This window comes from Chitinophaga sp. (genome assembly GCF_019236475.1).
GTDB lineage: Bacteria > Bacteroidota > Bacteroidia > Chitinophagales > Chitinophagaceae > Chitinophaga.
Genome location: NZ_JAFAIX010000004.1, coordinates 519,043 through 576,713 on the forward strand (window position 1 = coordinate 519,043; position 57,671 = coordinate 576,713).

A 57,671-nucleotide genomic window follows, 5' to 3' on the forward strand; every position below is an offset into this window, starting at 1 on the left:
TTGGCAGCTTTGCGTTTGTAGTCGTTTTCCTGACGGCTATTTCAGTAGCGCTGGTGGCCAATGCTTTTATCCCCGGTTTCTCGCTGGCCATGGGCTTTTTGCTGGGAGGTATCGTTTCTCCCCCAGATGCGGTGAGTGCCAACGCTATCTTGAAGTTTGTAAAAGTGCCCAAAAGAATGTCGTCTATCCTGGAAGGGGAAAGTCTACTCAACGACGCGTCTTCCCTGATCATCATGCGCTTTGCCATGGTAGCCGTAGGTACTGGACAATTCATCTGGTACCAGGCTGCTGCCAGCTTTATCTGGATGGTAGGCGGCGGCATAGTAATAGGACTGCTGATAGGGCTGATCTTCAAAAAAGCGCATAAATGGCTGCCCACAGACGTAAACATGGACATCATTCTTACGCTGGTTACGCCTTATGCCATGTACATAGGTGCAGAAGCAGCCCATGCCTCTGGCGTACTGGCAGTAGTAAGTGGGGGATTGTACCTTTCTACGCACAGACATCTTTTCTTAAGTGGGTCTTCCCGATTAAGAGGTGAAAACGTTTGGCAAAGTCTCGTTTTTCTGTTGAATGGACTGGTGTTTATTCTCATAGGCCTCGATCTGCCTGAAATTACCGCCGGCTTAAAGCAGGAAGGTATCAGCTTCTATCAGGCTACCGGCTATGGTCTGTTAATCACAGCAGTACTCATTGTTGGAAGATTACTGTCTGCTTATGGATCACTAATCATTACCAAAATAGCCAGCAATTTTATTACAGTAGCGGATAAAAATCCAGGTAATCAAGCACCTTTGCTGATGGGCTGGACCGGGATGCGTGGTGTGGTATCCCTGGCAGCGGCACTGTCTATTCCCGTAGCCTTCGACAATGGTCAGATTTTTCCACAACGGAACCTGATCCTCTACATCACCTTCATTGTGATCCTTGTAACGCTGGTGCTTCAGGGATTAACATTGCCTGCACTAATCAGAAAAGTTAAACTACCTGAATTTCATGATCACCTTCCGGAAGAAGAAACGGAAACCCTCCTCCGGGAAGAACTGGCTACTGTTTCGCTGGATTACCTGAAGCAGTATCACGCCGATGATCTGGAGCAAAGTTTTCACCTGCGAAAGTTGGCTAGTCACTGGCAGAACCAACTCAATTCAGATGAACCGGGCACTGTACCTGAACAAGTGAAATTTGCGTATAAAAATATACTGGAACAACAGCGACAACTGCTGATAGAGAAGAATAGAAACGAGGAACGGATAAATGAAGAAATCATCCGGAAGTTCCTGCATCGTATAGATCTGGATGAAGAAAAATTAAACCTGGAATAGCCAATACGGAACAATAAAAGAAGACAAAATGCTGTTTCGAGGTCCCTGCCCATCAGGCAGGGACCTCGAAATAAAAGATAAAAAAGGCGGAATTGATCTATTTCTTATCTCCCTGCATCCATACTACCTTCTGCACACTATTGTGTTGCTGGCCGATAATGTCCGCATAGAGTTCAGGTCTTCTTGCCTGGCGATACCTGTATCCACCGGATTTTTGCAGCTTTTCGCGGGTCAATGTAGCGGTTACCACTTCATCACCCAGCTTACGGCATTCTGTCAGCACATCTCCGAATGGATCTATGATCATAGAGCAGCCGTTTTTCAACTGGTCGTCGTCCATGCCGATAGGGTTGGAGAACACAGCGTAGATACCATTATCATAAGCGCGTGCTGGCAGCCATTTCATGAGCCAGGAGCGTCCTTTCATGCTGTCAAATTCTAATCGCAGTGGGGTAGGGTTGGTATCCCTTTTCTCCCAGAGTGCGGCATCTACGAAACCTGCGCCCGGACGCGGACTAGGGGTACACATGGTTACATGTGGCATGAAAATGATATCTGCACCCAGGAGGGCTGTTGCGCGTACATTTTCTACCACATTGTTATCGTAGCAGATGAGGATGCCACATTTCCAGCCATGCAGGTCAAACACTACGTATTCGTTGCCTGGTTGCAGATGTGGGTTAATGAATGGGTGTAACTTGCGGTATTTGGCCACCAGTCCATTTTTATCTACACAAACGTAGGCTTTGAACAGTTGATTGGCTTCATCTTTTTCGAAGAGTCCTGCTAGGATGCTGATATTGTTTTCAGCAGCAATGGCGGTCAGTTGACGGATAGAAGGCCCGTCAGGAATGGGTTCTGCAATTTCCAGCATTTGGGCTTCGCTGAGATTTCTGGCAAAAGTATAGCCAGTGATACTACATTCATGAAAGGCTACTACTTGTGCGCCGTCTGCGGCGGCGGCTTTGGAAAGTTCTCTGATTCTTCCGAGGTTATACGCTTTATCGTTGCTGCGGTTCTCAAACTGAGCGGTGGCTACTTTAATTGTTTCCATAAAATAATATCTTAGATACGAAGATAACCCTCTAGGGCAAAAAGTCATGTTAAAAATCCCTATATTCGCAGTTTCAATTTTATAGGAGATGGCCCAACCAGATAGCGCAAATGTCGTCTTTAACCTGGCGGCAGATTTTGTTAACCAGACTAACCGCCACATCTTTCTTACTGGAAAGGCAGGAACGGGGAAGACCACATTTCTGAAATATATCAAGGAACATACCCGCAAGAATACAGTGATCGTAGCACCTACCGGTGTAGCGGCCATTAATGCAGGCGGCGTAACCATGCACTCTTTTTTCCAATTGCCATTCGGGCCTTTTGTGCCTGGAACTAAGCGTGGATTTACAGATGATATTGTCAGTAGTACAGACAGACATTCCCTTTTCCGAAATATTCGCTTTACAAACGATAAGAAAGCACTGTTGCAAGAGCTGGAACTGCTCATCATTGATGAGGTGAGTATGGTGCGATGTGATATGCTGGATGCGATGGACGCGATTTTGCGCCATTTCCGGAACAAGCCACTGCTACCATTTGGCGGTGTACAGGTACTGTTTATCGGAGATTTGTACCAGTTGCCACCAGTGATTCCAGAAGATGAATGGACTTTGTTGTCGCAGTACTACAATTCCCCTTTCTTCTTCGATGCCAAAGCCATCGAACAACAACCGCCGATATACATTGAGCTGAAAAAAATCTATCGTCAGAATGAACAGGAATTCATTGATATCCTGAACAGGATTCGTAATGATCAAGTGGAAGGCGAAGATTTACAGCTCCTGAATAAATATTATCGTCCTGAATTCAAAGGGAATGATGAGGATGAATTTATCGTACTGACCACGCATAACCGCAAGGCAGATGATATCAATGCTTCCAGGCTGGCAGCTATGCCAGGGAAGCTGCATCGCTTCGAAGGAAAAATTGAAGGTGATTTCAGTGATAAAGCATTGCCTACGGAGTTGGTGCTGCAATTGAAGATAGGGGCGCAGGTAATGTTCCTCAAAAACGATATTGCACAGCCACGTAGATATTACAACGGTAAAATTGCCACGGTAACGGAGATCGATGAAGATGAAATTACCCTGCTACTTTCCGGATCTCATGAGGAAATGAAGCTGGGGAAAGAAACCTGGAGAAATATCCGCTATCACTTTAATGCCGATGAAAACAGCATAGAAGAAGAGGAAATCGGCAGTTTCACTCAGTTCCCGATTCGCTTGGCCTGGGCTATTACGATTCATAAAAGCCAGGGGCTTACCTTCGAAAGGGCTATCATCGATGCCGGTTATGCCTTTGCTCCCGGTCAGGTATACGTTGCGCTGAGCCGTTGTACCTCGCTAGACGGACTGGTACTGCATTCCCGCATTGGTTTCGGCAGTATTAAAACAGATCCACGCGTCATTGAGTTTGCAAGGCAAGAGAGTGAACCAAATGAAATGGTAGTGCTGCTGGAGATGGAGCGTAAGAAGTACCAAGCGTCTCACCTACTGCATTTATTCGACTGGTATAAAATGCAGGCATTGATAAAATCACATGCCATTTGGATAGAGGACAAGAAAATTCCTGATTTTGATGCCGCGCTCAAAATCACCCGTTATCTCTCCAGCGTGATTGTGCAACAGGCCGAAGTGGCCGCCAGGTTTACCGTACAGTTGAACCAACTACTCGATGTTGTTGCACAGACCGGCGAAACAGAGCAGTTGGAAGAACGTATCACCAAGGCAGTAGGCTATTTTACCAAGAGCATATACGAAGAAATGATTGTTCCCCTGCGGGAACACATAGAAGAAGTGAAGAAAGCCAAAGCAAAGAAATACCATTTGCAACTGATGTCGCTCGAATCTGATTTCTGGCTAAAACTGCAACAGGTATGGGAATGCGCTTATGGCGATATCCAGTTCAATAAAGGATTAACAGACTATCTGGCCAAACGTACCGGCACAGATGCACCCGTTGCCCTGCCAGCTAAGGCCAAAGGAAAGGTGGAAAAAGGAAGCAGCAGGAGAGGCTCTTTGGAATTATTCCTGGGAGGTAAGACTATCGAGGAGATAGCCACTGCTCGTAACCTCGCTGCCAGCACCATAGAAAGCCATTTGGCCCAATGCGTGGAAGCCGGTGAGCTGGAGCTGGAGAAATTCGTTCCGGAAGGCATTGTAAAGCTCATTATGAACCATATCCGGGACCTAGGAGCAACCGCCGCGGGGCCTATAAAGGAACGTACCGGAGATGCCGCTACTTTCGCCCAAATACGAGCAGTACAGGGCTGGCTGCAACGCAAGCAGCGCGAAGAAACCCTTCAAGAATAATATATTATCACTGTTGGGGTAATAATGAATTAATAACCGGTAAAAAAATGCAAGGTTTCCTATGGCACCAACTGCTAAATTTGCAGAACAACTAATATAGGAAGCACTTGAAAGTCGGACTTTTTATACCCTGTTACATAGACCAGTTCTATCCACAGGTAGGTATTGCCACCTTGCAGCTCTTGCAAAAGCTGGGCTGCGAGGTGGAATACCCACAAGGACAAACATGCTGTGGCCAACCAATGGCCAATTCAGGCTTTGAACATCTCACACATGGCTGCAACAGCCTCTTTGTAGATCATTTTGACGGATTTGATTATATCGTAGCCCCTTCCGGTAGCTGCGTACTTCATATTAAGGATCATTTACATGAGCCGAAAAGAGAAGCCGCTGCCGAAAATATACGTGCACGTATATACGAGCTGTCCGAATTCCTCACCGATGTATTGAAAGTAACTTCGCTGCCAGCCAGGTTCCCGCATAAAGTGGGACTGCATCAAAGCTGTCACGGACAACGTGGACTACACCTAGCACAGATGAGTGAGCTCGTAGATCAACCATTCTCCAAACCTGGGCAACTGTTACAAATGGTAGCCGGATTGGAACTCATCTCCCTAGATCGTACAGACGAATGTTGCGGATTTGGTGGCACCTTCTGCGTAGCAGAAGAAGCCGTGTCTGTGAAAATGGGTGTGGACCGTATAGCCGATCACGTTAAACATGAAGCGGAAGTGATCACCGGAACAGACGTTAGTTGCCTCATGCACCTGGAAGGTATTATCAATCGCCGTCAGCAGCCGCTGCGAGTGATGCATATCGCAGAAATTCTTAATAGTACTATCTGATGAACAGTCATACAACAGATCATGCCACCCTTGCGGACAAGTTCAACGAAAATGAACCACGGGTAAACTGGCACGACGAAACATTATGGTGGGTAAGGAAAAAAAGAGATCGCATGGCCTGGTCTGTAAGCGGCTGGGAGAAATTGCGGGAAGCTGCCTCTGATATCAAACGCCACGTATTGGGGAATTTACACGATTACCTGGTACAGTTTGAGCAACAGGCCATCAAAAACGGCGCAATCGTACACTGGGCCGCAGATGCAGCAGAACATAATAAAATCGTTTTAGAAATACTCCAACAGCACCAGGTGAAACGCATGGTTAAAAGTAAATCCATGCTGACGGAAGAATGTCACCTAAATCCACACCTGGAGGCAAATGGCATAGACGTCATTGATACGGATCTGGGCGAACGCATTGTGCAGCTCGCGAAAGAACCGCCTAGTCATATCGTATTGCCTTGCATTCATAAGAAGAAAGAAGAAATCGGGGAGTTATTCCATGAACATCTGGGTACGCCTGCGGGTAACGCAGATCCGCAATTCCTCACAGCAGCGGCACGTCAGCACTTGCGACAAGAATTCCTCCAAGCAGATGCCGCTATCACTGGCGTTAACTTCGCGGTAGCAGAAACCGGGGAAATGGTAGTATGCACCAATGAAGGAAATGCAGATATGGGCGCACATCTAGCCAAGGTGCATATCGCTTGTATGGGTATTGAAAAAATTATTCCCAAGCGGAAACATTTAGGCGTATTCCTGCGATTATTGGCAAGAAGTGCTACTGGACAGCCTATCACTACTTATTCCAGCCATTTCCGTCAACCGAACCCAGGGCAGGAGTTACACATTGTATTAGTGGATAATGGCCGCTCTAGGCAATTGGGAAGAGAAGATTTCCGCAACTCATTGAAGTGTATCCGTTGTGGTGCGTGTATGAATACTTGCCCTGTGTATAGAAGAAGTGGCGGACATAGTTATCATACTGCCGTAGCGGGCCCTATTGGCTCCATCCTGGCGCCTAACCTGGATATGAAAGACTTCGCGGATCTTCCTTTCGCATCTACACTATGTGGTTCTTGTTCTAATGTATGTCCTGTTAAAATAGATATACATCAACAGTTATATAAATGGAGACAAGTCATCGTGCAAGAAGGATATGCTACTAGCGGAAAGAAAATGAGTATGAAGATGATGACGTCTGTATTATCATCTCCTGCTACTTATCGTACCGCTGGTAAGATGGGCAGATGGGTATTACGCGCATTTCCTGGTATGGTAAATAATCGGATGAATCCATGGTATAAGCAAAGAGAAATGCCTGCGCCTCCGAAAGTATCTTTTTCTGAATGGTATGCAAAAAATAAAAAAGATGAGCAGCAGGGATAAAATATTACAAGCCGTAAAAAACAATCAGCCGGAACATACGATGCTGCCTTCTTTGGAAGGATTGTCTGATATGCCAGATACTTTCGAAGATTATAAAAAAGTAGTAGAAGGATTAGGTGCCATCGTAGAAGAAATAAATTCCGAAGCAGATGAATTGGCAGCACTGGATAAACATCTGCCGGATAGATTACGTATAATAGATGCGAGGTCATCCATACAACGGGAATGGATAAACGAAGATCCACATACATTAGAAGATGTAGATGTTGCCCTGGTGGAAGGCCAGTGGGCAGTGGCGGAGAACGGTGCAGTCTGGTTGACAGAAAAAGAAATGCAAGTGCGTGCGTTGCCATTTATATGCCAACATCTCGTATTAATAATATCACGTGAACGTATACTCGCTACGATGCATGAGGCGTATGAAAAAATCGGATCACCTGAAAATGGCTTCGGTGTTTTCATTGCAGGACCATCTAAAACTGCCGACATTGAACAGTCGCTTGTACTAGGTGCGCATGGCGCGAAAAGCTTGCTGGTACTGGTTAAGCCATGATTATAAAAAGTGGATTATATTAGATAAAAATTAACGCCGCGCTCGCGGCGTTAATTTTTTTTCAAAAAAATAGTTTGTTTGTTGACCTTATTGGTATAATGTTTGTTCCTTATTTGCACTTGAGAAACCATATCGATCGTATTGATTCGCAACATCAGCATTTGCTAACGAGAAAAAATTGAAAGACCATGCATCGCAACGAAACTTTAGAGTCGCTACCACAGCGGATATTAACTGTACGCACAAAAAAATCATCAAAAAAGCATATTAATTTTCCGTTTCAATGATATAGATTTTAAATTTTATTTTCTACTTTGCATTCACTATTGAAAACCGAAGTTATAATCACGCAGACTAACTTTACGTAGGAATGCAAACTTGTTAACTGTATCAGCCCATACATTGCGGTCATCTATGAAAAACCTAACCATCGCATGTTTTATGGGTTGATCTAGAAAGTATTTTATAACCATATCTGATATTGAAACCTATGGTGCGAAAAACATCATGGATCACCCCGTCATGGCTAATATTATTGCTTGACCTTGGGTGTTCCGTTCTGGCTGTGAATTTAGCCTTCTTACTGCGGCTGAATTTTGATATGAAAGACATTGCGCCTTATCCTATCGCGCAGATTTCATGGTGGGTGCTGGGCGTCAACTTGCTCCTATCACTCTCGTTGCGTACATACAGAGGAATTGTACGCCATACCGGTATGGCGGATATCGCGCGTATTGCAGGTATGAATGTACTATGTAGCGCTGCGTTATATACTATCGGTTACGCATATACGCAATATGTAGACCTGAATATATTCCCGCTTTCAATCATCCTGATTTACTTTTTTATTAGCGCTTTTGCGTTGCTGTCGTACCGACTCCTCGTAAAATGGACCTTTCGTTATTATGCGCTGTTACGCTCCACCAATAAGGTGCGCGCAGCTATTTTTTATACCGGTCATACCGGGCTCATGCTGCGAAAAGCCATCAGTGACGATCCTACAGCGGAAATACGCGTAGTGGCGTTCATTGCAGATGGCGCCGCGCATGCGGGTAAATCATTGGAAGGACTCCCAATATATGCAGCAGATACCAATCAGTTGTATAGACTCGTGCAAGCGAAGGTAGATGTCTTACTAATACCAGAAGATCATATACAACCAGAACGACTAAACGAACTCGTGGATACCTGCATTTCATTGAATATAAAAGTGCAGAAAGTAGTGCCAGTCAGCCAATGGGTGGACGGTGACGTAAATAACAGTGTACAATTGAAAGATATTAATATTGAAGATCTGCTGGAAAGAGCAGAGATCAAAATCAGGAATCCTCGCATCAGCGAAGAGCTGAAAGGGAAACATATCCTCGTAACGGGCGCTGCCGGCTCTATTGGTAGCGAAATTGTAAGACAGTTAGTGAAATATGAACCAGGGTTGATTGTGCTATGTGATAAGGCAGAATCGCCGCTACATGAGCTAGAATTAGAGCTGGCGGATAAATGCGGTCGTGCACAAATCATTCCGTTTATAGGTAACGTATGTGACCATACGCGCATGCAACAATTGTTTGATATCTATGCGCCCGCTATAGTCTATCATGCTGCTGCTTACAAACATGTGCCCATGATGGAAAAAAATCCTTCCATCGCGGTAATGAATAATGTACTCGGCACCAAAATCATGGCGGAGCTTTCCGTAGAATACCATGTAGAAAAATTTGTAATGGTATCTACTGATAAAGCAGTGAATCCAACCAATGTGATGGGCGCTTCCAAACGTATTGCAGAAATCTTCTCGCAATCATTCAATAATTACCTGAATGAACAATTCCTGCGCCCAGGGCCAGTTTACGGCACACCGCCTACACGATTCATTACCACTCGCTTCGGCAATGTATTAGGCTCCAATGGTTCCGTGATTCCACGCTTTAAACAACAGTTGGAAAAAGGTGGCCCATTAACGGTGACACATCCGGAGATCACTCGCTATTTTATGACGATTCCAGAGGCTTGCCAACTCGTACTGGAAGCCGGTTCTATGGGACAAGGAGGAGAGATATTTGTTTTCGATATGGGTAAACCCATGAAGATCGCAGACCTAGCCCGCAAAATGATTCGCATGTCGGGAAAAGAACCAGGAAGAGATATTCAAATCGTATATACCGGCCTTCGTCCTGGAGAAAAATTATACGAAGAACTGTTGAACAACGCCGAAAATACCATGGCTACCTATCATGAAAAAATCATGATTGCCAAAGTACGCACCTACGATTTCACACTAGTAAATGAACAGGTCGAAGACCTCATAGACGCTGCGAGCAAGCACTATCTGATGCCTACTGTGGCACAGATGAAAAAATTAGTACCAGAATTCATCAGCAGAAATTCTGCATACGAAGAACTGGACAAAGGTACCATCACGATGTAATCAGTTAGCAAACTTACTGTCACGCACATACTAAATAGAAAAGTTGACTATGATAATAAGCAATCAAAAACGGACAGATGCAATGCAGCCCCGGTACAGTTCCCTGTACTGGCTGCTTCTGTTAGTTATTTCCGGGCTTTTTGCCTGTAGAGCACCGAAGAATATTACTTACTTCAAAGATCTGTCAGACACCGTTCCGCATACGGAAGTAGAACAAGCTGTATATAAGACACCTGCCATCCAGGTAGATGATATCCTCCAGGTGACGATCCAGACAATGGACCCCAGTGCCACTGCTTTACTCAATCAACAAGGGCAGTCGGCTCCAAGTACCACGCCCGCAGGAATGCCTAGTACAGCGGTTTCTGGCTATCTCGTAGATAAGGATGGGAATATTTCGTTGCCCATGATTGGCAAACTGCAAGTGAAAGGAAAATCTACGGATGCGGTAAGAGATGAGATTCAAGCGAAAGCTGCGGCGCTCTATAAAGACCCAGTGGTGAATGTCCGCTTTGCGAATTTTAAAGTGACGGTATTGGGGGAGGTGGCAAGGCCGTCTTCCTATATCATGCCCAACGAAAAAGTAACCTTATTGGATGCGATTGGGATGGCCGGTGATCTGACCATCTACGGTAAACGCGAAAACGTACTGCTCATCCGCGAAAGCGAAGGCAAAAAGGAGTTTGTACGCTTCGACCTGAATAAAAGTAACCTGTTTACTTCTCCCTATTATTATTTACGTCAGGGAGATGTGATCTACGTAGAGCCGAATAAGCAAAAGGTAGCATCAACGGATATGTCGCAGGTGAAACGCATTTCTATCATGGCTTCTGTACTGTCATTATTGATTGTCGTGGCCTCCAGGATTAACTTTTAATTGTACGATCATGCAGGAGAATAAATATCAATCTTTCAACGGCAGGAACCCGCTCCAAGGCAATGCTGCAACCGAACCGGAAGCAACACTGGACCTTCGCAAACTGCTGGATCGCCTAGGCCGCTCCTGGTACTGGTTTGTGTTCAGTCTTTTACTGACAGGCACACTAGGCTGGATATATCTGCGTTATGCCACGCCCGGTTATAAAATTAATGCCAAAATCCTGGTAGAGGATAAACAGAAAGGGGCAGATATTCCTGGCGCTGATATCTTACAGCAAATGGAAATGTTCACCAGCAAAAGCAGCGTGGACAATGAACTGGAGATTATCAGCTCCCGTTCCTTGATGGAAAAAGTGGTGAGAGATGAACGGTTATATATTCGTTACCTCGTGGAAGGGCGACTGAAAAAAACAGAACTTTATGGTAATACGCCTTTCACCATGGAATGGCTATCGCTGAAAGATAGCCTGGCAGTAGCGAACTACATACTAACCCCACTGGGGAAAGATAGCTTCCAACTGAGTACCGACACCTGGAAGAAGATAGCTGGTTGGGGAGACACGATTCAATCTGTCGCAGGGTTACTCCGCATGGATAGGCATACCGAATATCCCCTCGATCACCGCGAATATACCCTGGAAGTCAGCCCAGTGGATAAAACCGTAGCGGATTATCTGCGCCAGTTGGACGCAGGTATTCCCAACAAACAAGTAAGTACCATCGAGCTTACTATGTCCTCTGATATTCCTCGTAAAGGAGAAATGGTGCTCAATAAACTCATTGATACGTATATGCGTGCCAGTGTGGAAGATAAAAACCGCATCGCCGATAGCACCATCGCTTTCATCGATAACAGATTGACTATCGTAACTGCGGAATTATCCGGCGTGGAAAAGAATATCCAGCGCTTCAAAGAGGCCAATCAACTGGCCGACCTGGGAGAACAAGCCAAACTGCTAGTGGCAGGTACCGGCGATTCCCGTAAACAACTGATCGACCAGCAGGTGAAACTGAATGTGGTAGAATCGCTGGAACAATACGTCAAAGATGAAAAGAACAACAAAAGGGTAGTGCCTTCGGCCATCGTCGTACAGGACCCTACTTTTGTGAGTCTCGTTGAAAAATACAATACCCTCCAACTGGAAAGGGAGCGCTTACTACTGGCCAATACCGAAGGCCATCCGGTGATTCATAACATCGATGTACAACTGGCCGGGCTTCGCAGCGATCTGCTCAGTAATCTGAGTACTTTCAAAAAGGGGATCGAGCTAAGCCTGGAAGCGATGCAAACCAATGCGGGCAACCTAAATAAGCAAATCCAAAAGGTGCCATCCACAGAAAGGGTATTTTTAGACTATTCTCGCCAGCAGGCCATTAAACAGGAGTTATACCTGTACCTGCTGAAGAAACGCGAAGAATCGGCCATTTCTAAGTCGTCCAACCTGGCTATTGCCCGGATCATAGACCCAGCTAAAAGTGATCCTAAGCCTTTTAAACCCAAGGGTTTGTTTATCTATCTGATCGCCTTTATCTTTGGTATGGGCTTACCGGCAGGGATTTTCTACCTGGCAGACCTGTTGAACAGGCGTATCCGCAGTAGGGAAGAAGTACAATCCCTCACACCGGTGCCTGTATTGGCCGAAATTGGACATAATACAGAAGGAGAACTATTAGTGGTTAGAAAGGATGTAAGAACCCCGTTGGTAGAGCAATTCAGGGCATTGCGCACGAATCTGCAATTCATCATGACCAATCCACAGGAAAAAGTAATTTTACTAACTTCCAGTATGAGTGGTGAAGGTAAATCCTTCGTAGCCACCAACCTGGCAGCGGTGATTGCCCTTTCTGGTAAAAAAGTAGTGCTGCTGGAATTGGACCTGCGCAAACCCAAAATTTCAGAAAACCTTGGCCTTAGCAATCATACCGGCTTCAGTACTTACGCTATCGGTAAATCAGCCATAGACGCCGTGATTAAACCTTCTGGTATACACGAAAACTGTTGGATGATTTCCTCTGGTCCAATCCCTCCAAATCCGGCGGAATTGCTCCTGTTGGAAAATACCGGCCTGCTCTTTGCAGAACTGCGCAAAATGTTCGACTATATCATCGTAGATACGGCTCCGGTTGGCCTCGTTACAGACGCCCAACTACTGGCAAGATTTGCAGATGCGTCGCTCTACCTGATGCGCCAAGGTTATACCTTCCGCGAACAGGCTAAACTGACAAAAGACTTGATGCAACACCAGAAAATGCCTCGCCTCAATATCATCATCAATGATGTGAAACAAGGCACTTCCTACGGTTACGGATATGGCTACGGTTACGGCTATATGGAAGATGAAGAGAACAAACCAATGATCAAAAAAATTAAAAACGTATTCAGCAAATAAATTTTTATTGAAAACACTATGAATCAGGATATTAAAATTGGAGTTATTGGCCTGGGCTATGTAGGATTACCGCTCGCCGTGGAATTTGCCAAAAAATATAAGGTAATAGGATTCGATATCAACGCCGCCAGAGTGGCTGACCTCATGGGCGGTAACGATCATACCCTGGAGGTAAGTGCCGATCAGCTCAGCGCTGTACTGACGGATTGCACTACCCCCACCGGATTGTATTGTACCAATGAACTGGAACGCATCGCTCCTTGCAATGTCTATATCGTAACAGTGCCTACTCCTGTTGATAAAAATAACAGACCAGACCTGACGCCACTCTTTAAAGCCAGCGAAACAGTTGGAAAGGTGCTGAAAAAAGGAGATATCGTGGTGTATGAATCCACCGTATATCCTGGTGTAACAGAAGAGGAATGCGTACCTGTACTGGAAAAACATTCCGGCCTCCAGTTCAATAAGGATTTCTTTGCAGGATACTCTCCAGAACGCATTAACCCCGGAGATAAAGAACATACGGTTTCAAAAATTCTGAAAGTAACTTCCGGCTCTACACCTGAAGTAGCAGAAAAAGTAGACCAACTGTATCGTTCTGTGATCACAGCAGGTACCCATAAAGCAACTTCCATCAGAGTGGCAGAAGCAGCGAAAGTGATCGAAAATGCGCAAAGAGATATCAATATTGCTTTTGTAAACGAACTGGCTAAAATATTCAATCGCCTCGGCATTGATACAGACGAAGTATTGAAAGCTGCCGGTACTAAATGGAACTTCCTCAAATTTAAACCAGGATTAGTAGGTGGCCACTGCATTGGGGTTGATCCGTACTACCTGGCGCAAAAAGCACAAGAAGCCGGTTACCATCCGGAGATTATCCTCGCTGGTCGCCGCCTCAACGATGGAATGGGCGCCTATGTGGCTCAGGAAGTGATCAAATTGATGGTGAAGAAAGATATTCCCGTGAAAGGTGCGAAAATACTGGTATTGGGCGTAACCTTCAAAGAGAACTGCCCAGATGTAAGAAATACCAAAGTAGTGGATATCCTGAATACACTGGCGGATTACGGCACCAATATCACGATCTACGATCCATGGGCTACGCCTACAGAAGTAGAACATGAATACGGCTGGAAATCACAGCAGGAGCTGAACACCGCTTGTGACTATGATGCAGTGATTCTCGCAGTGGCACACGATGCTTTCAATGAGCTGAACATTAACAAGCTTTGTAAGAATCGCGCAGTGGTATACGATGTAAAGGGTGTGTTACCGAAAGAAATCACGGATGCACGCCTGTAATTGCTCATCTCTCAAAAAATAATCATGTACGATAAACCATATCATAACGATATTTTAAATGATAAATCCTTCCTGATTACTGGAGGCGCAGGCTTCATCGGCTCCGGCCTGGTGGAATACCTGCTGAAGTATGGCGCAAAAAAAGTGCGCGTACTGGACAATTTCTCCACAGGTAGTAAAGATAATATCCAACAACACTTCAATAATCCGCACTTTGAACTGATGGAAGGGGATATCCGCAATCCGGAAACCTGCCGCGAGGCGGTAAACGGTATGGACTATGTGAGCCACCAGGCTGCATTAGGCTCTGTTCCTCGTTCTATCAATGATCCGCAGACTTCCAACGATGTCAATATCACCGGCCATTTGAATATGCTGGTGGCTGCAAGAGATGCGGGCGTGAAAAGATTGGTATATGCCGCCAGCTCCAGCACTTACGGGGATCATCCGGGATTGCCAAAGGTGGAAGAGCACATCGGTAAACCATTATCGCCATATGCGATTACGAAGTATGTTAATGAATTGTATGGAGACATCTTCTCTCGTACTTACCAATTTCACACGATAGGTCTGCGCTATTTCAATGTGTTCGGGCCACGTCAAAACCCACGCGGGCCCTATGCAGCAGTAATTCCACTGTTCGTAGAGGCGGCGCTGAAAGGAGAAGCACCTTTTATCAATGGCGATGGAGAAACCAGTCGCGATTTCACCTTCGTGGAAAATGCAGTGCAGGCCAATATTAAAGCCCTGCTGCTGCCGGAACTAAAACAACATGAAGTGATCAATATCGCCTTCGGAGAACGTACTACACTCAACCAGCTTTGGGAAGTGATTACCTCGCTGGCAGGCGTACAAATCCCGGCGCAATACCGCGATGAGCGTGCCGGCGACGTTAGACACAGTCTCGCTAATATTCAGAAAGCGAGTAACCTAATTGGATATAAACCGGAATTTTCCGTACACCAGGGCCTGAAACTGGCCTATGACTGGTATGCTGCCAACTTGCAGCAATCTGCCGTTTAATATGATACCGCAGTAGCGGTTGAGAAACCTTTTTATGAATTTAACCATATCCAAGCTACGACGCAAGTGGTCAAACACTGCCGTGAAATACCGGCTGCATGCCCCTAAGCAACTGTCAGGCGAACATAAAACCCTGATCAAGAACTTCGGCGCACTCTCGGTACTGCAAGGTCTGAACATGATATTGCCGCTGATCACGCTGCCATATGTACTCCGTATTTTCGGTACGGAAAAATATGGGGTGATTGTGCTGGCAAACTCCCTGCTGGCTTATTTCCAGAGCTTTGCAGACTTCAGCTTTAATATCACCGCCACCAGAGATGTGGCTGTTCACCGCCATAGCAACAATGCACTCAGTCTTATTTACAGTCGCGTACTCTCTGTAAAATCTGTACTAGTCCTGTTTTCATTCCTCTTATTTCTGCCGCTAGTACTTTACGTACCACAGTTTGCAGATAATAAAATGGTTTTCCTACTGGCATTCCCAGCATTGGCGGGCTATGCGCTATTCCCGGAATGGTTTTTTCAAGGTATGGAAGAGATGAAGTTTATTACCATCCTTTCTGCTTGCATAAAAATTTTCTTCACCATCTGCATTTTCGTATTTATTCATCGCCAGGAAGATTTCTTCCTCTATCCGCTGTTCAATGCGCTGGGATATATAGGCGCGGGACTATATGCGCAATACCTGCTGCATACCAGGTACCGCCTGCGTTTCCGCTTTATTGGCATCCGGAAGATACGGCAGGTGCTACGGAATAATTTCAACATCTTTATCAACCAATTTCTGCCCAATCTCTACAACAACTCCACCACCTTTCTGCTGGGTATGCTCACCGGCAACGCAGCAGTAGGGGTGTATGGGGCGGCAAAAAGCTTGATTGAAGCGGCTAATACTGGCCTCAACATATTGTCAAGAGTGTTTTTTCCTTTTCTCAACCGCAACAGCGGCGCCTTTGATAAATTCCGCAAATTGATCCTAGCAGCGGGGATCGCATTGTGCGCAGGCATTTGTGCACTGTCGATTCCCATCGCCAGGATCTTTCACCTGAAAGGAGGCAATGCGGTATGGATGCTCTGTATCATGGCGGTCAGTATCGTTTTTATGGCGATGTACTACTGCTACGGCACCAATTACTTCATTGTGAAAAGAGAAGATAAACTGGTGATGAAAAATACAGTGCTAGCCTCTGTAACAGGTTTCGTAATGGCTTTCCCCTTGATTATGCTCTTTTCCGGAATAGGAGCGGCCTTAAACCTCGCTATAGCAAGAGGCCTCATGGGAATCGGCCTTTGGTGGAAATATAAAAAAGAAAGAAAATGAAACTAGCCATTCATCATACTCCCGGCTCCTTTAGCGATCGCTGGATAACTTATTGTCGCGATAACGGTATCGACTATACGTTGGTTGATTGCTACCGCAATGATATCCTGGTACAACTGCAAGACTGCGACGCGCTCTTATGGCATTGGCATCACGGGGATTATAAAGCGGTGCGCTTCGCGCGACAACTTACCCTCTCCCTGGAATCCGCCGGCAAAGTAGTGTTTCCAGATACGCATAGCGCCTGGCACTTCGATGATAAGGTAGGCCAAAAATACCTGATGGAAGCATTGAAAGCTCCCATGATACCGTCCTTTGTATTTTATGATAAAACAACTGCATTAGATTGGATCTCTAAAACCAACTTCCCTAAAGTGTTTAAACTGAGGGGAGGGGCAGGCGCCTCTAATGTACGACTGGTCCATACTGCTGCAGATGCACGCAGACTGGCCAATAAAGCCTTCGGCCGCGGATTTGCAGCCCGTGACCGTTTTAATCGCTTCAGAGATGCGTTGTGGCGATTTAAACGCGATAAAAACAGGGCTGCTTTCCTCGGTCTGTTCAAAGGAATTGGCAGAATATTCTTTCCTACCATTTACGAGAAAATGCAGGGGAAAGAAAAAGGCTATCTCTATATGCAGGAATTTATGCCAGATAACGGCTACGATACCCGCATCATTGCGATCGCCGGAAAAGCCTTTGCCATCCGCAGGTACAACCGCAAGAACGATTTTCGCGCTTCCGGCAGCGGGGTCATTGGCTATAACAAAGAACTATTCGATGAACGATGTGTACGCATCACCTTGGACCTGGCAGAGAAAATGAAATCTCAGAGCCTGGCCCTGGATTTTATTTACGATGCACAAAATCAGCCACTCATCGTAGAAATGAGCTATGGCTTCGCCATGAAGGTGTATGACGATTGTCAAGGATATTGGGATCAAGATTTGAACTGGCACGAAGGCCCTTTTGTGCCACAGGATTTTATGATGGAAACAGTGATAGAACAGGTGTTAACGCGTAAACCGGTGTACTCATGAAGCCATTGCCAGTAAAAATATTGGTGTCGATGTTCATCATGAGCCTACTATTCCTAAACAAGGAATGGCTGGTGATCTATGGATGGGGGATTACTGCGCTGATGTATTTCACTTTCTTCTTGGATCTGCAAAACGTAAGGACATTTAGCTTCCGCTCCAATGTGCATGGCTACAGGATTTTCCTCTTGGCCATGCTCGCATTACTGTCTACCCTTTGGTCCCCAGATGCGGAGGCCACTTTGCAACACGCTTTTGTATTATTCATACTGGTGGCTAATAGCTTCGTGCTGTACTATTTCCTGGTCAGGTACCAACTGCATGGCATGATAACAACGATCGTACTGGTGTACGCTTTCATCAATTATTCACTGGCATTAGGACTTCCAGTATTTAAGTTCCTGGAAAACCATGACGATGAAATGATGCGGTTTATTGGTACGGAATTGAATCCGAACTACCTGTCTATCATGTTGATGTTTTCAATTTTTCTGAGCCTCCTCGCATTTCACCGGCATCAATTGAAAACCCGCGCTGCACAGGGCTTGCATCTCCTTAATATCCTGCTGGCTTTATATACAATTTTTCTTACTGCCTCCAGGAAAGGGATCGGATTTAGTTTGCTCCTGATTTGTTTCTATGGACTGATTCATATCAAAAGTTTACTCGGTTCATTCAAAACAATTGCAGTCGGTGTGATCGCCATTTTCGCTATTTCTTTCTTTATGAAAGGCGATTTCATCAACGAAAATATTGCGCCCGCGATGGACCGTATAGGACGATTGTTCCTTACCATTGGTGGCCGTGATAACGAAGGCAGTACGGAAGACAGGGTGCGGTTCATCCGCGAAGGTTGGGAGCAGTTTACGGCAAGCCCTATCATCGGCTATGGCGCTGCCAGCTTCCGTTACTATTATCATTTCTACGCACACAATAACTACATAGAATTACTCTTCGGGGTAGGTTTCCTCGGACCTATCATCTATTACAGTATTCATCTATCTATTTTGAATAAGCTTCGGAAATACAGCACCGGCCTTTTCCTCGCTGCGTTCTTAATCGTGTTGATGCTGATGGATGTAGGGCTGGTAGCCTACTACGATAAACGAATTATGTTGATGTTGCTGTTGATTATTATTACAGCAGACAGGGAAATCCAGGAAAAGCAACTGGCAGACAGTTTGCGCCGATTCCCGCTGAGCCTTAATTAACGGTTAATACGATGGTGAATGAAAAAGAAGATTGCGTTTATACTACCCAGTTTAAAAGGCGGAGGTGCTGAAAAAGTGGTGATGAATATCATCAATTCCCTGGATACTACCCAGTTGGATATACACTTGATCGTCATCTGTCCGGCCTACGACTATATCGATCTGCTGACGCAACAAGTGAAAGTGATCAGATTAGAGAAACCCAGTACCAGTGCAGGTATTCGGGATATTTACCACGTGATGAAAGAGCTGCAACCACAGATCGTGTTTACCACCCTGAATCATATCAGTATTATCAGCATTCTCATGCGCCGCCTAACCGGCGGAAAGTATGTCAATGTGGTGCGCTTGCCAACCTTGCCTAGTAATATGTTGGGTGCCGGTATGAAAGGAAAAGTAGAACGATTCCTGAATAAAAAAGTGCTTCGTCATGCGCATCATGTGATTGCGCAAACCGCCAGGATGAAGGAAGAGGCAGAAACCTTTTATGGTATAGCTGCTAAGAAAGTCAGGCATATTCCCAACCTGGTGAATACGCAACAGGTGGAAACGATGGCCAATGAACTGATTAACGTTTACGATTACACGCGATTCAATATTGTAGCCGCAGGGTCCCTATATTCTGCAAAAGGATTTGATGTATTGATAAAAGCAATGCCTGCGGTATTGCAGGCCATTCCGCATGCCCGCCTGCATATATTGGGTAGAGAAAATATGGAACCCGGATATAGCGAATACTTACGGAAGCTCGTCAATGAATTTTCGTTGGGAGACACGGTCCTGTTCCATGGCTTTAAATCCAACCCATATCCGTATTTCAGGGAAGCGGACCTGTTTGTGCTATCCTCCCGCAAGGAGGGGTTTCCAAATGTAGTGCTGGAAGCACTGTTGCTGGGAACTCCCGTTGTAGCCACCAGTTGCGTGGATTTCAAAGGCGTCATAGAACCTGGTATAAATGGTTATGTGGTACCGGTGGAAGATGAAAAGAAACTGGCTGCAGCAATAGTAAATGCAAAAAACCTCTCTGCTCCGAAATTGGCAGTCAGGAATTTTGATTATTCCTCATTTTTTATGTCCGTTTAAGCTGATGAGCCATCGTAAAATTTTATTCGTAATCACCACCCTTGGATTTGGGGGCGCTGAAAGTCAGCTCCTGGGCATCATTCCAGCGCTGGCCGACAGAGGGTATGATGTCTCCCTACTAACTATCAAATCAGATCTAGGTCTACTCAACAGGCTAGATAAAAGGGTCAGGCATTTCCACCTGGGATTGAATGGGGCTAAAACCATGCTCCATGCCTGGAAACAATTGAAACAGGTGATGAAGAAAGTACAACCAGATATCGTACACACGCACCTCTATCACGCCAATCTCCTAGGCCGATTGATTAAACTGCGATATCCAGGTATTCGTGTCATCAATACTTCTCATAGTAATTATGATGCCCGCAAAAGAATGATCAGTCCATATCTCTTTTATCGACTGACCAACAAATGGGTGGATTATCATACGGCAGTTTCGGCACCCGCTTTGGAACGATTACAAGAAAAAAAGAGCATTGATGCCAACAGATCTGCTGTGGTGTATAATGCGATCGATGTAGAATTATTTGCACAGCCTGCTGAAAAACAGGTACAGCCTGTGTTTCGCTGGATTGCAGTAGGCCGATTAATAGAAGTGAAAGATTATCGTAACCTGATTGATGCTTTGCAATTATTGTTTCGTTCGGGCATTCCTTTTTCATTGGATATTGCCGGGGATGGTGATTTGAAACAGGAACTCAAAGCACAAACGGAATTAGCAGGACTCAACAGAAATGTGAAATTCCTTGGACTGGTAAAAAATATTTCTGCCATCATTCCGGAATATGATGGCTATGTAATTTCCTCTCGCAGCGAAGGTATGCCCATGGCGCTGTTGGAGGCCATGTCTGCAGGACTACCAGTTACTGGCACAGATGTAGGCGGTATTCGCAGTATTGTGGAGGGGGCAAATGGTGGTATCATCGTTCCGCCAAGAGATCCAGTGGCATTGTCGGCCGGTATGATGGAATTGATGAAAACAGATGTCCATACCCGAAAAGAATATGGTAGCCGAAATGCTGCATTTGTAAGGAATAATTTCGGAAAATCCATGATACTCAATACATGGGAGGCTATATACGAAAATCATTAAAACTTAGTATATGCGCAGACGTTGTTTAACCTTTACAGCCTGCCTCTGGTTATGTGTAGGTTGTTATGCTCAGGATGCTTTCCGCTACCGGAATTTACCATCCACTTATAGTAATAGTCAAGCTGCTACACAATTTCGCAGTGCTGCTGTTAATGATAATGCCACTGCTTTTGATTTGACAACCGCTTTGCCACAAGGCTATGTAAAAGATGGATCTGTAGACTATACGAGCCAGTTGCAGTCGGCCATCAATACCCATAGTGTGGTAAAAATGCCCAACTTCCCTGTCATGGTCAATGATGGAGGCTTGTCACTGAAAAGTAACAGCACCGTTATGTTTCAGCCAAATTCCGCCCTGGTACTACAACCTACGGGAAAGCCGAAATATGCTATCCTGCGTATGCTGGATGTACAAAATGTGAAAGTCTATAATCCGGTGGTCATCGGCGACAGAGACCAACACAAAGGCAATGGCGGAGAATGGGGGATGGGGATAGACATTCGTTCTAGTGATAATATCAGTATCTATAATCCCCGTGTGTCGAAATGTTGGGGAGACGGCATTTACATTGGCCAAGCAGAGAAAATGAATGCTAATACCAATATCACTATTTACAATGCCTTCGTAGATAATAACCGTAGAAATGGTATTACGATTGGTTCCGTGAAAGGATTGAAGTTAATTCAACCAGTGGTGAGCAATACTTCCGGCACCTTGCCGATGGCGGGTATCGATATAGAACCGAATAGTAGTCAAGATGCAGTAGATGATATCACAATAGATCGGGCAGTAACTTTCAATAATGAAAAATATGGTATTGTTATTGGACTGTCCCGCTTGCCAGGACCCGATCAGAAACAAGTGAATATTACCATTAATAAACATACAGATGATGGTAGCGGCAGCGCATTCTGGATGGGTGGAACAGATGCTCACTACACCGCTGCGGATAAACCGCTAGCAGGAAGTATACAAGTATTAGATCCTGTCTGGAAGAATAATGCAGTGCCTTTTAAAGGAGCTAAAACATATGACTATGCGCCACCTTCAAAGTTTAGAAATATTTCTATTCAAAAACCTGGTAGCAACAATGAATTGGATAAGCTGAAACGCATGCAAGCCAACAAGAAAAACCTGAATATAGAATAAGCGCATTTAGAAAAACCGAGAAAATTTTAACCATATTTCATGAAGCTGTTTATCGTTGTAAACGTAGACTGGTTCTTCCTGTCTCATAGGCTGCCCATTGCCCTGGCAGCCAAACAGGCGGGTTACGATGTAACTATCGTTACCGCAGATACCGGACGCGCGGAGGAAATCCGCAGTCATGGCTTAAAGGTGATTGACCTACCCTTTAAGCGCTCCGGTACTAATATGAAAGAAGAACTCAATACCATTCGCCAACTGTTACGCCTATATAAACGACATAAACCGGATGTACTGCATCATGTAACCATTAAAGTAGCCTTATACGGTAGTATCGCCGCCAGGTTATGTAAGATTAAAGGTATTGTCAATGCTATCAGTGGCCTGGGATATAACTTCACCGCAGGCCGAAAAGGGTTAGCACAGAAAGTACTGCTTACTATGATGAAGTTTGGATTCCGTGGCGGCAACAAACATTTCATTTTTCAAAATGAAGATGATGTACAAGTCTTTCGTTCCCTGCGCATCGTAGAAGATCGGGATGTCACACTCATCAAGGGTTCCGGCGTAGACCTGCAAGAATTTAATTATATGGTCAAAGCGCTGGTGCCAGGAAAAGTGAAAGTGGTATTACCTGCGCGCATGTTGCGCGATAAAGGCGTCATAGAATTCATTACCGCCGCCAACTTGGTCCGCAAAGAATTACAGGATAAAGCGCAATTCATTCTCGCAGGTGATGTAGACCATGAAAACCTGGCCGCCATCCCGGAAGAGGAATTACGTTCCCTCACAGACGGCGACTACATCAAATGGATCGGCTATCAGAAAAATGTACGTCAGTTACTACAAGAATCAGACCTGGTGGTATTGCCCTCTTATCGGGAAGGATTACCTAAATCACTGATAGAAGCTGCTGCAGTAGGGCGTCCTATTATCACCACCGATGTTCCCGGCTGCAGGGAATGCGTCATCCATGATTATAACGGTTTCCTGGTACAGGCAAAAGATGCGGAAGCACTGGCAGCAGCCATGCGCCGACTCATCCTCTCCGAAGACCTGCGTAAGCGCATGGGCGCACACTCCAGGACATTGGCGGAAAAAGAATTTGGCGTAGATAAAGTAGTAGAGAAAACATTACATATATACAGAAACTTGGCAAAAGTATCTTAATGAAGGTATTAATGAGTGGTTATCGTGGCTTTGCAGGTACTAACCTCATGGCGTATACGAAAGAGAAGTGGTATGTTACCGGCCTTACCCGTCGGCGGGAATCCCATGAGGAGCCCACCAGTGTGATTACATGGGATGAATTGGCGAATAGCGCACTGCCGCAAGTAGAGGCCGTGGTGCACCTGGCAGGTAAAGCGCATGATATGAAAAATACCAGTGCGCCAGCCGCTTATTTTGAGGCCAATACCTACCTCACACAACAACTGTTTGATCGCTTTCTACAAAGCGATGCGAAATATTTTATTTATTGCAGTAGCGTGAAAGCTGCTGCGGATGAGGTCACCGGCATCCTCACAGAGGAGTCCGCGCCTAATCCTAAAACAGTCTACGGCAAATCCAAACAGATGGCGGAGGCATACCTGCAACAGCAGTTACTTCCCAATGGCAAATACTTGTATATCCTGCGTCCTTGCATGATTCACGGACCAGGGAATAAAGGCAATCTTAACCTCTTGTATGGATTTGTAAAACGCGGTATTCCTTACCCTTTATCAGCCTTCGAAAATCGACGCTCTTTTTTGTCTGTAGAAAATTTATCCTTCATCATTCAGCAGTTGCTGGAAAGCAACGGCCGTATTCCTTCTGGCGTTTATAACCTGGCCGATGATGAATCACTTTCTACCAACGACCTCATTCACATCATGGAAGAGGTAACGGGGAAGCATATACGCAAATGGCATATTAAACCGTCTCTTATTAGGAATATGGCGAGAATTGGAGATTTTATCCGCTTTCCGCTCAACACGGACCGCCTCCAGAAGCTGACGTCTTCCTACGAAGTATCGAACAAAAAAATCAAACATGTGCTGGGGCTGGACAGGCTTCCTACGGATGCCCGTTCCGGCCTGACGGCCACTATCCGAAGTTTTCAATCCGAATAATATGAATTATCTCATCATCACCTGTATTTTGCTGGCCGCTATCCTGATCTATTTCAAGATAGCAGACCAACTGAATATTATTGATAAACCTAATCAGCGTAGTTCTCATACTGTGGTAACCATTCGGGGGGGAGGGATTGTCGTCCCCCTGGCGGCCATCTGCTACATCCTATTTTTTCACCAGGTTTCCTGGTTGATAATTGCCGGGCTATTGCTCATCAGCGCCGTCAGCTTTGCTGATGATGTGAGTAGTCTTTCCAGCAGGGTCAGGCTCCTAGTACAATTAACTGCAGTAGCACTCATGCTCTTTGGCTTGGGGGCGCTGCAGTCATGGCCCTGGTGGATTACGGCCATCAGTTTTCTCCTCATGGTGGGCGTCATCAATGCTTACAACTTCATGGATGGTATCAATGGGATTACTGGCTTGTATAGCTTGGTGGCATTGTTGAGTCTGTGGTATATTAACGTGTACGAATACACGTTCACAGACCCTGCATTTATCATTTGTCCCATCATTGGATGCCTAGTATTTCTCCTCTTCAATTTCAGAAAGAAAGCAACATGTTTTGCAGGAGATGTAGGCAGCGTGGCCCTTGGTAGTTGGGTGACTATCCTGCTACTGTGGCTGATTTGGGGCAGCAATGACCTGCGATACATCCTGTTATTAGCAGTATACGGATGTGATACGGTATTAACGATCATCCATCGCTTATTCTTGGGTCAGAATATTTTTGAAGCACACCGAATGCACTTTTATCAAATCTTAGCAAATGAGCAACGCGTGCCGCACCTGGTGGTAAGCACCGGCTATGGCATATTACAACTGGCCATCAATATCATGGTGCTAAACACGCATTGGAATTTCATGACCACATTAGTAGTAAGCTGTTTGCCACTAGTGGCGATCTATACCAGTATGAAAAATAGACTGATGACTAAACCTATTGCATTATGAAAAAAGAAGTAGTGATATATGGCGCTGGCGGACATGCGCGCGTGATAGCTTCCTTGGTTAAAAATCATCTCCGCGAAGTGAGTTGCTTCTTCGATGACCAGGAATCCAAACAGGGCAATGTATTGCGTTACGATAAAGCAATTTTTCCTGATGCAGAAATGATCATTGCAGTAGGCAATAATACAGCGAGGCAGCGACTGGCACAGGAAGTGGCGCATGACTTCGGCACCTTCGTACATCCTGCTGCCACAGTGGATACGGATGTAATATTAGGCGAAGGCACCGTAATACTGGCGAATGCGGTGGTACAAGCCAACGTAAAAATTGGCGCACATGTGATTATTAATGCTGGAGCGGTGGTGGATCATGATGCTATCGTGGAAGACTATGTACACATAGCGCCGAATGCTTGCATTGGCGGAGGTGCACATATAGAAAAAGGCGCTGTAATCGGCGCTGGAGCAGTGGTGTCCCGCTTTGCCAGGGTTAAAGCCAATACGGCTGTCCCTCCGCTGACAGTAGTATAGATGTGAACTTATTTATAGAAAACCATGCAGATGATGAAAACCCTTACAGCTTTGATGGCTGTAACCCTATTGAACAAATCGCTTTCTGCACAGGATATCAGCTTGGGAAATCCTTCTATAGAAGGGCCTCCCAAGGCTGGTAATGTGCCACCTCCGTGGATAAGAGCATTTGAATCTCCTGATACACAACCCGGATATTACGGTATTTCCCTTCCTGCTTCCCATGGTAAAACCTATGCAGGCTTTATCCTAGGAAAACGTTGGCAAGAAGGCATTTTCCAGCAACTGCCAACGCCGATGAAAGCCGGCAGTAGCTACCAGGTGTCTTTCGATCTGGCTTTCCCACCTCGCTACGACACACTCACACTTTGTACGGGTACCCTGGCCGTGTACGGCAGTAATAGCACGACTGAAAAAGGGGATATACTGTGGCAATCAGGTACTTTCAATCATGAAAATTGGACGCGGTATACCGCCAGTTTCAGGCCGGAAAAAGATTACGCCTATATTCTTTTTATGCCGTATCTACCGCCTTCTTGTGGTGGCAGACAATATACTGGTGCATTGATAGACAACGTCAGCTCCAAATTGGCACAGGTGCCGGAGCTACAGTTTGAACAACAACCTACCTGCAAGGGAAAGAGTACTGGTATGATTAAAGTCATTCCTACTGGAGGGCAGGCCCCGTACACTTATCACTGGCAACATGGGCCCACTACAGGCCAGTTGAAAGACCTGAGTGAAGGCACTTATACGGTTACCGTAAATTCCGCCAATGGTACCAGCGTCAGTAGAACCGTTAACGTAAACGCTTATACGCTGGAAGCGAAAGCAGTTCCGAAAGAACCACTTTGCCATGGCGATGCAAATGGAAGTTTGGCATTACAACCATTGAATGGCGTGCCGCCTTACCAGTATGGTGTAGGAAATGAGGTAGTGTTTCAGGGAGACTCGATCTTCTCCAACCTGCGGGCAGGCACTTATACATATGGAGTGGCGGACGCAGTGGGATGTGTCATGCGGGCTAAAACAGTGCTTCCGGAGCCTGCTACTGTGGCGCTCACGAATACAAAAATTCATCATGTCAGTTGTATAGAAACCATAGATGGTCGTATACTCCTGCACGTTAGTGGCGGAACGCCGCCCTATACTTATAGTCTTAATCAAGGCCCCTGGCAGGCGGATAGCAGCTTCCACGGACTGGATGCCGGACAATACGCGCTACAGGTAAAAGACCAAAATAATTGTGCTGTAACAGGACAGGCAGAAATCATTCGCTATATCAGGGAATGTGCGGTATTTATGCCCAATGCCTTCTCACCAAATGGGGATGGCATCAATGATATCTTTCGGGCAAAAGTACATGATGATGTACGCGATTACCGATTGGCCGTTTATAACCGATGGGGAGAACTCATGTTTGAATCCAGAGACGCGGAAGCTGGTTGGGACGGTACTTTCAAAGGACAGCCGGCGAACACGGAAGTATACGCCTGGGTACTGACGTATACGGATAGTCACCAGCAGGCCCGAAAGCAAACAGGTTCTGTTACGCTTATTCGGTAACAGGAATCGACGCATTTTTAAATGGATAAGCTTCCAAGGTTTGACGGAGCTTTTTATTAGTAGCAATATCCCTGATCGCCTGTAAATGCTTATGATGATGCAAATCTGTACCTATGTAGTCAATCCAGCCTTTTTGCAACAGATATTCTGCCGCCTGTTTGATATGTTTTCCATAATAACCGGTCAACGACAATAGATTCACCTGCATCATACAGCCTCTTTCCCTATACTTGGCATATGATTCGGGATGCTGATGGTGATAGGCGTATCGCTCTGGATGTGCCAGCAGTGGCTGATAGCCGGCTGCCTGTAAGTCGAACAGCCACTGAAATATCTGCGGAGGAGCAGACATAAAAGACATTTCCACCAATACGACGTTGTCGAAAATTTTCATTAACGGCTGCTCCAGTAATTGTGGGAGGTCCTCATCCAGGTAATATTCTCCTGCATGACGAAAGGGTATATTATTTCCATCTTCCATCAACGCAGCTTTCACCTGTTTGAAAGGTTCGGAGAGGGTATGTATACTATTGGGAAATCGATCCATCATTACATGCGGCGTCGTAATGATCTGGCGTATTCCCATCTGCTGCAGGGCATTGATGAATTCCAAACTGGTGGCGGTATCCTGCACACCATCGTCAACAGCCGGTAGCAGGTGAGAATGCAGGTCTGTACCCATAAAGGCAAGCAATGCTTCCGTACTGACCTGCGATGAAGAGCGTCTGCGAAATAAAAACATAATAGGTTCCGAATAAAGATATGATCAATAAGATCACGCTTTACATCGAAATTAATGCCACAATCTCTTCCAAGTATTGTTTATCTGTTTCGTCAAAATGGGAGAGTAGCTCACTGTCTACATCTAGCACGCCTTTCACAATGCCGTCGCGGATGATAGGCACTACTATTTCAGAACGGGAAAGACTACTACATGCAATATGTCCGGGAAAGGCTTCTACATCTGGCACTACCAATGTGGCCGCCTGTGCCCAGCTAGTACCACATACTCCTCTTCCTTTACGGATGCGGGTGCAGGCAACAGGTCCTTGGAAGGGGCCCAGTACCAATTCTTCGTTTTTTACGAGGTAGAATCCTACCCAAAACCAATTAAACTGCTCTTTCAGCGCCCCGGCAATATTGGCCAGATTTGCTATCAGATCTGGCTCCCCGTCTATTAATCCTTTGATCTGCGGAAGCAGGGAGAGGTACTGTTCCGCTTTTTCTCCTTTAGATATTTTTAAATCTTCAGCCATTTCTCAAAGGTAGGACAAAGTTCTGCTGCGAAGAAAATTACAGACTTCACAGTATTGTCATTCCTGTATTACCGAATGTTAAAATATTTGACAATTCTGGTATTTATATCGTATATTTATCCGAGTAACCATTAGCAATATCAGTAAACCAGTCCAAAATTTCGGCGTGAAAAAAAATCCATTAATTGCGAGGAGTACGCATAATAATCCTTAATTAAAATATCTTTGCTGCGCTATGAAACATCCTGAAGTAATACTGGTAAACGAATCCGATGAGCCGATAGGAACAATGGAAAAATTAGAGGCCCATGAGAAGGGATTATTGCACAGGGCTTTTTCCGTTTTTGTAATAAATGATGCGGGGGAAATCCTGATCCAACAACGTGCATTGGATAAGTACCATTCAGGAGGCCTATGGACCAACACCTGTTGCAGTCACCCTGCTCCAGGAGAAACAACACTGGCCGCTGCTCACCGCCGTCTTTATGAAGAGATGGGATTTGATTGTCCGCTACAGGAGATATTCTCCTTTACTTACAAAAATGTTTTTGACAATGGTCTTACCGAACATGAATTCGACCACGTGTTCGTTGGGACTTACAACGGTCTTGTCCGCCCGGACGACGCTGAAGTCAACAGTTATCAGTATCTGCCAGCTAATCAGGTACTGTCTATGATGGAAGCGGAGCCAGAAAGCTTTACCGTATGGTTTCACAGGGCATTGCCAATGGTGTTGGAGCACCTCAAAATGACCACAAGTGAAGTGAAGGCATAACCGGTATTTTCCGGTGCCATCCTATGCTGATTTTTTCTGCAGATTGCTGTCGCGATTTAGATGTTTGCTGTCGGCACTTTACCTCCGCTGACAACTGTGTCATTTACCCGCTTTTGGTCCAATTTTAACTGTATCGATTTACCGTTAACCGAGCACCCATGCCGCTTTGTGCACGCGGCATCAAAAATCTCATGTCCGTTTTAAATCGGTGGCATCACCCTTAAGATGCCATTGCCAATACCGCTATGCCGCATTTTCTAAACCATCATAGTCAACTTAAAATCAGAGGCACATGAATGCTATCCAACTTCCAGAACTGAGGTTCCCTTTCCCTTCCCGTGTAAGTCCACGCGCAAACGATGCTCAGCAACATCTCAACACCTGGGCACAGGCTTACGGTTTATTGCCAACCGATGAGGCACTTATGAAATTCGACAAAGCCCGTTTTGCATGGCTCGTAGCCAGAACTTTCCCGGATGCACCTTTTGAAGAACTTTGCCTAATCGCCGATTTTAACGCATGGTTATTCCTTTTCGATGACCAGTGCGATGAGGCCGCACAAGGCAAAAAATCAGCCTATCTCCGTACCATTATGACGGGATTGCTAGACATTCTCCGCAATAACAAGGTGTACAGCCCCGTGGATGCAGGCCCTTTCCCTGCGGCATTGTCCGACGTGTGGGCACGGATGCGCGCTATCAGTAAACCTGCCTGGAGACTCCGTTTTATCAGAAGTGTACAGGACTATTTTGAAGCATGTATCTGGGAATCAGAAAACCGCGAAGCCGGTAAAACACCATCCGTAAAGGATTACATTCGTATGCGCCCATTCACCGGCGCACTGCTGGCAGATGTAGATGCCATCGATATTATTGAAAAAATTTACCTGCCAGATGAAATGCTGCAAAACCCTATCCTCCAAAGGATGATCCAAGCCTGCAATAATGTGGTCTGCTGGACAAACGACATCATTTCCTGCCAGAAAGAAGCCCTCCAAGGCGACGTGCATAACCTAGTACTCGTACTCCATCAAGAGAAAAATTACAGCCTCCAAGAGGCAGTAAATGAAGCTACGCAGATGACGAGAGAGGAACTGGCCATTTTCCTCGTATTGGAACGATTACTCCCCAATACGGAAAATTATGAGCTACTCCGCTTCGTTTCTGTACTGAACAGTTGGATGATCGGTAATTATGAATGGGCGGTGCTGGATACCAAAAGGTATCAACTGGGCCAGGCGGTACTGGTGGGCTGATAAAAAAACAGCCAGCATCGTAAAGATGCTGGCTGTCAACTATTTTTTTACATATCTCCGCTCTATCAACCGGCCCAGCCCCCAGAAGGAAAGCGCCAGTATGGCAAAAAATAATCCCTTGTTCGTTCGGTCCCACAAATACTCAAAATAACGGGTATATAAATCCAATAGAAAAAATATCACTGCCATATCCCGTACCACAGGGTCTTTGCGCTGAAGGGAATAAATGAAAGTAAGTATACACTGCGCTGTAAATATAAATACCCAGAACAAAAGCTGATGCTGCCGCACCTGCTGCCATTCAGCCCAAGTACCTGAGTTACCAAAGATGGATATGAGCCAGCCAGACATCAAAAATAATAACCAGCCGCCGGTATACGTCAAATCCTTGATCGGTGTATACAACTTGGTATTTTTCATGATAGCGCCGGCAATGACCAATAGTGCGCCCAGCACAGCCATCCTGCATGGTAGATTCATGCCTAAGAAGTAGGCCGCGTCTCCCGTTATATAATAAGATAACTTCACATACGCTGGAATCAACGCAATTAATGTGGCTACCCAAATTAAACGGGATTCTAACGTTAATGCCAGTACGCCATATATAATAGTGGCCAGCAACCAGAACGCACCATAATTACCACCCAGGTAATCCAAGGATTTCCCCAAGTATACTACGGTAACGCCTGTACTAAGCACCGGCAACAACCAATAAAGCTCCCGGTTAAACGAAAATCCATACTCATGCCGCTTACGCCGCCAACCCTGGTAACAAAGCACCACCGTGATAATCCCAAACAATAACGCAATAACGCCATCCGTGAGTGAGAATTTCTTCCGGATAATCTCAATCCATTTCTCATCTAGCACCAATGAACCAAATGCCATCAGGGCACAGGATATCGACGCTATAAAAATATATAACGCAATCGTCTGCCAATCACTGGTCCTGGCTTTAATACTGTCTTTCAGTTGTCGGGCTTGATCCTCAGAAATGACAGCCTGTTGCTGCCACTCGGTAATGGCCCTATGAAGGAGATGCGCCTCCCTGTTGTCTACTTCTGGCATTTCTTTCAATAATGTGTTTCCGGATAATTATGTGGTTTTATCTACAATATGTACAGCTCTAAGCGTATTTCTTTTCTTGATCTTCAGTCTGAAATGGTTGAAGAATGCCAATGCCGGAATAGTCCAATAGCTAAGCCACTGATAGTGGACGTTTTCTGGGAAGAAAAAATAGACCGTGGTGATGACGGTAAACCCAGTAGCCATTGTCAGGAAATTATATTTATACCGCTGGTACATGATCTCTTTCTCTGTCCAGTGGCCCGGCATTGCTAAACTAGGATTCTTTTGGAATACATAATAACTAATCCAAAACAAGGCCGCCAGCGCGCCCGCCAAGTTGCACAAATACATGAACAACGGCAAAATAAAATGCGCTTTTACATGCATCATGGCCGATGCTGTAAAGGGAAAGGTGACGATGAAAAACAGGAAAAACAGGTTCCTATTCAGCAATCCGGTATCATAATGCTGCAGAAACCGAAATAACTGCAAATGCCGACGCCAGAAATTTCCTAGAAAAATAAAGGTGGCGGCAAATGTACAAAACTCAAAAAGAACGGGTTTCAAATAGGGCATGTAATTCTCTACAGGTACGGTATTCGGGATATCGGGGAGCTTGATCTCAATGATAAGCAAGGTAATTGCAATAGCAAATACCGCATCACTGAAAAGAATCAATCGCTCCAGCTCAAATTCACGATGCTCAGGTTTGGGTTCCTTGATAACAGACATTGACATAATTGGAGTGAATCTTTTTACTTGATATCAGCAATATACAAAGTATCCGGGAAAGCACCCCATCTGCCGCTTTTCTTTCAACATTTTCAACATTTCATTGTTATCTACCATGACAACCGTCTTAGACCGTCAATGATTTTATATGCGTGGCTCCCATTTGCTGTTATCTCTACTGCTAATTTCCGGACTCCAGACTGCCTTTGCTCAGGTGGATACGGCGCATGCTGGAACTTATGCCTTCAATCTCAATGATTGTATCCAGTATGGTATGGCCCATCATCATGATGTGGTGAACGCCCACTTGGATGTCGAATTCTCCAAAGAACAAGTGAAGGAGGCTACTGCCAAATTCTTCCCTCATGGCACCATCACAGGTGCCCTGAATGATAATCTCAAATTGGCAACTTCCCTCATCCCGGATTTAACAAATCCCAGTTCCGGCGTAAAAGTCCCCGTGCAATTCGGTACCCACTTCAATTCTAATATAACCGGGCAGTTAGACCAGACGATTTTTAACAGCGATTATTTCCTAGGACTCAAAGCTTCTCGGGTATACACAGATCTATCCACCAAAACAGCTACGCGTACAAATATTGATACCAAAGTGGCCATTACCAAGGCCTATTACGCGGTACTCACCAACGAGGAAAGTATCCGCCTCACGAAATCCAATCTCCAACAACTCACTAAAACCCTCCAAGATACTAAAAGTCGCTACGACGCTGGTACGGCGGAAAGGGTAGACGTGGATCGTATACAAGTATCCTATAATAATACGGTAACCCAAGTGGGCAACCAAATACGCATGCTCGTATATACGTTACAGTTGTTGAAATTCCAGATGGGAATGCCGCAAGCGGAACAACTTGAACTCGTGGAAACAGTCAAGGACCTGAAAGTGGACGATTACGCCGGCGACACAGTCAATTACCGCCCAGAAGACCGAATCGAATACGGCATCCAAAGCACCCAGATCGCGCTCTATGAACTCCAGCTCAAAAGCAAAAAATTGGCTTACCTGCCCACGCTTTCCGCTTTTGTCAATTATGGCTGGAACTATTTCTCTGCTGATTTCGGAGAACTCTATAAACATGGCTATGGGGCCTCCGTACTAGGACTCACCCTCAACTGGCCCATTTTCACGGCTACAGAACGCCTCCACCAAATCCGGGAAAACCAGATCACCGTGAAGAAATCCAAAAATGACCTGGACTACCTGGTACAACAAATCCAAGTGGAAGTGAAAAGTGCAAACACTACTTACGAGAATAATAAAGACAGTTATGTCACCGCAAAGCAAAACATGGATCTCACCCAAGGTATTTATGACCGCATCGTGCTGAAATATGATCAAGGGGTGAGCACCTCGCTGGATGTGCTCTCAGCAGAAAATGAACTGACAACTGCCAGAACAAATTATATCAACGCCATGCTGAATATCCTGGTCAGCAAAACAGACCTGGACAAAGCTACTGGCAGAATCAAGTAATTCGTCAATCGTAATTTCTTCTCCATATGTATCCAAACAAAAATTCAAACATATTTCTTGTTGCTACAGTGGTAGTTTTCAGCGCCTGTGGCGGAGGAAAGAAGAAGCAGCAGCAGGCGATGATGATGGCACAGATGAAAGCAACTGTGGTCCCCTATACAGTGCAAGCAGGATCTTATACGGTTGTGGAGAAGTTTCCAGCCACCCTCACCGCCAACAATATCGTGGAAATCAGAGCGGATGTTACTGGCTTCTTGACTGCCATCAAAGTACCTGATGGCTCCAATGTCACGAAAGGACAGGTGCTCTACGAACTGGATAAAAGTCGCTATTCTGCGGTGCTCAGCCAGTCGGCCGCCTCCCAACAACAGGCGGAAGCAGACCTTGCCCTACGCCAACGTGATTACGACCGCTACCAAAGCCTCCTCGAACATGATGCGATCTCTAAACAAACGGTGGATCAAGCCAAGACGGCCCTCCTCACGGCGCAAGCCAATGTGGCTGCAGCTAAAGCAGCAGTGGCCCGCGCTGGTACAGATGTGAACCATTCACTCATCAAAGCGCCAGTAAGCGGTAAAATCGGTATCGTGCAAATCAAAGTGGGTGATATCGTCAACGCTGGCCAAACGCTTATCAATACCGTGGTAAATGAAACGCCCATGTATGTGGACTTCGATGTGCCACAATCCCGCGTACAAGAATTTACCAAGCTGAAACATAGCCCCGGCGATATCAAATTCTACCTGCAATTCACCAACGGCGAACGCTATAATGAGCCAGGCACCATCCGTACGATCAACAATATGGTCGATCCTTCTACCGGTACGGTGAAAGTGCGACTCTCATTCGCGAATAAAGACAGGCTCCTCACTTCCGGTATGAGCCTGGTGGTGCTCATGCAATATGCTACAGCAGCTACCCAACTCGCCATCCCCGCAAAAGCAATCGTACAGAATCTTTCTGAAACCAGTGTTATGCTGCTGACGAAAGATAATGTGGTGAAACCACAACCCATTTCTCCAGGTGCCTTAGCGGATACCATGTTGCTGGTGAATAGCGGTCTTAACCCGGGAGATAGAATAGTGGTGGAAGGACTACAACGCGTCAGACCAGGAGATACGGTAAATGTGGCAGGAGCAACACCGCCACCAGCAACACCACCGGCAGGAAAACCTGGGAAATAATCATCAAAACGGCCTCACAGCATGATCTCGAAAACATTTATAGAGCGCAAGAATACTACGATAGTTATCGCTATTATCATCGTGATTGTAGGTTTGATCTGTATGTTCAACCTGCCTATTGCGCAGTTACCCGACATTGCTCCTCCCGTTACGGATGTACATGCCAATTATGTGGGCGCTAACTCCACTACGGTGGAGGAAACAGTGACCACACCCATCGAAAACCAGGTGAATGGTACACCCGGCGCGATGTATATTCAGAGCGTGAGCGCCAACGATGGTTCTATGAGTATTACGGTGACGTTCAATCTGGGTGTAAACCCTGATATCGCTACCCTGGACGTGCAAAACCGTGTGAGCCTCGCATTGCCTAGTACGCCGGATGAGGTACGTCGTGTGGGCGTTACCGTTAAGAAACGTTCCAATGATATGTTGATGGTACTGGCGGTGAATTCTCCTAAAGGAACGCATACCCGCGAGTACTTGGATAACTATGTAAATATCTATCTCAAACCGGAACTAGCCCGCCTGGTCGGGGTTGGAGACGTAACTGTTTTCTCACAGGACTATAGTATGCGTATCTGGCTAAACCCGGATAAAATGGCCGCCCTGGGCCTCACACCTAATGATGTGGCGGCAGCGATTACGGAACAAAACCAACAGGTGCCTGCCGGTAGTGTAGGCGCTCCGCCAATGGATAAACACCAGGCTTTTGAATATACCGTGAGCGTGAAAGGCCGCCTGGCTACCTCTGAAGAATTCGGCAATATCGTTATCCGAAGGAGTAATAATGGTTCCCTAGTCCGACTCCGAGATGTAGCCCGAGTGAATCTTGGCTCTTTCTCATATGCCATTGAGGCCAAAGCAGATGGTAAAGTGGGTAGTGGTGTGGCGATCTATCTTTCTCCTGGCGCAAATGCCCTGGATGTGAATGATAAAGTGCTGGCTAAAATGGCGGAACTGGCCAAGTCCTTCCCTCCAGATATGGAATGGCTGGTGCCTTTTGAAACCACTTCCTTCGTGAAAATTTCTATCGATGAGGTAATCCATACTTTCCTCGAAGCATTGGCACTGGTGGTATTTGTGGTGTTCATCTTCCTCCAGAACTGGCGTGCAACACTGATTCCCGTATTGGTAATTCCTATCTCCCTGATAGGTACTTTCATCTTCTTCCAGTTGCTGGGCTTCTCCATCAATACACTTACCCTCTTCGGTTTCGTACTGGCGATCGGGATAGTGGTGGACGATGCGATTGTAGTGGTGGAAGCGGTACAACATCATATTGACGTGGACTTGATGTCGCCGCGAGAGGCGACCTACAAAGCGATGTCGGAAGTACAGGCGCCGGTAATCGCCATCGCACTTATTCTGGCAGCGGTGTTCGTGCCGGTGGCCTTTATCCCAGGTGTGAGCGGGCGATTATACCAACAGTTCGCATTGACGATTGCATTTTCCGTGCTCTTGTCCGCTTTCCTGGCTTTGACACTCACGCCAGCATTGACGTCTATTCTGCTACAGCCAGCGCATCTTACCAAACAATCACACGGATTAAATAAGCTCTTCTATAAATTCAATCAGTGGTTTGGTCGTGTTACCGAGAGATACGCACATGGCGTAAAACATGCGATCCACCAAACATGGGCAATATTGCTCATCCTGGCGGTATTATTCATCATTGCGGCCTGGCTCTTTAAAAAGACGCCTACGACCTTCGTGCCGCAGGAAGATATGGGTGCCTTGTTTATTGCGGTGGAACTGCCAGATGCGGCCTCCTCGCAACGTACCAAAGAGGTGATCGAAGAAATCAATAACATCCTACAACGCGATAGTGCCGTGAACCACTTCTTTGGCGTTTCTGGTATCAACTTCGTAGCAGGTGCAAATAAACCAAACTCTGGTACTTTCTTCGTCAGCCTGAAACCCTGGGATGAACGCTATAAACATGGCGATGATATGAACCATGTACTAGGCCGTGTGCAAGGACTGGCAGCCAGGATTGTTGGGGCCACGATTATCGTGATCCCTGCACCTACATTGAGAGGGCTGGGTACTTCCGGTGGTTTCTCTTTTATCCTGGAACAAAAAAGTAACCCAGACTTAGGCCAGTTTAGCCAGGTAATGGGGCAGTTCCTGATGGCAGCCAACCAACGTCCGGAAATAGCCCGCGCTTACGCTTTCTTTAGTGCCAATACGCCGCAATTTAATGTGGATGTAGACAGAGATAAGTGTAAACAGTTGGGCGTGCCTATCAGCGATGTATTTGGCGCATTACAGACTTTCCTCGGAGGTTTGTATGTCAACGACTTTACCCGTTTCAGTCGCAGTTTCCGGGTGGTAATGCAAGCGGATTCGCTCTATAGAACTAGCATTGACAACCTGGCTACTTATTACGTTCGTAATAACTTAGGACAAATGATTCCTTTGAGTGCACTCATCACCAGCAAGAAAGGAGGCGGTGCGCCGGTGATCAATCACTTCAACCTCTACCGTTCTGTTGAAATAGACGGGGATGCCCAACAGGGCTACAGCTCCGGCGATGCCATCAACGCATTGAAAGATGTAGCCGCGAAAGTACTCCCTTCTAACTTCGGTTTCGAATGGGCAAACGTATCTAAACAGGAAATTGAAGCGGGGAATAAGAGTTTGCTCATCTTCATGTTGTCCATCCTATTCGTATTCCTGCTGCTAACGGCCCTCTATGAAAGCTGGTCCGTACCTTTCTCGGTACTGCTGGCGGTTCCGGTGGCGCTCTTTGGGTCTATCACGGCATTAGCATTGACGAAACAAGCAAACAGTGTGTACTCGCAGATCGGTCTGATTACTTTGATTGGTCTGTCGGCCAAAAACGCTATCTTGATTGTGGAATTCTGTAAAGAGCGCGTGGATAGAGGTATGCCATTGATGGCGGCCACGATCGAGGCGGTTAAACTCCGTTTCCGCCCGATTTTGATGACTTCCTTCGCCTTCATCCTAGGGGTGATGCCGCTTTGCTTTGCAAAAGGTGCTGGTGCCGCATCCCGTGTTAATATTGGATTTACGGTGGTAGGAGGTATGCTGGCAGCCACTTTGCTGGCAGTCTTCACTGTTCCAGTACTCTATGTACTGATTACCAAATTGGCCTATGGTAAGAAAAAACTGGCCGAACTGGAAGCACATGGGGATGAAGAAAAGAAACCTAAAGGATTGGGAGAATAAATCATGAAGAACACGGAAAGATTCACTTCACGGGTTGAAAATTATATCAAATATCGCCCTCATTATCCAGATGGATTGCTGCCTTACCTGAAAGAGGAAGGCGTGCTAACACCGGAAACAGTAGTAGCCGATATTGGCGCAGGGACTGGCATCTCCACAGAACCATTTCTGGCAAACGGTAATAAAGTTTTTGCCGTGGAACCAAATGAAGCGATGCGGGAAAGTATGATCCAACAGTTGTCTGTGTACGCTGGATTTACGGCTGTAACGGGAACGGCTGAACGTACTACGCTTCCGGATGGTAGCATTGATCTGATTGTAGCCGGACAAGCTTTTCACTGGTTTGAGCCGCAGGCCGCCAAAGCAGAATTTCTTCGTATAGGCAAGCCCGATGTAATGGTGGCGTTGATATGGAATGTAAGGCAGGCCGACACGCCTTTTGAGAAAGATTATGAGGCCCTCCTGCAACGATATGGCACCGATTATAAAGAAGTATCCCATAGAAATATTGGTACGCCCCAACTCACTACTTTCTATGCTCCTAATATGTTTAAGCTGAAAAAACTGCAACATGTACAGCAGTTCGATATCAAAGGGCTAAAGGGAAGACTGCTCTCTTCCTCCTATGCGCCGGAGAAAGGGCCAGCCCACGACGCGATGATACGGGAAGTGGAAGAAATCTACGAAAAACACCAGGTCAATGGGATGGTGAAATTTCATTTCAATACGGAAATATATCTAGGACCTTTAACGCTATAACACTAAAGGTCCCGGATATACGAATTTATGCAAGACTGTCAAACAGTATTTCAATCGGGTGTTTGGCAATGACGCCAGTACCATCTTTCACCTGATGACGGCAACTAGTACCTGGAGCCGCTATCACAGTGCCTTTGGCAGCATTACGCACCGCTGGAAACAGTACCATTTCTCCAATTTGCATACTTAAATCATAGTGTTCTTTTTCATAGCCAAAAGAACCTGCCATCCCGCAGCAGCCGGACGGAATCACTTCCACGGTGAAATTCTGCGGTAAGGAGAGTATTTTTTTGCTGTGTAGGGGAGACGACAAGGCCTTTTGCTGACAGTGACCATGCAGCTTAATATGCTGCTCCTTATTGGTAAACTGTGCAGCGGTGATATTGCCTTTCTCTGCTTCCATCGCGAGGAATTCATCCACCAAGTACACATGTTTCGCCAGTTCCTTCGCGCCTTCGCGGAGGCCTTCTCTCACCAGATCAGGATACTCATCGCGGAAACTCAGAATGGCTGAAGGCTCAATACCCAGCAGTGGCGTGTTTTCGTTAATCTTCGTCTGGAAAATACGCACGTTGTCTTCCGCAAATTCGCGGGCTTTACGCAGTAATCCTTTAGACATATATGCTCTTGCACTTTCTGGATGCTCCAACATATATACGTCGTAACCCAGTCTGTGTAAGAGTTTTACGGTTTTTATACCAATAGGTGTATCGTTATAGTTGGTAAACTCATCACAGAAAAGGTATACTTTTTTGTTCCCTACTTTACCTTTCCGCTCTCTCGGCCATTTGCGGAGGAACCAACTGCGGAAGGTGGTTTTGTGCAATGTTGGTAGAGAACGTTTGGCCGCAAAGCCGGAAACCTTGCGTATAACGGCGCCGGTTATACTATTTTTTACCAAACCGTTATAAAGATGAGGGGCTAAAGCAGCCAGCGCATTCAGTTTGGAATAGTTGCCGATCATTTTAGCACGCATCGGCACACCGTTGGCATCATAATAATGCTGCAAGAATTCCATTTTCAGTTTGGCCATATCCACGTTGGAAGGGCATTCTGACTTACAGCCTTTACATGCGAGGCAGAGGTCCAGTACATCGTAGATCTCTTCGTGGTCAAACTTGTTTTCCTTATTGGAATGCGTGAGAAATTCACGTAAAATATTCGCTCTCGCACGCGTGGTGTCTTTCTCATTGCGGGTAGCCATATAGCTAGGGCACATGGTACCGCCACTGAGTTGCGTCTTGCGGCAGTCGCCGGAGCCATTGCATTGTTCGGCGTGCTGCAAAATGGTTTGATCTGGAAAATGGAAGACGGTATTGATATTGGGAGACGCCTGTCCGGGTTCATACCGGAGCATACTGTTCATCGAAGGCGTATCTACAATCTTATTTGGATTGAAGATGTTCTCTGGATCCCAGGTGTATTTAATCTGACGTAGTAATTCATAGTTTTTCTCTCCTACCATCTGTCGGATGAATTCACCGCGCAAGCGGCCATCGCCATGTTCGCCGGAGAGGGAGCCATGGTATTTTTTAACCAGGGTGGCGATTTCCTCCGCAATTTTGCGGAACAGGTGATTCCCTTCTACAGTTTTCAGATTGATGATAGGACGGAGGTGAATTTCACCGGAGCCAGCGTGCGCATAATGTACGGAGTACAAACCGTACTGCTCCAAGATGACGTTGAAATCGCGGATGAAGTAAGGTAAGTCTTCTACCGCTACGGCGGTATCTTCAATTACAGGTACGGCTTTCTCATCGCCAGGGAGGTTGCTGAGCAGTCCCAGACCGGCTTTGCGCAATGTCCAGATCTTTTTGGTATCCTCTCCGAATAGCACAGGGAAATGGTAACCAAGGCCCGCTGCGCGGAGTTTGGCTTCCACTTCTGAGCAGATAGCGGTGATATCTGCGCGGTTATCCCGGCAGAATTCCACCACCAGGATAGCGCCTGGGTCGCCTTGTACAAAGAAGCGGTTCTTACTTTGTTCGATATTATCTTTCGTGCATTCCAGGATGTAGTGATCAATCAGCTCACTGGCGCTGGGTTTGAAGTCCATTACCAGCACATTGGCACGCAGCGATTCGTCAATGTTATTGAAATGTATGCAGAGGAGACCCGTTTCCTTTGGAGGGAGCGGGTTCACATGTAATTTGATTTCGGTCAGAAAAGCGAGGGTCCCTTCCGATCCTGCAATGAGTTTGCAGAAGTTGAATTCTTCTGAGCCAGCGGTGAACGGCGCTGTTTCCAGCAGCAGGTCTACGGCATAACCGGTATTTCGGCGAGGAATACTTTTCTTAGGGAATTCCTTTCTGATTTCTTCTTGGTTGGTATGTAAGCTAAGGCTAGTACGGATTTGCTGGTATATTTTCGTTTCCAGGTTATCGGGGCCTTCGCATTTTTTATGGAAAGACTCGGTATCCATGGCGCCGAAAGTGGCCTCAGTACCATCGCTGAGGAGTGCCTTCACTTCCAGCAGGTGTTCACGGGTGCTACCGTACACCACAGAGTTGGAGCCACAAGAGTTATTGCCCACCATCCCGCCAATCATAGCACGGTTGGCAGTGGAGGTTTCGGGTCCGAAGTAAAGTCCGTGTGGTTTGAGGAACATATTCAGTTCATCCCGGATGACGCCCGGTTGCACACGTACCCATCCTTCCTCCTTATTGAGTTCCAGGATATTGGTAAATGTTTTGGAAACGTCTGTGATGATACCATTTCCTACCACCTGTCCGGCAAGGGAAGTGCCGGCAGTACGGGGTATCAGGGATGTTTTATTTTCTCTGGCAAAACGGATCAACTTCTTAAGATCAGACACATCGGCCGGAATAGCCACTGCAAGGGGCATCTCGCGGTATGCCGAAGCATCTGTGGCGTAGAGGGTCCGCATGGTGTCATCTGTGTATAGCGTGCCTTCCAGTTCCTGGGCCAATTGCTCTAGCTTGTCGCGCATGATTAGTTCCTGTTAATTGAAAGGGCGAATTTAATATATCAACTTGTCTTTTTCATCTCCTGTAATAAGATCGTCAAAAAAAGTCTGGCTATTTTAATAGTTGTGGTTTTTTTATTTCAATCCCACACACTCTTTTGAGCTGTTCTGCCAGGTAAACACCCAGCTCCGGGGTATATTTTTCATCGGGTGTGTGCAGGAAAAAATAACATTCCTTCAAACCATGATTGAGCCAGTATTTTAAGCGATGCATCCAGTCGTCGATTCTTGTAAAGTCCGTCGGGTGCTTATTTGCGACGAAGCGCACAAACGTTTTCGGGAGGGTTAGGTGCATGTGCAGTAGGTCTCTGCGACCAGCAGTATCTGTGATCACCAATCCTACTTTTTCTTTGAGCAGGAAATTGAATAAGTCCATCATCACATCTTCTTCCGTAAACCATTGGGGATGTCTTAATTCTACGAAAAATAGGAGGTCTTTGGGCAACTGGGCCACATAATCATATAGTTGTTGTTTCCTATTGGGGCCGAATTTATCACTCAACTGTAAAAATATGGCGCCGAGGTGTTTGCCAAAGCCTAATAGTCCGTCTAAGAAATACGTCGTACGTTCGTTAGCGTTGGAGAGACGACTGTAATGGCTGATAGCTTGGGGCACCTTCGGGCAGAACACGAAATCCTCGCCACGTGCTTGCTCTCCCCATCGGCGGATGATTGTCTCATCATAAGCTTTATAATACGTGGCATTCAGCTCAATGCTGTTGAAGTTTTTAATATATTCCTGGAGATATTGACTTTCGCGGGTTCCCTTCGGGTATACCAATCCTACCCATTCTTTTCTGCCCCATTTGCCAGCGCCTGTATAAATATGTGGATGCGCTACAGGTCTATCTTTCAGGACCCGCTTATTGAAGAGCGGTTCTGCTGGTAGCTTGAAATCTATGTCCTCCAGCATGGAAGCGGGTAATAGACCGAATTTCATAAACCTGATGTTTTTATAGGAAAATCAATGAGCAGTAACTACCAGCAAGTTAGGAAAATTTTGAATTTTAATTTTTTGACATTAACTTAAGAGTATACAATTAGCAGCATGGAAATTTTACACGTCAGCGCGGAATGTTATCCGGTAGCCAAAGTAGGTGGCCTGGGAGATGTGGTTGGAGCTCTGCCCAAATACCAGCAGCAACTCGGTCATATCGCCAAAGTAGTACTGCCAGCCTACAGGAATAAGTTTTATGATACCCATGAATTTGATGTTGTTCATCAGGCTGGTATGTGGCTGGGCCATCAATGGTTCCATTTCAATATCCTGAAGGAAAGGCAGAACAGCCTTGAATTTGACCTATATCTGGTAGATATTCCCGGGCTCCTCGATACGCCGGGCGTGTATGGATATCCCAACGATACGGAGCGATTCCTAGCCTTCCAGATAGCTGTATTGGACTGGATCAATGAATGGAATCATTTACCCGATGTCATCCACTGTCATGATCATCATACCGGACTAATTCCCTTTCTGCTGAGTTGGGGGTACAAATACAACCGCCTCAAAGAGGTACCTTCTGTACTCACTATTCACAACGCGCAGTACCAGGGCCAGTTTGGATGGGATAAACTCTATCTCATCCCCGGCTTCGACCTTTGGAAATCCGGTCTGCTGGACTGGGGAGGCTGCATCAATCCACTGGCCGCCGCGATCAAATGTGCCTGGAAAGTTACCACAGTTTCTCCCGGCTACCTGGAAGAACTCTATACCAACGCCAATGGCCTGGAAGGGCTTATCAGCAGTGAACGTGCAAAAACTTCCGGTATCATCAACGGTATTGATAACGTTGTCTGGGACCCCGCCACCGATCCACGTATCTCAAATAATTATACCCCGGAACTGATTCCGGAAGGAAAAGAAGTGAACAAAGTACAGCTCTGTGAACGATTTGGACTGGATGCCTCTCTGCCATTGATTGCTTTTATCGGCAGACTGGTGGGCGATAAAGGCGCTGATCTGCTCCCTGAAATTATTAGCAGAAGTTTACACGAACTGCCAGGAGAAGTGAACTTCTTGGTATTGGGCAGTGGGGACCCACAAATCGAATGGCAACTAAAAGAAACCCGTAATTATGCCAGCTATGGATTTAATCTTCATATTGGTTATGATGAGGCGTTGTCGCACCAAATCTATGCTGGTAGCGACTTTCTCCTGATGCCTTCCCGCGTGGAGCCTTGCGGACTCAATCAATTATATGCATTGCGATATGGCACGGTCCCTGTAGTAAGAAGTACCGGTGGCCTGAAAGATACCGTTACCGATTTCGGCGATCCCGGCGGTGTAGGTATCCGATTCATACAGCCTTCCGTTTGGGATGCATGTACCTCCGTTAAAAGGGCCCTGGAGCTTTACCATGACAAGCGGCGTATGCGCGATGTGCAGCTTGCTGGTATGCACCTGGACCACTCCTGGACCACCTCCGCACAACAGTATGTGGAGCTCTACAGGAGTATGAAATAGTCCGATACAAAATCTTAATTCCCAATATTATATGTCCAATAGCGTTATTTCCATTATACTAGGGGGAGGCGCCGGCACCCGCCTGTATCCACTGACCCGTCGTCGCTCCAAACCAGCCGTTCCTCTCGCCGGAAAATACCGACTGGTGGATATCCCCATCTCCAATTGCCTGAATGCAGGCCTGAACAGGATTTTCGTGCTGACGCAGTTCAACTCTGCCTCGCTCAACAAGCACATCAAAAACACCTACCATTTCAGTAATTTTGACAAAGGATTTGTGGATATCCTGGCCGCAGAGCAAACGCCAGATAACCCCACCTGGTACCAAGGTACCGCCGATGCGGTACGCCAGTGCCTGCACCACATGGAAAACTTCGAGTTTGAGTATATCCTCATTCTCTCCGGAGACCAGTTGTACCAGATGGACTTCCATAAAATGTTGCAGCAACACAAGGATGCTGGTGCGGAAATCTCCATTGCCACCATCCCAGTGAGCGCCAAAGACGCCTCCGATTTTGGTATCTTAAAAACCAACGAATCGGGCACTATTGTGTCTTTCACGGAAAAGCCATCGCAGGATGTGCTGCCGCCATGGGCATCAGAAGTGAGCGAAGAAATGCATAAAGAAGGCCGCGTATACCTGGCTAGCATGGGGATTTATATCTTCTCCCGGAAAGTGCTGTTCGATATGCTGCACGATCAGCCAGATGCCACCGACTTCGGAAAACAACTCATTCCATACGCGATTGAGGCAAATTATAAAGTACATAGCTACCAGTACGAAGGCTATTGGACAGACATCGGAAATATCCCATCCTTCTTTGAAGCCAATATCGGACTGACAGACGATATTCCGTTATTTAACCTTTATGATGAGTCACAGACCATCTATTCGAGGGCTAGAATGTTGCCCCCCGCGAAAATTTCCGGGGACATGCAAAAAACAATGATCGCAGATGGTTGTATTATTCTAGCAAGCCGGCTCGAACGATGTGTGATCGGAATACGCACCCGCATCGGGAAAGGAAGTATCATCACGAACAGTTATATCATGGGGAGCGACTATTACCAAACCCTGGATGAACTGAACAGAGCTAAGGATAATGGCCTTCCGCCAATGGGAATTGGAGAAGACTGCGTTATTAATAATGCCATCATTGATAAAAACTGCAGTATTGGAAACGGCGTACATATTAATGGTGGAAAGCACCTGGCAGATGGAGATTTTGAAAAATACACGGTTAAAGATGGTATCGTAGTGGTGAAAAAAGGAATGGTGCTGCCCGACGGATTTGAAATTTGATGATCAAATGTGGTAACCATGCAGTTGACTATTGATAGGAAAACCACCAAAGTATATCCAGATCTTAAAAGGGTAGTGGCCAGGTTCTTCTTTAATGGAGAAGCCCGCGCAAAAGCCATTATCCAAAAGGTGGCCGATATGACGGATGCAGAAGTGAATCTAACGATCATGCCTCTACTGAGAGAATTTTCACGCAGGCATCGTAACATCACCCGTATCTTCGAACGGCATGCGGAAAAGGTAAGCCATCTCTTTGTGCCGCTGGGACTTAGCTATGGCAACATGAACTATCATAAACGACTGCTCATCGGTTCTTACTTCACGAGTGAATACTCCATCGAATCGGCCGCTTTCTTCAACCCCTCCATCATTGAGGATATTGACCAGAGTGGCTTGGAAGAAGGAGAAAAGCGCATCATTATCAGTTTTAGGGCGGTGGGCGAAGGACACGTGTCTTCCATAGCCTTTAGAAATGGCCTCATTAACAGGAACAATGAAATAGAACTGGAATCCCCCGGTAATTACATAGACGAAGCAGAAGTGAAGCGCAATGCGGTCTACGAAAAGCAGTCCTTCTTTCAGAATGCGGTGTCTATCAAACTACCAGACTCCATTATGCAGGAAATTCAAAACTGTCTTTTAGATCAGTTTGAATATCAATCGCTCAAAAGGGCCATCCGCGATATGCAGCAACGTTACCAGGTGGATCACCTGCTGAAAAAGGAACTGGAAAGGGTGCTGTGGCTGGCGGACAGCTATTATGAATTGAATTTCTCCCTGGATACAGATATTTCTGACCGTATCATTTTCCCGTATTCCGATGCGGAAAGTAGAGGCATAGAAGATGCCCGCTTCGTCCGGTTTACAGGTGAAGACGGCGGCGTTACCTACTATGCCACCTATACGGCATATGATGGCATTACTATTCAGCCCAAACTGCTACAAACAAAAGATTTCTACTATTTTAAAATACTGCCCTTGTATGGAGAAGGCGCTCAGAATAAGAATCTGGCGCTTTTTCCACGCAAGATCAACGGCAAATACATCATGATCTCCCGGATTGATGGTATCAACGGGTATATTATGTATTCCGATAAAATCAATATTTGGGAGAACCCGCAGATCCTCCAAACGCCGAAATATCCCTGGGAGTTTGTTCAGGTAGGTAATTGCGGCTCTCCGATAGAAACGCCGGAAGGCTGGCTGGTTATTACCCATGGCGTAGGGCCTATGCGCACTTATTGCATTGGGGCCAGCTTATTGGACCTGCATGATCCCCGCATCGAAATAGGGCGACTGAAAGAGCCCCTGCTCATGCCCAACAAAGACGAGCGGGAAGGCTATGTACCGAATGTATTGTACTCTTGTGGGGCCATTATTCATAATAAAGAATTGATTATTCCTTATGGCTTATCCGATTATGCCTCGGGTTTTGCCACCGTTAACCTGGAAAAATTATTGGCCACTATCCGGGCCGATGGTGTTTAATTCCATCTGTCATCTGAATGACAGTATTTTCCCCTTCTGGTTACCGTTCCTTAATTAGCTGATCCGGGTATCAAAAAACTATTTAACTTCGTACATTCAAAAATTTCGATGTATTGGTTTTCTTTGAGCTCCACCACATCTGTAATTCATCATTTGTAATTATTGATAGATATGCTCGAATATATTCCTTATGGGAAAACTGGCTATTTTAGCCAGTTGGTAACAGATTTTTTGGCAGAAGATCCACAGATTAGGCCTTATTACAAATACTCACCCGTTAGACCGGATTTTGCAGCAGCGATAGATGCCCGAAAGGCTTTTAACACTCCCCGCAAGGAACTAGCAGCAGCATTAACCTCGCAGTACGCGCCTTTAGAAGCCATACCGCAAGTACAGGAAAATATCCAACTGCTGGAACACGCCAACACCTTCACTGTCTGTACTGCCCACCAACCCAATGTTTTCACGGGCTACCTTTATTTCGCCTATAAAATATTGCAAACGATCAAGTTGGCCGGAGAACTGAAACAACAGTATCCGCAGTACAACTTCGTACCTGTTTATTATATGGGTAGTGAAGATGCCGACTTAGAAGAACTGGGCAGCATTTACCTGGAAGGTAAAACCCTGACCTGGAACACAGATCAGCAGGGCCCTGTAGGTCGGATGGACCCAACGGGATTGGATACACTCATTCAGCAGATACAAGACAATATTGGATTTGCACCTCATGGTCAGGAGTTGCTGGCAATTTTGCGCAAAGCCTACCTGGAGCATGAAAATATCCAGCAGGCCACCTTATACCTGGTACATACGCTCTTCGGCCGTTATGGACTGGTAACCGTAGTGCCAGATAATCCAGCATTAAAACGTTTATACATTCCCGTTATAAAGGATGAACTGCATCACCAGCGTTCTCACGACTTGGTGGCAGATACCCTCGCTAAAATCGGGAACCATTATAAAATACAGGCCAATCCTAGGGATATCAACCTGTTTTACCTGAAAAAAGGGCTGCGCGAACGCATTGTGAGAGAAGGAGATCGCTGGAAAGTACTGCATACCTCCATCAGCTTTGATGCTGAAAGTTTGGATGCAGCACTGGAAGCACATCCGGAAAAGTTTAGTCCGAATGTTATTCTCAGAGGGATGTTCCAGGAAACAATACTGCCCAATATTGCATTTGTAGGCGGTGGTGGGGAGATCGCCTACTGGCTGGAACTGCAACAGTTATTCCAGCATTATGGCGTGCCTTATCCAATTCTTTTACTCCGTAATTCGTTGTTGCTGGTAGATGAACAGAGCAATATCCGTTTGGAGAAACTTGGATTGCCCATTACTACGCTCTTCAAAAGCACAGATGAAATTGTCAACGGCTTCGTGCAAGCGCATACCAATGCATCCCTGGTGCTGAAGGATGAATATGCCGCCATGGAAAAGCTGTTTGATGAACTAGAAGCTAAAGCGCACAGCATAGATATAACACTGGTGGCTAGTACAGGTGCGGAAAGAAAAAGAGCCATGAAATCCATCAGCAAACTGGAACATAAATTCTTGCGCGCAGAAAAGAAGAAATTCTCCTGGCAAACGGACCAGATTTGTAGTATTAAAGCCAAACTCTTTCCTGCTGGCTCTCTCCAGGAGAGGAAAGAAAACTTTATTCCATGGTACGCTATGGAAGGTCCGGCCTTCTTCGATCGCGTACTGGCTGCACTCACGCCAGTGACAGATCAATTCACCATCGTGATATCATAATATTAGCGGAACTTTCCTGCCTGTCGCCCCTGCCCAGCGGGCAGGGGCGACGAAAAAATAAAAAGCAAAAAACTGGCATTCTGCGCAGGAATCGCTCATTTCGCCACATAAAAACTTTGCGTTTTTCGCGCGTAGCGCGGAAAACGCAAGAAAAAATAAAAAGCAAAAAACCGACATCGCAGATGTCGGTTTTTTGCTTTTTAAATAATTGTATTAATATATAAATTGAATATATTATATTACAAATGTTGACCCAAAAGGTATTAGTTTTTGCTTGTGAACTGTCATAAGGGTGACTGCATTCAGTTGCAGTCACCTTCTTTTTTTATTTGCGAAAGGCAGCCAAGCGCCAGGAAACAAACGTAGTCACTACAAACATCCAAGGCCAAATAATATGCATATGATTGCCAACGAAAGCGTGTGATAAAGAGGCGCCTGTCAGGTCGAAAATAATGCCTGCATAAGCCCATTCCTTGATAATCCTGAAACGTTTATTGGGCAACAGAATAGTGGCGCCTCCGAGTGCTTTATAAATACCCAGCAATGGCGTGAAAAAGTCTGGATAGCCCAATTGACGCATACCTTCCAACGGACCGGATGCCATCACGATGTCAGCGAAACCGCCGGAGAGCATTACCAGTGCGGTGATAACTGTTACCACCCAGTAAATGATTTTGAATGCAGTTTTGGTAGTAGTTGTGGTTTCAGGTATCAGCCATTTCCGGCTGTCGGGGCGAGTTGCCCAAGAGAGTAAACTTAATACAGCGAATACAATAGGGCCTGCAGCGCCAGCGGCATCATGCGCAGCTATATGAGAATAGGCAGCGGTAATGTAAATCAGGAAAATACCGCAATACGCCCACTCTTTTTGGCGACCTAATTTCGGTGTAATCAGGATAAAAACGGCGGCAATTTTCCATGCGCCGATGATGTAGAGCAGATAAGAAGGGTATCCCAGTTTTACAAATACTTGTTGAACGAATGGAATCTGTGCCAGATCCCAATAGGACCCCACCGCTGTTTCCAGCAGAATAATAATGGTAGCTATCCAGTAAACGATGGTTCGGGTAGAAAATGACCAGTGGGTCTTGCCTGCTAATTGCATATGATAGTGTTTTTATACTATTACAAGGAACAGGAATTCCAAATATGGACACAAGACCCGGATTATTTGTTCAAATTTTTAATTTTTGTTGCTAAATGTTGTACTTCGGCAGGAATGGTAGTGGTGGAAAGTGCCTGCTGGTAAGCTTTTACGGCCTTTTCTGTATCTAGCTGTTCGTATAACGCGCCCATCAACAGGAAGTAATCGGTGTTCTGTGGCACCTGGAGTGCTTGTAATTCTTTTAATGCAACTGCAGCTCCATCTACTTTATACTTTGCATAGAGGCGGTTCAGTGTGCCGGCAGCAGAATTTTTTAGGATGAGGAGTTGATTATAGAGTAGTAATATTTCTTCCCATTTGGCGGGGGAGTCTTCTGGGATGCAGTGCCAGTAAGCAATGCGAGCTTCCAGGTGATAGGAGCTGAGGTGATCGCCGCTGGCAGAAAGCGCTAGGTAATGCATGCCTTGATGTACCAGTTGCTGATCCCATTGGGTGCTGTCTTGCTCATCATACAAAAGAATGGTATCATCTTCTGGCTGCCTGGCTGCAAAACGGGAGGCATGAAAGCAAATCAAAGCAATGAGCGCATTGGTGGCAGGGGTATTGGTAGGGGAGTAGGCGGTCAGTTGCAAGCATAGGCGCAGGGCTTCCAGGCACAAATCCCGACGCAGTACCTGGTCTTGTGTACGGGAATAATATCCTTCGTTAAATACCAGGTAAATAACGTGCAGTACATTATCTAGGCGGTGTATAATATCTTGGTCCGCCGGCATTTCTAGTTGGATATTTTCCTGTCTAAGTTTATCCTTGGCACGGAGTAAACGCTTGCTGATAGTTTCGCGGTTGGTGAAAAATGCGGTGGCTATCTCCTCAATGCCAAATCCACAAAGGATGCGCAATGCTAGTCCTATCTGGGCTTCGCTGGCAATCACCGGATTGCAGACAGCGAATATCATCCTGAGTTTACTATCCTGGATATGTTCTTCGGAGAAGTCGATTTCCTCTTCGGCAGCGGTGTTGCTAGTGATAGCGGGCATCACTTTATCCCGGTATATTTTATCCCGACGCCAAAAGTGAATGGCTTTTTGTCGGGCTACAAGATATAACCAGGCGGCAGGATTGGCGGGAATGCCTTTAATCCCCCAGGTTTCGGCGGCAGCCAGAAAGGTTTCACTGGCAATATCCTCGGCGGCATGCATATGCTGTACGCCAAACTGCCGAGTGATAACGGCCACTATGCGAGGGAATTCCTGTTGGAATAAGTCTTTTAAAGATAGGGTGGGTGTTTCCATACATGAGAAAAGAGGTGGTCAAAAGTAATGCATTCCCGGAAATAAGGGAATGATTCCTTTGACTACCTCTTCGTTTATACATTATAGTTAGTAATTAACCATAGATAGGACGCACCTCCACGGAGCCATTCGCCTCCAACACAGGGCAACCATGTGCAAGGGTGAGGGCTTCGTCGATACTGGCTGCCTTGATAACAATATAGCCACCCAGTTTTTCTTTGATTTCCACAAAAGGACCGTCTGTTACCACACCGCCCGGACGTAATACCTTTCCTGCCAGATCCAATCGGGAACCATTATTAACAAAGTATCCCTGCGCCACAATGCCTTCAACCCAAGATTTCCATTTACCGGCTAATTCTGCCATTTCCTTCGGACTAGTTTGGCTGAAATCATAGCTGGGCTGTCTGAACAGTAACATAAATTCTTTCATTTTCAATACATTTAATTGTTTACGAATTTAATCATCTATTGTATAAGGATTGAGTCAAAAAATTATGGACATCGATCAGGATAAATTTAAATCCTAGTGGCACGAATGTTGTCGTTTTTTGCCCAAATCAAATTCCTCATGACGATCAAAGTTGGTCCCTATGTGTATGATTGGAAAGAGATTCCACTTGTGATAGCCTTGATAGTACTGTTTATTGTTTTCCCATTCTCCACAGGATTATGGATAGCGGCTTTCTTGATAGGAGGCTGGCTGTTCTGGCGCTTGCGCGAAATGCGCATCGTGACGGTCATCATTGATGATCACCAATTGGAACTGCAGTATGTCAATTGCCTAAAAATGGGAAAAGTAGCATCCTATTATGTGCCTGACTTAAAATTTGTAGTGAAAGAGGTAGTCGTAAAGCGGGGAGAAGTAAGCAATAGAACGCTGATAATTTATACAGATGAAGACGAAATCGCTACCTTCGTCGATCGTCGGCACAACTGGGACTGGGAGCGTATTGAGGAGATCATGGTCGGTTTGAAAAAAGCCGGTGCACGAGGCCTGTTTTATAACTAACGTCCATGCCTATATTAAAAAAGAGGAAACCAATTTAACCAATTACTATATATGAAAAAAGTGTTACTGTTAGCCATTATGGGACTGATCGGGTCCAAACTACACGCGCAAGAATTCAAACATGGAGTAGGAACAGGTTTTATGTTCTCTGTTACGCCTGGCACGGAGGAGACGAAAAGCCTTATTACGCTGAATTATTACCCAAGAGTAAATATTCCGCTGTCTAACGCAACGTCCATTGCAGTAGGAGTGCCGCTGGGATTCGGGTTCGGTGGTTCGTTTTATACCGGCTCCTCAGAAAATAGCAATAGTTTTAATTTCGAAATCAATGCGCCAGTGATGGCAGAATTCAACTTTGGAGCAGGGGCCGTGAAGTCCTACCACAAAAAGTTTGGGGCCTTCGTGGGCGCAGGTTTTGGTATGCATTATCAACATTATAATTCCAATGTGGAGTATACAGGCTATCCTAAGATGACCTTCAATCACAATCAAACTGGTTATGGCCCTGCAGGCAGCTTAGGGGTACGTTTTGGTGTAGGCCGTGGTATGCATAATATTGAAATCCGCACGTCGTACATGCGTACGCTCGGTGATGATGGCGGTAATATTGTAGGTACTTCCTGCTTATTTAACTTTTAATATATTTAGGTGGGATGTCATGTCCCACCTATTAAATTCCCATATCCCTATGATTGTCAAAGCTGGCCCTTATGATTACAGATGGATGGAGCTCGTCTGGATCGTCCCTATGATTGTTTCGTGGTGTGCTACAGGATTCAACACAGAATTCATGATATTCCTTTTCTTCGTGCTGGTCATCTGGTTATACCTACGCTTAATGAATTACAGAGTGGATGCTGTTATGATTGAAAACGGTACACTGGAATTACATAGCTCCAATCTTTTTAAAATGGAAAAGTCGGAGCAGTATGAATTAGCGCTACTGGATTATAAGGTAACCGAAGAAATAGTGCAACGCGGTTTTGTACGTGACAAAGTACTGCGCATCTGGTCCGGTGAAACACAGATCGTAAAAATTATCAGTCGCCAGCATAGTTGGGACCGCGATCACATCCGCGCCATCGTCTATGGCCTCGATGCAGCGGGTGTTGCAGGCGTTGATGAAAGTAGAGATTAACGCGCCAAGTAACAACGTGAGGATAATGTAGGGAGACAGCCAGCCCTTTGACCCGCGTCTCCCCATATCATCTGCCAATTCTACCATGCCCCTCCGGAGGGCACAGTTCTTGTGGCTGCTATCTCATGCAGCAACAATCTACCCCTGGTTTTGTGAATGTAAGAGGTGCCCGTGAGCATAACCTCAAAAATGTGGATCTCCAAATCCCCCGCGATGCCCTCGTTGTATTCACTGGTATTTCCGGGTCTGGAAAGTCGTCCTTGGCTTTCGGAACACTATACGCAGAAGCACAGCGCCGCTATTTGGAGTCTGTATCTCCTTACGCGAGAAGACTTTTCCATCAGATGCCCGTCCCGGAAGTAGATGAGGTGGATGGACTGCCGCCAGCCGTAGCCTTGCAACAGCAACGGGGCACGCCTACAACCCGATCTTCTGTAGGTAGTGTTTCTACTTTAGCCAACTTGTTAAGAATGCTCTTCAGTAGGGCGGGCGACTATCCCGCTGGCGCTCCGATCATCTACGCGGAAGGCTTTTCACCGAATACGCCCGAAGGGGCATGCCCCACCTGTCATGGGATGGGAAAAATCTACGATGCTACGGAAGCCTCTATGGTCCCGGACGATAGCCTCACTATCCGCGAAAGAGCCGTGGCAGCCTGGCCTACGGCCTGGCAAGGACAAAATTACCGGGATATCCTAACTACGCTGGGGTATGATGTAGATATCCCCTGGAAAGAACTGCCTAAAAAACAACGCGACTGGATACTATTTACAGAAGAACAACCCACCGTACCAGTTTACGCCAATTTTACATCGGAAGAAGTGAAAGCTGCCATGAAAAGAAAGGAAGAACCCAGTTATATGGGCACTTTCATGGGAGCGAAGAAATATGTCATGCACACCTTTGCTAATACGCAAAGCGCCATGATGAAGAAAAGGGCAGCGCAGTATATGCTGAGCACTACCTGCCCAGAATGCCATGGGAAACGATTACGCAAAGAATCATTGGCCGTGCATTTTGCCGGAATGGATATTGGAGAGATGTCGTCCATCCCACTGAAACGCCTATACGCTTTAATGTCCGATCGTCTGCAAACCGCTACTGCCGCGGATGAACAACATCCCGAAAAAGTATTGGTGGTACAGCGCATTGCCACAGACCTGGTAGCGCGACTACAAGTCATGCTGGAGCTAGGCCTCGGATATCTTTCCCTGGAACGGAGTACGCCTACGTTGTCGCCGGGAGAGCTGCAACGTTTACGATTGGCAGTGCAAGTAAGATCCAATCTTTTTGGAGTGGTGTATGTGCTAGATGAACCCTCTGCCGGACTACATCCTGCGGATACGCAAGCTTTGCTACGCGCCCTAGACCGATTGAAAGCGGCCGGTAATTCCCTCTTTGTGGTGGAGCATGACCTAGAAGTCATGCGCTATGCCGATTGGATTGTAGACGTAGGGCCACTCGCAGGAGAAAAGGGCGGACAGATTTTATACAGCGGCAAACCAGAAGGATTGGCATCCGTCAGTGAGTCTTTAACTGCAGGTTACCTCTTTCGGGGTACAGATCGGGTGCATCATCAGCCGAGGGCCGCTGGCAATGATTGGCTGCGACTTCGCGGTGTTACCAGGAATAATTTGCAACAACTGGATGCCGATTTTCCATTGCATCTCTTCACAGCCGTAACCGGCGTATCTGGCTCCGGAAAATCAAGTCTGGTGAGCCAGGCCTTGGTGGAACTGGTGTCTGCACATCTGGGAACCTCCCTAGCAGTAGAGGAGGAGGCACCGGATTTAGCGGATGATAAGCCGGAAACCCTTGGTGGGCACATTACTGGCGGAATGGAACAGGTGAAACGAATGGTGCTGGTAGATCAGAAAGCCATCGGGCGTACGCCACGCTCTAATCTGGCCACTTACACCGGCTTATTTGACCATGTACGGAAACTGTTTGCAGCCACGCCAGATGCTAAAAAGCGGAAATATGATGCCGGACGTTTTTCTTTCAATATGCCTAAAGGACGTTGTGAAAACTGTAATGGAGAAGGCTTTGTAATGGTGGAACTCCTGTTTTTGCCAAGCGTGTATGCGCCTTGTCCGGTATGTCATGGCAGCAGATACAATGCGGCTACGCTTGAAATCAAATACAAAGAAAAGTCTATCGCCGAAGTATTGCAACTGACAGTGGATGATGCATATGCGTTTTTCCAGGGAGACGACACGGTTCATCATTCACTGCATGTACTGCGGGAAGTGGGTTTGGGCTACCTTCGACTCGGACAACCTGCAACAGAGTTGTCTGGCGGCGAAGCCCAACGTATCAAACTGGCTACAGAACTGCAACGCATAGGCAAGGGAAATGCCCTTTATATCCTAGACGAACCTACTACCGGATTACATCCTGCGGATGTAGATAAGTTGATGACACAATTGAATTTGTTAGTGGATGCAGGAAATACGGTCATTGTAGTAGAGCATAATATGCGCGTGCTGGCAGGCAGTGACTGGATCATTGATATAGGCCCTGGTGCTGGAGAAGAGGGCGGAAAGATAGTAGCACAGGGGACTCCCGCAGATGTAGCCCGCTCGAAGCATAGTAAAACAGCCAGCTTTCTCGCGAAGTATTTATCTCCCGAAAAATAAAACGTTCCATTTTGTCGTCCCTGCCCGCAAGGCAGGGACGACAAGTAGTAGATTTCCCTTTATGCTAAAGCTTTACCCATATCTCTCACCAGAGAAAGAATGGCTTGCAATTGGTCATGTACTTGTTTGGCTTCCAACATTTCATCGCGGAGAGGCGTAGCGCCTTGTCCCTCGTTGATTTCCTGCTGACGCAGGTGTACCAGTTCTTCTAGTCGCTGATCCAGATGCTCGAAGGTATTCAGTGGTGCTGGCAGCGTAGTTTGCTCCTTGGTAGTAGGGTCCAACATTAGCATCAGTTGATCCATGTAGTGCAGCAGGTAATTGGTGACCTCCTGGTATTCCGGACGCGGATATTGCACCCCATGATGCAAACTATAAGCCCCGAGGGCCGCCACATGGGAAGTAAGCGTGTGATTCAATACTACAAAGTGATAGATGCGGGAGCCATTTATTTGCTTGCTCTTTGGCTCCGACAGCATTCGCTGGAAAGCCGCCATCATATTGGCGCTGGCCACATAAGTATCTTTACGGGCCAGTTTAAAATCTGTTACGTTTACATTTTCTTTCGCATATACGTTCATCACCACTTCCAAATAGTGTCTGTTGGCCAGCAGCATTTTCTTCATGTAATTAGGCACAAAATTATGTTCCCAGCTAGGCCACAGCACCATATTGGCGATGAAGGCCAAAGCCCCGCCAATGAAGGTATCCAGTACCCGTTGTGCCGCATTGTAGAGATCCGAAGGATGCAAGAAATGCAACAGGAAGATGATAAACGGTGTCACAAAAAACACGCTCAGCGTGTATTTGAAGCTCATGAAGCTGTATGCGCCCAAGATGCATAGCAACATCGAAATGAAGATGATCGTTGGGTTATGGGTGAGATACAACAATCCTGCGGCAAACAATGCCCCCAACACAGTACCGATCAGGCGTTGGATGCTTCGGGAGCGGGTCAGTCCGAAACCGGGTTTCAGAATAACCACAATCGTCAGCAAAATCCAGTATACACGATCCAAGTGCAAGGACATGCCCAGTAGATAACCCGCCACTGTAGCCAAACTCACACGAATGGCATGACGGAAGTTATGGGACTGGAAAGTCAAGTTGTCGCGGAAAGTTTCAAAATCGTATTTGGTATGCGTGGTGAACTTGGAAAGTTCCAGCTTCGGATCGATGGACGCATCTTTCAGGCGTTCCAGGCGAGTCAAC

Annotated in this window: 46 protein-coding genes (2 of these 46 only partly in view); 35 read left to right on the plus strand and 11 right to left on the minus strand. The window is 46.1% G+C overall.

Going from position 1 to position 57,671, the window contains the following annotated elements; translation table 11 throughout:
* On the plus strand, nt 1-1,328 hold the 3' portion of the coding sequence (locus JO154_RS06170; protein ID WP_291942862.1) for a Na+/H+ antiporter. The gene continues 250 nt to the left of window position 1, outside the view; the window shows 1,328 of its 1,578 coding nt (coding positions 251-1,578); its start codon lies off the left edge, out of view; it ends in the stop codon at nt 1,326-1,328.
* Nucleotides 1,329-1,425: 97 nt separating this feature from the next.
* On the opposite strand, the gene JO154_RS06175 is transcribed toward JO154_RS06170, so the two are convergent.
* Nucleotides 1,426-2,382: a nitrilase family protein gene (locus tag JO154_RS06175; protein ID WP_291942864.1), complete on the minus strand. Its 957-nt coding sequence runs from the start codon at nt 2,380-2,382 to the stop codon at nt 1,426-1,428.
* A gap of 88 nt (nt 2,383-2,470) precedes the next feature.
* On the opposite strand from JO154_RS06175, the gene JO154_RS06180 reads away from it, so the two are divergent.
* The 20 genes from JO154_RS06180 to JO154_RS06275 all read left to right on the plus strand — a co-directional run bounded on the left by JO154_RS06180 (nt 2,471) and on the right by JO154_RS06275 (nt 27,558).
* A complete protein-coding gene (locus tag JO154_RS06180; protein WP_291942866.1) occupies nt 2,471-4,696 on the plus strand; it encodes a helix-turn-helix domain-containing protein in 2,226 nt (741 codons plus the stop codon).
* A 107-nt stretch (nt 4,697-4,803) separates the two neighbouring features.
* Nucleotides 4,804-5,541 carry a (Fe-S)-binding protein gene (locus JO154_RS06185; protein WP_291942868.1) on the plus strand — a complete coding sequence of 246 codons (738 nt, stop codon included), beginning with the start codon at nt 4,804-4,806 and terminating at the stop codon, nt 5,539-5,541.
* Nucleotides 5,541-6,929, plus strand: a complete 1,389-nt coding sequence (locus JO154_RS06190) for a lactate utilization protein B (protein WP_291942870.1) — start codon at nt 5,541-5,543, stop codon at nt 6,927-6,929. The genes JO154_RS06185 and JO154_RS06190 overlap by 1 nt, the downstream gene beginning before the upstream one ends.
* Nucleotides 6,913-7,482 (plus strand): LUD domain-containing protein, encoded by a 570-nt coding sequence (locus JO154_RS06195; protein ID WP_291942871.1) that lies wholly within the window; start codon nt 6,913-6,915, stop codon nt 7,480-7,482. Before JO154_RS06190 ends, JO154_RS06195 begins: the two co-directional genes overlap by 17 nt.
* Before the next feature lie 601 nt (nt 7,483-8,083).
* Nucleotides 8,084-9,907, plus strand: a complete 1,824-nt coding sequence (locus JO154_RS06200) for a nucleoside-diphosphate sugar epimerase/dehydratase (protein ID WP_291942872.1) — start codon at nt 8,084-8,086, stop codon at nt 9,905-9,907.
* An 82-nt stretch (nt 9,908-9,989) separates the two neighbouring features.
* The gene (locus JO154_RS06205) at nt 9,990-10,784 is read left to right on the plus strand and encodes a polysaccharide biosynthesis/export family protein (RefSeq protein WP_291942873.1); all 795 of its coding nucleotides are present in this window, start codon (nt 9,990-9,992) and stop codon (nt 10,782-10,784) included.
* Nucleotides 10,785-10,794: 10 nt separating this feature from the next.
* On the plus strand, nt 10,795-13,176 hold the full coding sequence (locus JO154_RS06210) for a tyrosine-protein kinase family protein (RefSeq protein WP_291942875.1): 2,382 nt from the start codon (nt 10,795-10,797) through the stop codon (nt 13,174-13,176).
* Nucleotides 13,177-13,194: 18 nt separating this feature from the next.
* Nucleotides 13,195-14,481, plus strand: a complete 1,287-nt coding sequence (locus JO154_RS06215; protein ID WP_291942877.1) for a nucleotide sugar dehydrogenase — start codon at nt 13,195-13,197, stop codon at nt 14,479-14,481.
* Nucleotides 14,482-14,505: 24 nt separating this feature from the next.
* Complete coding sequence (locus tag JO154_RS06220) at nt 14,506-15,504, plus strand: SDR family oxidoreductase (RefSeq protein WP_291942879.1); 999 nt, start codon at nt 14,506-14,508, stop codon at nt 15,502-15,504.
* Nucleotides 15,505-15,538: 34 nt separating this feature from the next.
* Nucleotides 15,539-16,828, plus strand: a complete 1,290-nt coding sequence (locus JO154_RS06225) for an oligosaccharide flippase family protein (protein WP_291942880.1) — start codon at nt 15,539-15,541, stop codon at nt 16,826-16,828.
* The gene (locus JO154_RS06230; protein ID WP_291942882.1) at nt 16,825-17,868 is read left to right on the plus strand and encodes a hypothetical protein; all 1,044 of its coding nucleotides are present in this window, start codon (nt 16,825-16,827) and stop codon (nt 17,866-17,868) included. The genes JO154_RS06225 and JO154_RS06230 overlap by 4 nt, the downstream gene beginning before the upstream one ends.
* Nucleotides 17,865-19,076 (plus strand): O-antigen ligase family protein, encoded by a 1,212-nt coding sequence (locus JO154_RS06235; RefSeq protein WP_291942883.1) that lies wholly within the window; start codon nt 17,865-17,867, stop codon nt 19,074-19,076. Before JO154_RS06230 ends, JO154_RS06235 begins: the two co-directional genes overlap by 4 nt.
* 18 nt (nt 19,077-19,094) lie before the next feature.
* Nucleotides 19,095-20,159 carry a glycosyltransferase gene (locus tag JO154_RS06240; RefSeq protein ID WP_291942885.1) on the plus strand — a complete coding sequence of 355 codons (1,065 nt, stop codon included), beginning with the start codon at nt 19,095-19,097 and terminating at the stop codon, nt 20,157-20,159.
* A 4-nt stretch (nt 20,160-20,163) separates the two neighbouring features.
* Complete coding sequence (locus tag JO154_RS06245; protein WP_291942887.1) at nt 20,164-21,252, plus strand: glycosyltransferase; 1,089 nt, start codon at nt 20,164-20,166, stop codon at nt 21,250-21,252.
* A gap of 10 nt (nt 21,253-21,262) precedes the next feature.
* Nucleotides 21,263-22,402: a right-handed parallel beta-helix repeat-containing protein gene (locus JO154_RS06250; RefSeq protein WP_291942889.1), complete on the plus strand. Its 1,140-nt coding sequence runs from the start codon at nt 21,263-21,265 to the stop codon at nt 22,400-22,402.
* Between the two features lie 39 nt (nt 22,403-22,441).
* The gene (locus JO154_RS06255; RefSeq protein ID WP_291942891.1) at nt 22,442-23,569 is read left to right on the plus strand and encodes a glycosyltransferase family 4 protein; all 1,128 of its coding nucleotides are present in this window, start codon (nt 22,442-22,444) and stop codon (nt 23,567-23,569) included.
* Nucleotides 23,569-24,510: an NAD-dependent epimerase/dehydratase family protein gene (locus JO154_RS06260; protein ID WP_291942893.1), complete on the plus strand. Its 942-nt coding sequence runs from the start codon at nt 23,569-23,571 to the stop codon at nt 24,508-24,510. Before JO154_RS06255 ends, JO154_RS06260 begins: the two co-directional genes overlap by 1 nt.
* A gap of 1 nt (nt 24,511) precedes the next feature.
* Nucleotides 24,512-25,465 carry a glycosyltransferase family 4 protein gene (locus tag JO154_RS06265; protein WP_291942895.1) on the plus strand — a complete coding sequence of 318 codons (954 nt, stop codon included), beginning with the start codon at nt 24,512-24,514 and terminating at the stop codon, nt 25,463-25,465.
* Nucleotides 25,462-25,992 carry a NeuD/PglB/VioB family sugar acetyltransferase gene (locus JO154_RS06270; protein WP_291942896.1) on the plus strand — a complete coding sequence of 177 codons (531 nt, stop codon included), beginning with the start codon at nt 25,462-25,464 and terminating at the stop codon, nt 25,990-25,992. Before JO154_RS06265 ends, JO154_RS06270 begins: the two co-directional genes overlap by 4 nt.
* Before the next feature lie 30 nt (nt 25,993-26,022).
* On the plus strand, nt 26,023-27,558 hold the full coding sequence (locus JO154_RS06275; protein ID WP_291942898.1) for a gliding motility-associated C-terminal domain-containing protein: 1,536 nt from the start codon (nt 26,023-26,025) through the stop codon (nt 27,556-27,558).
* On the opposite strand, the gene JO154_RS06280 is transcribed toward JO154_RS06275, so the two are convergent.
* Together JO154_RS06280 and JO154_RS06285 are read right to left on the minus strand one after the other, a co-directional pair.
* A complete protein-coding gene (locus JO154_RS06280) occupies nt 27,548-28,300 on the minus strand; it encodes a CpsB/CapC family capsule biosynthesis tyrosine phosphatase (RefSeq protein WP_291942900.1) in 753 nt (250 codons plus the stop codon). The genes JO154_RS06275 and JO154_RS06280 overlap by 11 nt on opposite strands.
* Before the next feature lie 40 nt (nt 28,301-28,340).
* A complete protein-coding gene (locus JO154_RS06285) occupies nt 28,341-28,814 on the minus strand; it encodes a GAF domain-containing protein (protein WP_291942902.1) in 474 nt (157 codons plus the stop codon).
* Nucleotides 28,815-29,049: 235 nt separating this feature from the next.
* Here JO154_RS06285 and idi point away from each other — a divergent pair, with 235 nt between their 5' ends.
* Both idi and JO154_RS06295 read left to right on the plus strand, forming a co-directional pair.
* Nucleotides 29,050-29,589 carry an isopentenyl-diphosphate Delta-isomerase gene (idi, locus tag JO154_RS06290; RefSeq protein WP_291942904.1) on the plus strand — a complete coding sequence of 180 codons (540 nt, stop codon included), beginning with the start codon at nt 29,050-29,052 and terminating at the stop codon, nt 29,587-29,589.
* 292 nt (nt 29,590-29,881) lie between these two features.
* Complete coding sequence (locus JO154_RS06295) at nt 29,882-30,844, plus strand: hypothetical protein (RefSeq protein ID WP_291942906.1); 963 nt, start codon at nt 29,882-29,884, stop codon at nt 30,842-30,844.
* A gap of 39 nt (nt 30,845-30,883) precedes the next feature.
* On the opposite strand, the gene JO154_RS06300 is transcribed toward JO154_RS06295, so the two are convergent.
* Entirely contained in the window at nt 30,884-31,912 is a 1,029-nt protein-coding gene (locus JO154_RS06300; protein ID WP_291942908.1) for a hypothetical protein, read from the minus strand.
* A 27-nt stretch (nt 31,913-31,939) separates the two neighbouring features.
* The gene (locus tag JO154_RS06305) at nt 31,940-32,644 is read right to left on the minus strand and encodes a TMEM175 family protein (protein WP_291942910.1); all 705 of its coding nucleotides are present in this window, start codon (nt 32,642-32,644) and stop codon (nt 31,940-31,942) included.
* A 148-nt stretch (nt 32,645-32,792) separates the two neighbouring features.
* Here JO154_RS06305 and JO154_RS06310 point away from each other — a divergent pair, with 148 nt between their 5' ends.
* Genes JO154_RS06310 through JO154_RS06325 form a run of 4 tightly spaced genes read left to right on the plus strand, consistent with a single transcriptional unit; the run spans nt 32,793 to nt 39,277 of the window.
* On the plus strand, nt 32,793-34,139 hold the full coding sequence (locus JO154_RS06310; RefSeq protein ID WP_291942912.1) for a TolC family protein: 1,347 nt from the start codon (nt 32,793-32,795) through the stop codon (nt 34,137-34,139).
* 26 nt (nt 34,140-34,165) lie between these two features.
* Nucleotides 34,166-35,323: an efflux RND transporter periplasmic adaptor subunit gene (locus JO154_RS06315; protein WP_291942914.1), complete on the plus strand. Its 1,158-nt coding sequence runs from the start codon at nt 34,166-34,168 to the stop codon at nt 35,321-35,323.
* Between the two features lie 21 nt (nt 35,324-35,344).
* On the plus strand, nt 35,345-38,518 hold the full coding sequence (locus tag JO154_RS06320) for an efflux RND transporter permease subunit (RefSeq protein WP_291942915.1): 3,174 nt from the start codon (nt 35,345-35,347) through the stop codon (nt 38,516-38,518).
* A 3-nt stretch (nt 38,519-38,521) separates the two neighbouring features.
* Complete coding sequence (locus JO154_RS06325; RefSeq protein WP_291942916.1) at nt 38,522-39,277, plus strand: class I SAM-dependent methyltransferase; 756 nt, start codon at nt 38,522-38,524, stop codon at nt 39,275-39,277.
* Nucleotides 39,278-39,302: 25 nt separating this feature from the next.
* On the opposite strand, the gene JO154_RS06330 is transcribed toward JO154_RS06325, so the two are convergent.
* Both JO154_RS06330 and JO154_RS06335 read right to left on the minus strand, forming a co-directional pair.
* Nucleotides 39,303-42,227, minus strand: coding sequence for an FAD-binding and (Fe-S)-binding domain-containing protein (locus JO154_RS06330; RefSeq protein ID WP_291942917.1), 2,925 nt, complete (start codon nt 42,225-42,227; stop codon nt 39,303-39,305).
* An 88-nt stretch (nt 42,228-42,315) separates the two neighbouring features.
* Nucleotides 42,316-43,203 carry a DUF72 domain-containing protein gene (locus JO154_RS06335; RefSeq protein WP_291942918.1) on the minus strand — a complete coding sequence of 296 codons (888 nt, stop codon included), beginning with the start codon at nt 43,201-43,203 and terminating at the stop codon, nt 42,316-42,318.
* Between the two features lie 108 nt (nt 43,204-43,311).
* Between JO154_RS06335 and JO154_RS06340 the strand changes: the two genes are divergently transcribed.
* From JO154_RS06340 to bshC, 4 genes are all read left to right on the plus strand, one after another.
* Nucleotides 43,312-44,727, plus strand: a complete 1,416-nt coding sequence (locus JO154_RS06340) for a glycogen synthase (protein WP_291942920.1) — start codon at nt 43,312-43,314, stop codon at nt 44,725-44,727.
* 31 nt (nt 44,728-44,758) lie between these two features.
* Nucleotides 44,759-46,030: a glucose-1-phosphate adenylyltransferase gene (locus JO154_RS06345; RefSeq protein ID WP_291942921.1), complete on the plus strand. Its 1,272-nt coding sequence runs from the start codon at nt 44,759-44,761 to the stop codon at nt 46,028-46,030.
* Nucleotides 46,031-46,048: 18 nt separating this feature from the next.
* Entirely contained in the window at nt 46,049-47,518 is a 1,470-nt protein-coding gene (locus tag JO154_RS06350; protein WP_291942924.1) for a glycoside hydrolase family 130 protein, read from the plus strand.
* A gap of 171 nt (nt 47,519-47,689) precedes the next feature.
* Complete coding sequence (gene bshC / locus JO154_RS06355) at nt 47,690-49,273, plus strand: bacillithiol biosynthesis cysteine-adding enzyme BshC (protein WP_291942926.1); 1,584 nt, start codon at nt 47,690-47,692, stop codon at nt 49,271-49,273.
* A 325-nt stretch (nt 49,274-49,598) separates the two neighbouring features.
* On the opposite strand, the gene JO154_RS06360 is transcribed toward bshC, so the two are convergent.
* The 3 genes from JO154_RS06360 to JO154_RS06370 all read right to left on the minus strand — a co-directional run bounded on the left by JO154_RS06360 (nt 49,599) and on the right by JO154_RS06370 (nt 52,103).
* Complete coding sequence (locus JO154_RS06360) at nt 49,599-50,378, minus strand: DoxX family protein (RefSeq protein WP_291942927.1); 780 nt, start codon at nt 50,376-50,378, stop codon at nt 49,599-49,601.
* A gap of 62 nt (nt 50,379-50,440) precedes the next feature.
* Nucleotides 50,441-51,670: a sigma-70 family RNA polymerase sigma factor gene (locus tag JO154_RS06365; protein WP_291942928.1), complete on the minus strand. Its 1,230-nt coding sequence runs from the start codon at nt 51,668-51,670 to the stop codon at nt 50,441-50,443.
* 94 nt (nt 51,671-51,764) lie between these two features.
* Nucleotides 51,765-52,103 (minus strand): YciI family protein, encoded by a 339-nt coding sequence (locus tag JO154_RS06370; protein WP_291942929.1) that lies wholly within the window; start codon nt 52,101-52,103, stop codon nt 51,765-51,767.
* A gap of 138 nt (nt 52,104-52,241) precedes the next feature.
* On the opposite strand from JO154_RS06370, the gene JO154_RS06375 reads away from it, so the two are divergent.
* The 4 genes from JO154_RS06375 (at nt 52,242) to uvrA (ending at nt 56,459) form a co-directional block, all read left to right on the plus strand.
* The gene (locus JO154_RS06375; RefSeq protein ID WP_291942931.1) at nt 52,242-52,682 is read left to right on the plus strand and encodes a hypothetical protein; all 441 of its coding nucleotides are present in this window, start codon (nt 52,242-52,244) and stop codon (nt 52,680-52,682) included.
* A 51-nt stretch (nt 52,683-52,733) separates the two neighbouring features.
* On the plus strand, nt 52,734-53,321 hold the full coding sequence (locus JO154_RS06380) for a hypothetical protein (protein WP_291942934.1): 588 nt from the start codon (nt 52,734-52,736) through the stop codon (nt 53,319-53,321).
* Between the two features lie 49 nt (nt 53,322-53,370).
* Entirely contained in the window at nt 53,371-53,820 is a 450-nt protein-coding gene (locus tag JO154_RS06385) for a hypothetical protein (protein WP_291942935.1), read from the plus strand.
* Between the two features lie 125 nt (nt 53,821-53,945).
* Nucleotides 53,946-56,459, plus strand: coding sequence for an excinuclease ABC subunit UvrA (uvrA, locus tag JO154_RS06390; RefSeq protein WP_291942937.1), 2,514 nt, complete (start codon nt 53,946-53,948; stop codon nt 56,457-56,459).
* Nucleotides 56,460-56,518: 59 nt separating this feature from the next.
* Here the strand turns inward: uvrA and JO154_RS06395 are convergent, their stop codons facing one another.
* Nucleotides 56,519-57,671, minus strand: partial view of an FUSC family membrane protein gene (locus tag JO154_RS06395; RefSeq protein ID WP_291942940.1) — the 3' portion only. Its footprint extends 1,070 nt past the window's final position; only the last 1,153 of its 2,223 coding nucleotides appear in the window; the start codon falls outside the window, past its right edge; the stop codon is at nt 56,519-56,521.

Excerpts from the sequence above, each read along its gene's own strand:
- JO154_RS06225 (WP_291942880.1), top strand. The coding sequence starts at position 15,539 with ATGAATTTAACCATATCCAAGCTACGACGCAAGTGGTCAAACACTGCC.
- JO154_RS06385 (WP_291942935.1), top strand. The coding sequence starts at position 53,371 with ATGATTGTCAAAGCTGGCCCTTATGATTACAGATGGATGGAGCTCGTC.
- JO154_RS06230 (WP_291942882.1), top strand. The coding sequence starts at position 16,825 with ATGAAACTAGCCATTCATCATACTCCCGGCTCCTTTAGCGATCGCTGG.
- JO154_RS06210 (WP_291942875.1), top strand. The coding sequence starts at position 10,795 with ATGCAGGAGAATAAATATCAATCTTTCAACGGCAGGAACCCGCTCCAA.
- JO154_RS06370 (WP_291942929.1), bottom strand. The coding sequence starts at position 52,103 with ATGAAAGAATTTATGTTACTGTTCAGACAGCCCAGCTATGATTTCAGC.
- JO154_RS06220 (WP_291942879.1), top strand. The coding sequence starts at position 14,506 with ATGTACGATAAACCATATCATAACGATATTTTAAATGATAAATCCTTC.
- JO154_RS06260 (WP_291942893.1), top strand. The coding sequence starts at position 23,569 with ATGAAGGTATTAATGAGTGGTTATCGTGGCTTTGCAGGTACTAACCTC.
- JO154_RS06315 (WP_291942914.1), top strand. The coding sequence starts at position 34,166 with ATGTATCCAAACAAAAATTCAAACATATTTCTTGTTGCTACAGTGGTA.
- JO154_RS06200 (WP_291942872.1), top strand. The coding sequence starts at position 8,084 with ATGAAAGACATTGCGCCTTATCCTATCGCGCAGATTTCATGGTGGGTG.
- JO154_RS06320 (WP_291942915.1), top strand. The coding sequence starts at position 35,345 with ATGATCTCGAAAACATTTATAGAGCGCAAGAATACTACGATAGTTATC.
- JO154_RS06305 (WP_291942910.1), bottom strand. The coding sequence starts at position 32,644 with ATGTCTGTTATCAAGGAACCCAAACCTGAGCATCGTGAATTTGAGCTG.
- JO154_RS06205 (WP_291942873.1), top strand. The coding sequence starts at position 9,990 with ATGCAGCCCCGGTACAGTTCCCTGTACTGGCTGCTTCTGTTAGTTATT.
- JO154_RS06240 (WP_291942885.1), top strand. The coding sequence starts at position 19,095 with ATGAAAAAGAAGATTGCGTTTATACTACCCAGTTTAAAAGGCGGAGGT.
- JO154_RS06310 (WP_291942912.1), top strand. The coding sequence starts at position 32,793 with ATGCGTGGCTCCCATTTGCTGTTATCTCTACTGCTAATTTCCGGACTC.
- JO154_RS06265 (WP_291942895.1), top strand. The coding sequence starts at position 24,512 with ATGAATTATCTCATCATCACCTGTATTTTGCTGGCCGCTATCCTGATC.
- JO154_RS06365 (WP_291942928.1), bottom strand. The coding sequence starts at position 51,670 with ATGGAAACACCCACCCTATCTTTAAAAGACTTATTCCAACAGGAATTC.
- JO154_RS06375 (WP_291942931.1), top strand. The coding sequence starts at position 52,242 with ATGACGATCAAAGTTGGTCCCTATGTGTATGATTGGAAAGAGATTCCA.
- JO154_RS06180 (WP_291942866.1), top strand. The coding sequence starts at position 2,471 with ATGGCCCAACCAGATAGCGCAAATGTCGTCTTTAACCTGGCGGCAGAT.
- JO154_RS06300 (WP_291942908.1), bottom strand. The coding sequence starts at position 31,912 with ATGCCAGAAGTAGACAACAGGGAGGCGCATCTCCTTCATAGGGCCATT.
- JO154_RS06275 (WP_291942898.1), top strand. The coding sequence starts at position 26,023 with ATGATGAAAACCCTTACAGCTTTGATGGCTGTAACCCTATTGAACAAA.
- JO154_RS06255 (WP_291942891.1), top strand. The coding sequence starts at position 22,442 with ATGAAGCTGTTTATCGTTGTAAACGTAGACTGGTTCTTCCTGTCTCAT.
- JO154_RS06360 (WP_291942927.1), bottom strand. The coding sequence starts at position 50,378 with ATGCAATTAGCAGGCAAGACCCACTGGTCATTTTCTACCCGAACCATC.
- uvrA (WP_291942937.1), top strand. The coding sequence starts at position 53,946 with ATGCAGCAACAATCTACCCCTGGTTTTGTGAATGTAAGAGGTGCCCGT.
- JO154_RS06280 (WP_291942900.1), bottom strand. The coding sequence starts at position 28,300 with ATGTTTTTATTTCGCAGACGCTCTTCATCGCAGGTCAGTACGGAAGCA.
- JO154_RS06335 (WP_291942918.1), bottom strand. The coding sequence starts at position 43,203 with ATGAAATTCGGTCTATTACCCGCTTCCATGCTGGAGGACATAGATTTC.
- JO154_RS06285 (WP_291942902.1), bottom strand. The coding sequence starts at position 28,814 with ATGGCTGAAGATTTAAAAATATCTAAAGGAGAAAAAGCGGAACAGTAC.
- JO154_RS06345 (WP_291942921.1), top strand. The coding sequence starts at position 44,759 with ATGTCCAATAGCGTTATTTCCATTATACTAGGGGGAGGCGCCGGCACC.
- JO154_RS06295 (WP_291942906.1), top strand. The coding sequence starts at position 29,882 with ATGAATGCTATCCAACTTCCAGAACTGAGGTTCCCTTTCCCTTCCCGT.
- JO154_RS06175 (WP_291942864.1), bottom strand. The coding sequence starts at position 2,382 with ATGGAAACAATTAAAGTAGCCACCGCTCAGTTTGAGAACCGCAGCAAC.
- bshC (WP_291942926.1), top strand. The coding sequence starts at position 47,690 with ATGCTCGAATATATTCCTTATGGGAAAACTGGCTATTTTAGCCAGTTG.
- JO154_RS06245 (WP_291942887.1), top strand. The coding sequence starts at position 20,164 with ATGAGCCATCGTAAAATTTTATTCGTAATCACCACCCTTGGATTTGGG.
- JO154_RS06380 (WP_291942934.1), top strand. The coding sequence starts at position 52,734 with ATGAAAAAAGTGTTACTGTTAGCCATTATGGGACTGATCGGGTCCAAA.
- JO154_RS06270 (WP_291942896.1), top strand. The coding sequence starts at position 25,462 with ATGAAAAAAGAAGTAGTGATATATGGCGCTGGCGGACATGCGCGCGTG.
- JO154_RS06340 (WP_291942920.1), top strand. The coding sequence starts at position 43,312 with ATGGAAATTTTACACGTCAGCGCGGAATGTTATCCGGTAGCCAAAGTA.
- JO154_RS06235 (WP_291942883.1), top strand. The coding sequence starts at position 17,865 with ATGAAGCCATTGCCAGTAAAAATATTGGTGTCGATGTTCATCATGAGC.
- JO154_RS06330 (WP_291942917.1), bottom strand. The coding sequence starts at position 42,227 with ATGCGCGACAAGCTAGAGCAATTGGCCCAGGAACTGGAAGGCACGCTA.
- JO154_RS06325 (WP_291942916.1), top strand. The coding sequence starts at position 38,522 with ATGAAGAACACGGAAAGATTCACTTCACGGGTTGAAAATTATATCAAA.
- JO154_RS06190 (WP_291942870.1), top strand. The coding sequence starts at position 5,541 with ATGAACAGTCATACAACAGATCATGCCACCCTTGCGGACAAGTTCAAC.
- JO154_RS06250 (WP_291942889.1), top strand. The coding sequence starts at position 21,263 with ATGCGCAGACGTTGTTTAACCTTTACAGCCTGCCTCTGGTTATGTGTA.
- JO154_RS06350 (WP_291942924.1), top strand. The coding sequence starts at position 46,049 with ATGCAGTTGACTATTGATAGGAAAACCACCAAAGTATATCCAGATCTT.
- JO154_RS06215 (WP_291942877.1), top strand. The coding sequence starts at position 13,195 with ATGAATCAGGATATTAAAATTGGAGTTATTGGCCTGGGCTATGTAGGA.
- JO154_RS06195 (WP_291942871.1), top strand. The coding sequence starts at position 6,913 with ATGAGCAGCAGGGATAAAATATTACAAGCCGTAAAAAACAATCAGCCG.
- idi (WP_291942904.1), top strand. The coding sequence starts at position 29,050 with ATGAAACATCCTGAAGTAATACTGGTAAACGAATCCGATGAGCCGATA.